At 30.1% G+C, this 42,085-nt stretch carries 48 protein-coding genes and 1 pseudogene; 9 read left to right on the plus strand and 40 right to left on the minus strand.

The annotated features are described in order from the left end of the window. Nucleotides 1-225: 225 nt before the first annotated feature. Both N4A57_RS16400 and N4A57_RS16405 read right to left on the minus strand, forming a co-directional pair. Nucleotides 226-1,254 (minus strand): hypothetical protein, encoded by a 1,029-nt coding sequence (locus N4A57_RS16400; RefSeq protein ID WP_293659134.1) that lies wholly within the window; start codon nucleotides 1,252-1,254, stop codon nucleotides 226-228. 319 nt (nucleotides 1,255-1,573) lie between these two features. Then, nucleotides 1,574-1,741 carry a hypothetical protein gene (locus N4A57_RS16405; RefSeq protein WP_293659135.1) on the minus strand — a complete coding sequence of 56 codons (168 nt, stop codon included), beginning with the start codon at nucleotides 1,739-1,741 and terminating at the stop codon, nucleotides 1,574-1,576. Nucleotides 1,742-1,828: 87 nt separating this feature from the next. On the opposite strand from N4A57_RS16405, the gene N4A57_RS16410 reads away from it, so the two are divergent. Further along, entirely contained in the window at nucleotides 1,829-2,143 is a 315-nt protein-coding gene (locus tag N4A57_RS16410; protein WP_293659136.1) for a LysO family transporter, read from the plus strand. Nucleotides 2,144-2,146: 3 nt separating this feature from the next. After that, nucleotides 2,147-2,740 carry a lysine exporter LysO family protein gene (locus N4A57_RS16415; RefSeq protein WP_293659137.1) on the plus strand — a complete coding sequence of 198 codons (594 nt, stop codon included), beginning with the start codon at nucleotides 2,147-2,149 and terminating at the stop codon, nucleotides 2,738-2,740. Nucleotides 2,741-2,831: 91 nt separating this feature from the next. On the opposite strand, the gene glpQ is transcribed toward N4A57_RS16415, so the two are convergent. Continuing rightward, entirely contained in the window at nucleotides 2,832-3,920 is a 1,089-nt protein-coding gene (gene glpQ / locus N4A57_RS16420; protein WP_293659138.1) for a glycerophosphodiester phosphodiesterase, read from the minus strand. 799 nt (nucleotides 3,921-4,719) lie between these two features. After that, nucleotides 4,720-5,598 carry a formate/nitrite transporter family protein gene (locus tag N4A57_RS16425; RefSeq protein WP_330671540.1) on the minus strand — a complete coding sequence of 293 codons (879 nt, stop codon included), beginning with the start codon at nucleotides 5,596-5,598 and terminating at the stop codon, nucleotides 4,720-4,722. Nucleotides 5,599-5,735: 137 nt separating this feature from the next. On the opposite strand from N4A57_RS16425, the gene N4A57_RS16430 reads away from it, so the two are divergent. Then, nucleotides 5,736-7,313, plus strand: coding sequence for a glycoside hydrolase family 10 protein (locus tag N4A57_RS16430; RefSeq protein ID WP_293659140.1), 1,578 nt, complete (start codon nucleotides 5,736-5,738; stop codon nucleotides 7,311-7,313). A gap of 34 nt (nucleotides 7,314-7,347) precedes the next feature. Here N4A57_RS16430 and N4A57_RS16435 read toward each other — a convergent pair whose 3' ends face one another. From N4A57_RS16435 to msrB, 4 genes and pseudogenes are all read right to left on the minus strand, one after another. Next, a complete protein-coding gene (locus N4A57_RS16435; RefSeq protein ID WP_293659141.1) occupies nucleotides 7,348-7,524 on the minus strand; it encodes a hypothetical protein in 177 nt (58 codons plus the stop codon). Nucleotides 7,525-7,581: 57 nt separating this feature from the next. Then, nucleotides 7,582-8,397 (minus strand): hypothetical protein, encoded by an 816-nt coding sequence (locus N4A57_RS16440; protein WP_293659142.1) that lies wholly within the window; start codon nucleotides 8,395-8,397, stop codon nucleotides 7,582-7,584. A 159-nt stretch (nucleotides 8,398-8,556) separates the two neighbouring features. Further along, a complete protein-coding gene (gene yidA / locus N4A57_RS16445; protein WP_293659143.1) occupies nucleotides 8,557-9,372 on the minus strand; it encodes a sugar-phosphatase in 816 nt (271 codons plus the stop codon). A gap of 93 nt (nucleotides 9,373-9,465) precedes the next feature. Beyond that, nucleotides 9,466-9,921 (minus strand): annotated as a pseudogene (msrB, locus tag N4A57_RS16450) (peptide-methionine (R)-S-oxide reductase MsrB); the annotation flags it as partial. A 400-nt stretch (nucleotides 9,922-10,321) separates the two neighbouring features. Here msrB and N4A57_RS16455 point away from each other — a divergent pair. Next, complete coding sequence (locus N4A57_RS16455; RefSeq protein WP_293659144.1) at nucleotides 10,322-11,560, plus strand: M16 family metallopeptidase; 1,239 nt, start codon at nucleotides 10,322-10,324, stop codon at nucleotides 11,558-11,560. 107 nt (nucleotides 11,561-11,667) lie between these two features. Here N4A57_RS16455 and N4A57_RS16460 read toward each other — a convergent pair whose 3' ends face one another. The 4 genes from N4A57_RS16460 to N4A57_RS16475 all read right to left on the minus strand — a co-directional run bounded on the left by N4A57_RS16460 (nucleotide 11,668) and on the right by N4A57_RS16475 (nucleotide 13,937). Then, nucleotides 11,668-12,141: a GNAT family N-acetyltransferase gene (locus tag N4A57_RS16460; RefSeq protein WP_293659145.1), complete on the minus strand. Its 474-nt coding sequence runs from the start codon at nucleotides 12,139-12,141 to the stop codon at nucleotides 11,668-11,670. Between the two features lie 228 nt (nucleotides 12,142-12,369). After that, nucleotides 12,370-12,900, minus strand: a complete 531-nt coding sequence (locus N4A57_RS16465; RefSeq protein ID WP_293659146.1) for a flavin reductase family protein — start codon at nucleotides 12,898-12,900, stop codon at nucleotides 12,370-12,372. 220 nt (nucleotides 12,901-13,120) lie between these two features. Continuing rightward, nucleotides 13,121-13,648 (minus strand): stalk domain-containing protein, encoded by a 528-nt coding sequence (locus N4A57_RS16470; RefSeq protein ID WP_293659147.1) that lies wholly within the window; start codon nucleotides 13,646-13,648, stop codon nucleotides 13,121-13,123. 97 nt (nucleotides 13,649-13,745) lie between these two features. Further along, entirely contained in the window at nucleotides 13,746-13,937 is a 192-nt protein-coding gene (locus tag N4A57_RS16475) for a small, acid-soluble spore protein, H family (RefSeq protein ID WP_293659149.1), read from the minus strand. A gap of 221 nt (nucleotides 13,938-14,158) precedes the next feature. Here N4A57_RS16475 and N4A57_RS16480 point away from each other — a divergent pair, with 221 nt between their 5' ends. Then, nucleotides 14,159-14,962 carry an undecaprenyl-diphosphate phosphatase gene (locus N4A57_RS16480; protein WP_293659150.1) on the plus strand — a complete coding sequence of 268 codons (804 nt, stop codon included), beginning with the start codon at nucleotides 14,159-14,161 and terminating at the stop codon, nucleotides 14,960-14,962. Nucleotides 14,963-15,004: 42 nt separating this feature from the next. Here N4A57_RS16480 and N4A57_RS16485 read toward each other — a convergent pair whose 3' ends face one another. After that, nucleotides 15,005-16,084 carry a YibE/F family protein gene (locus N4A57_RS16485; RefSeq protein ID WP_293659151.1) on the minus strand — a complete coding sequence of 360 codons (1,080 nt, stop codon included), beginning with the start codon at nucleotides 16,082-16,084 and terminating at the stop codon, nucleotides 15,005-15,007. A gap of 118 nt (nucleotides 16,085-16,202) precedes the next feature. Here N4A57_RS16485 and N4A57_RS16490 point away from each other — a divergent pair, with 118 nt between their 5' ends. Next, complete coding sequence (locus N4A57_RS16490) at nucleotides 16,203-17,396, plus strand: M20 metallopeptidase family protein (protein ID WP_293659152.1); 1,194 nt, start codon at nucleotides 16,203-16,205, stop codon at nucleotides 17,394-17,396. Between the two features lie 74 nt (nucleotides 17,397-17,470). Here the strand turns inward: N4A57_RS16490 and N4A57_RS16495 are convergent, their stop codons facing one another. The 4 genes from N4A57_RS16495 to safA form a co-directional block, all read right to left on the minus strand. After that, complete coding sequence (locus N4A57_RS16495) at nucleotides 17,471-17,707, minus strand: thioredoxin family protein (RefSeq protein ID WP_293659153.1); 237 nt, start codon at nucleotides 17,705-17,707, stop codon at nucleotides 17,471-17,473. 28 nt (nucleotides 17,708-17,735) lie between these two features. Then, nucleotides 17,736-18,731 carry a permease gene (locus N4A57_RS16500; protein WP_330671541.1) on the minus strand — a complete coding sequence of 332 codons (996 nt, stop codon included), beginning with the start codon at nucleotides 18,729-18,731 and terminating at the stop codon, nucleotides 17,736-17,738. A gap of 244 nt (nucleotides 18,732-18,975) precedes the next feature. Then, a complete protein-coding gene (locus N4A57_RS16505) occupies nucleotides 18,976-19,269 on the minus strand; it encodes a YciI family protein (protein ID WP_293659154.1) in 294 nt (97 codons plus the stop codon). Between the two features lie 178 nt (nucleotides 19,270-19,447). After that, nucleotides 19,448-20,071 (minus strand): SafA/ExsA family spore coat assembly protein, encoded by a 624-nt coding sequence (gene safA / locus N4A57_RS16510; RefSeq protein WP_330671542.1) that lies wholly within the window; start codon nucleotides 20,069-20,071, stop codon nucleotides 19,448-19,450. Nucleotides 20,072-20,576: 505 nt separating this feature from the next. On the opposite strand from safA, the gene N4A57_RS16515 reads away from it, so the two are divergent. The 3 genes from N4A57_RS16515 to N4A57_RS16525 all read left to right on the plus strand — a co-directional run bounded on the left by N4A57_RS16515 (nucleotide 20,577) and on the right by N4A57_RS16525 (nucleotide 24,998). After that, complete coding sequence (locus tag N4A57_RS16515; RefSeq protein WP_293659156.1) at nucleotides 20,577-22,700, plus strand: methyl-accepting chemotaxis protein; 2,124 nt, start codon at nucleotides 20,577-20,579, stop codon at nucleotides 22,698-22,700. A gap of 219 nt (nucleotides 22,701-22,919) precedes the next feature. Beyond that, nucleotides 22,920-23,462 carry a hypothetical protein gene (locus N4A57_RS16520; RefSeq protein WP_293659157.1) on the plus strand — a complete coding sequence of 181 codons (543 nt, stop codon included), beginning with the start codon at nucleotides 22,920-22,922 and terminating at the stop codon, nucleotides 23,460-23,462. Between the two features lie 12 nt (nucleotides 23,463-23,474). Next, a complete protein-coding gene (locus tag N4A57_RS16525) occupies nucleotides 23,475-24,998 on the plus strand; it encodes an SPFH domain-containing protein (RefSeq protein WP_293659158.1) in 1,524 nt (507 codons plus the stop codon). 230 nt (nucleotides 24,999-25,228) lie between these two features. On the opposite strand, the gene N4A57_RS16530 is transcribed toward N4A57_RS16525, so the two are convergent. From N4A57_RS16530 to N4A57_RS16640, 23 genes are all read right to left on the minus strand, one after another. Next, complete coding sequence (locus N4A57_RS16530; RefSeq protein WP_293659159.1) at nucleotides 25,229-25,927, minus strand: hypothetical protein; 699 nt, start codon at nucleotides 25,925-25,927, stop codon at nucleotides 25,229-25,231. A 63-nt stretch (nucleotides 25,928-25,990) separates the two neighbouring features. Then, nucleotides 25,991-26,254 carry a hypothetical protein gene (locus tag N4A57_RS16535; RefSeq protein ID WP_293659160.1) on the minus strand — a complete coding sequence of 88 codons (264 nt, stop codon included), beginning with the start codon at nucleotides 26,252-26,254 and terminating at the stop codon, nucleotides 25,991-25,993. Nucleotides 26,255-26,278: 24 nt separating this feature from the next. After that, nucleotides 26,279-26,824 (minus strand): GNAT family N-acetyltransferase, encoded by a 546-nt coding sequence (locus N4A57_RS16540; protein ID WP_293659161.1) that lies wholly within the window; start codon nucleotides 26,822-26,824, stop codon nucleotides 26,279-26,281. A gap of 109 nt (nucleotides 26,825-26,933) precedes the next feature. Further along, a complete protein-coding gene (locus tag N4A57_RS16545) occupies nucleotides 26,934-27,638 on the minus strand; it encodes a DUF1361 domain-containing protein (RefSeq protein WP_293659162.1) in 705 nt (234 codons plus the stop codon). Nucleotides 27,639-27,844: 206 nt separating this feature from the next. Then, on the minus strand, nucleotides 27,845-28,201 hold the full coding sequence (locus N4A57_RS16550) for a NifB/NifX family molybdenum-iron cluster-binding protein (RefSeq protein WP_293659163.1): 357 nt from the start codon (nucleotides 28,199-28,201) through the stop codon (nucleotides 27,845-27,847). Continuing rightward, a complete protein-coding gene (locus N4A57_RS16555; RefSeq protein WP_293659164.1) occupies nucleotides 28,198-29,058 on the minus strand; it encodes an ATP-binding protein in 861 nt (286 codons plus the stop codon). Before N4A57_RS16555 ends, N4A57_RS16550 begins: the two co-directional genes overlap by 4 nt. Beyond that, nucleotides 29,043-29,897: an ATP-binding protein gene (locus N4A57_RS16560; protein ID WP_330671543.1), complete on the minus strand. Its 855-nt coding sequence runs from the start codon at nucleotides 29,895-29,897 to the stop codon at nucleotides 29,043-29,045. Before N4A57_RS16560 ends, N4A57_RS16555 begins: the two co-directional genes overlap by 16 nt. Next, nucleotides 29,884-30,264 (minus strand): NifB/NifX family molybdenum-iron cluster-binding protein, encoded by a 381-nt coding sequence (locus N4A57_RS16565; RefSeq protein ID WP_293659165.1) that lies wholly within the window; start codon nucleotides 30,262-30,264, stop codon nucleotides 29,884-29,886. Before N4A57_RS16565 ends, N4A57_RS16560 begins: the two co-directional genes overlap by 14 nt. After that, the gene (locus N4A57_RS16570) at nucleotides 30,261-31,055 is read right to left on the minus strand and encodes an Mrp/NBP35 family ATP-binding protein (protein WP_293659166.1); all 795 of its coding nucleotides are present in this window, start codon (nucleotides 31,053-31,055) and stop codon (nucleotides 30,261-30,263) included. The genes N4A57_RS16565 and N4A57_RS16570 overlap by 4 nt, the downstream gene beginning before the upstream one ends. 159 nt (nucleotides 31,056-31,214) lie before the next feature. Continuing rightward, a complete protein-coding gene (locus tag N4A57_RS16575; RefSeq protein WP_293659167.1) occupies nucleotides 31,215-32,789 on the minus strand; it encodes a methyl-accepting chemotaxis protein in 1,575 nt (524 codons plus the stop codon). A gap of 250 nt (nucleotides 32,790-33,039) precedes the next feature. Next, on the minus strand, nucleotides 33,040-34,200 hold the full coding sequence (locus N4A57_RS16580) for a serine hydrolase domain-containing protein (protein ID WP_293659168.1): 1,161 nt from the start codon (nucleotides 34,198-34,200) through the stop codon (nucleotides 33,040-33,042). A 243-nt stretch (nucleotides 34,201-34,443) separates the two neighbouring features. After that, nucleotides 34,444-34,656: a hypothetical protein gene (locus N4A57_RS16585; RefSeq protein WP_293659169.1), complete on the minus strand. Its 213-nt coding sequence runs from the start codon at nucleotides 34,654-34,656 to the stop codon at nucleotides 34,444-34,446. A gap of 54 nt (nucleotides 34,657-34,710) precedes the next feature. Then, entirely contained in the window at nucleotides 34,711-35,226 is a 516-nt protein-coding gene (locus tag N4A57_RS16590; protein WP_293659170.1) for a stalk domain-containing protein, read from the minus strand. A 148-nt stretch (nucleotides 35,227-35,374) separates the two neighbouring features. Then, nucleotides 35,375-35,632 carry a DUF3795 domain-containing protein gene (locus tag N4A57_RS16595; RefSeq protein WP_293659171.1) on the minus strand — a complete coding sequence of 86 codons (258 nt, stop codon included), beginning with the start codon at nucleotides 35,630-35,632 and terminating at the stop codon, nucleotides 35,375-35,377. A 22-nt stretch (nucleotides 35,633-35,654) separates the two neighbouring features. Further along, nucleotides 35,655-35,909 carry a TfoX/Sxy family protein gene (locus tag N4A57_RS16600; protein WP_293659172.1) on the minus strand — a complete coding sequence of 85 codons (255 nt, stop codon included), beginning with the start codon at nucleotides 35,907-35,909 and terminating at the stop codon, nucleotides 35,655-35,657. Nucleotides 35,910-36,263: 354 nt separating this feature from the next. Next, the gene (locus tag N4A57_RS16605) at nucleotides 36,264-36,719 is read right to left on the minus strand and encodes a GyrI-like domain-containing protein (protein WP_293659173.1); all 456 of its coding nucleotides are present in this window, start codon (nucleotides 36,717-36,719) and stop codon (nucleotides 36,264-36,266) included. A gap of 64 nt (nucleotides 36,720-36,783) precedes the next feature. Beyond that, nucleotides 36,784-37,680: a helix-turn-helix transcriptional regulator gene (locus tag N4A57_RS16610; protein ID WP_293659174.1), complete on the minus strand. Its 897-nt coding sequence runs from the start codon at nucleotides 37,678-37,680 to the stop codon at nucleotides 36,784-36,786. A gap of 100 nt (nucleotides 37,681-37,780) precedes the next feature. Then, the gene (locus N4A57_RS16615) at nucleotides 37,781-38,218 is read right to left on the minus strand and encodes a hypothetical protein (RefSeq protein WP_293659175.1); all 438 of its coding nucleotides are present in this window, start codon (nucleotides 38,216-38,218) and stop codon (nucleotides 37,781-37,783) included. 660 nt (nucleotides 38,219-38,878) lie between these two features. After that, entirely contained in the window at nucleotides 38,879-39,529 is a 651-nt protein-coding gene (locus N4A57_RS16620; RefSeq protein ID WP_293659176.1) for a hypothetical protein, read from the minus strand. A 28-nt stretch (nucleotides 39,530-39,557) separates the two neighbouring features. After that, nucleotides 39,558-39,698 (minus strand): hypothetical protein, encoded by a 141-nt coding sequence (locus N4A57_RS16625; protein ID WP_293659177.1) that lies wholly within the window; start codon nucleotides 39,696-39,698, stop codon nucleotides 39,558-39,560. A 307-nt stretch (nucleotides 39,699-40,005) separates the two neighbouring features. Continuing rightward, nucleotides 40,006-40,533, minus strand: coding sequence for a GNAT family N-acetyltransferase (locus N4A57_RS16630; RefSeq protein WP_293659178.1), 528 nt, complete (start codon nucleotides 40,531-40,533; stop codon nucleotides 40,006-40,008). A gap of 62 nt (nucleotides 40,534-40,595) precedes the next feature. After that, nucleotides 40,596-41,111, minus strand: a complete 516-nt coding sequence (locus N4A57_RS16635) for a lipoprotein (protein ID WP_293659179.1) — start codon at nucleotides 41,109-41,111, stop codon at nucleotides 40,596-40,598. A 97-nt stretch (nucleotides 41,112-41,208) separates the two neighbouring features. After that, nucleotides 41,209-41,688, minus strand: a complete 480-nt coding sequence (locus N4A57_RS16640; RefSeq protein WP_293659180.1) for a GNAT family N-acetyltransferase — start codon at nucleotides 41,686-41,688, stop codon at nucleotides 41,209-41,211. Nucleotides 41,689-42,085 lie beyond the last annotated feature (397 nt).

A 42,085-nucleotide genomic window follows, 5' to 3' on the forward strand; every position in this document is an offset into this window, starting at 1 on the left:
CTATTTGCCAGAGAACTTTGATAAAAGATAGTAGTTGAAAAATATGGTATAAATTTAACAGGATAAGTATGCAGCCAATCACTGGAATAATAATCCATTATAAGAATATTATTCAATTGTATGACTGCATACTAGTTTGGATATATATGTTGTACGAAATATGAGATATAAGGATCCTGTAAACCGTAAATCAACCCTTCTATATTCAAGAGTCAAGATTAACTATCACTGAAAGCTGGAAATGTTATCTATAACTAATGTTATATTTCTCTTTTTAGCTTCATTTTTCAAATAATTCATATCAGATACCTTACATTTATCTAAGGTGATTTTTTTTAGTTTTCTTAATTTAAATATGGGACTAGAATCTTCTAATATGATTCTGTTCAAATTAATCTCATTTAAGTTTTCAAATTTCTCAACTCCATTAAAGCTCTCTAATTTAGCCATTGAAAGGTTTAATTGAACTAAGTTTTCAAGCTTATTATCCACATCTAAATCAACAAATTTCCCTCTCCAAATACTCAACTTTTTTAAGTTTGGAAAACTTTTTAGACAATTTAATTTGTCACCCTTGCTCGACACAATTTCTAATTCTTTTAAACTATTTATATTTTCTATTTCTTCTAACTTATTCAAATTCACATGTTCTATAGATAAATATTCTAACTTCTTTAATTCATTAATAGGTTTAAAACTCTTTATAACACTTCCATTTACAATATACAATTTATGTAAATTTTTCAAATGCTCTATACCATCTAAGCATCTCACAATCCATCTGTCTGATATGGATAAGTTATATATTTCTTCCACATTGTGATTTTTTATCTCCCTATATAATTTCTTATCTTTTATAAAGTTGTTTGAATACATATTATTATCTATAATAAAAAATCCAATCAACATTATAATTACAATAATTTTCTTTTGAAATTTTGACTTTATATTTTCTCCATTAATCCTTCTAATTATAACTATAGTAAATACTGTAAAAAACACTGCATAATTAGGTATATATAACCCACATTTGAAGAGTATATAATTACATATCATAATTTCTGAAAAAATGACCATATCATTTTTCATATGCTTCTTTGATAAAGTGAAATTAATTGTAAATATAAAAATCCATACAGTTGGAAGTTTTCCATCACCAAATATATCTATTAACATTAATTCTATTAACATGAATATTCCCATCATAATAGTAGCTAAAAAACTATTTTGCGATTCCCATGTTTTTATCTGCATATATCCACCCCCTTCTCATATTAAAATAATATTTCTCCAACCCTATGATTATAGATTTCGTAACACTAAGATTTTTTTATACAGTAACTTGCCTATAAGGGAAAATATATTGAAAATTTTTGGAATTGAGGAACGTCACAACATCCTATGCTACGCAAACATGACTCGTGAACCTATCTACGAAGATTCACACTTTCGCTTGTTACAAGGACTTGGGTGGAAAAGATTTTCAATATATTTTCCTGAAATAGGCGCACATAAAGTTGCTTTATAAGTACGAAATCTATAACTGTAAACTATTATATAATACCCCAAAGTCTTATTTTGTCACATTTTGCAATCTATCTATTTCTTTATATCTGTTCACATTTTCAATTTCATGGATTACTCTTATGGACATTATACCTAACTTACTTAAATCTCTCATTACTCCTAATACTTCCATAACAGTTTTATTATTAAATAGATTATAATTTTGAAAAAACATTCCCCTTTCTTTCCCTTGTAAATTCTGTAAATATATGATAATTTAAATTTGGAGATAAGGTCAAATGCTATCATAGGAGGTAAATTCATGAATAGATTATTGTTGTATTTGGCTATTTTAATCATTGGGGCATTCTTTGGTTCTAAGGGGTTAACTAAAGAAAAAGTTTTAAGTAAATTGGAATTATTTCAAAACATTTGTCTTTTATTCTTACTTTTTATTATGGGAATACGAATAGGTATTGATAAAAACGTATTAGGTTCCTTTTTCAAATTAGGCTACCAAGCCGTGGTTCTTTCTGCCTTTTCTATTTTGTTTAGTGTACTTGCAGTAAAGTCCGTTAAGAAATTTATAGAAAAAGACCCTAAACATGAGGGTACGAACATGAAAAGGGGGGCCTAATGAATGACTTTTAAAATAATTCTTTCCGTAGTAATAGGAATTGGTAGTGGCTATTTCTTTTTTGACCAATCCATACTACCTTATACATCTACCATAGTAGACATGGGATTATGTCTATTATTGTTATTTGTGGGAATAGATATAGGCAGAAATAAAAGTGCATTTAATAAAATTAAAAATATGGGATTTAAAATATTATTAGTACCTATTATGGTTATGTTAGGTACTTTAGTTGGAAGTTGTATTGGAGGTTTTTTCTTAGGACTTCCTGTAAATGAATCTAGTGCCATAGGTGCTGGATTTGGATGGTATACCCTATCATCCATATTGTTAGTGGATTATTCATCAGAATTAAGTGCATTAGCATTTATCTCTAATGTGGTAAGGGAAATAATGGCCCTTATTCTAATTCCTATAGTAGCTAAATATATGGGAGATTTGGAAGCTATAGGACCAGCAGGGGCAACGGCTATGGATACATCTTTACCTATAATATCTAATTCTACTAACTCAAAAACTTCCATAATCGCCTTTATAACAGGTGTAATAATATCATCTTGTGTTCCTATATTAGTACCTATACTTATTAATATGTAGAGTGGTTTATCCACTCTATTTTTTTATCCCATATGAAAAAATCCCTTTAAAGAAGTTTCAACTTCTTTAAAGGGATTTCTTATTTATAATCCTATTTATTCTTTGATTCTTTTAAAAATTCCACTGCTCTATCAGGGAAATCAGTAAATACACCATCTACTCCCACTTTGTTATAGAATATATCTAACATATCTTCATAACTTGTTGCATAAGATGGGATTCTTCCTTTATCTAATCTAAAAGTATATGGATGTACTTCCATTCCTAATTTATGAGCGTCTTTTACTAAATCAGTTACTATTAACTTATCTTTTGTAGATTCATTCTTAACTATCATAGGTTTCCAAGGTCCTACTCCATCTGCATATTCTGAGATTTTTTTCATTCCATCCTTTTTAAACATCCAGTCGTAGTTATAAGGAGTAGCTTTTCCATTTTTATATTCCATAGTTTCATTCCAGCTAGTTTCAGCCATTAATTGAACTAATTTTAAATTCATATTCAATTCTGGATAAAGTTCATGTCTAATTCTCTTTGTTTCATTAGGATCAAAACATTGAACATAAGCTTTGTCTTCTTTGCCAACATATCCATATTCCTTCAATATACTTAAAGTAGCTTTACTTATGTCTTTGCCTTCATGTCTATGGAACCAAGGAGCCTTTATCTCCACATAAATCCCTACATTTTTTCCAGTACTTTTATTAAGTCCTTGAATCATCTCAATTTCATCTTCAAGAGTATGTACTTTAAAGGAAGATTTCCATATAGGGAAACGTCCATCATAGTTTTGAACTTCTTTTCCATCTTTAATATTAAATCCTTCTGTAGCCTTTAGATTTTTTATTTCCTCTAATGTAAAATCTATAGCATAATATCTTCCATCTGCTCTTTTTCTATTAGGATATACTTTTGCCACATTTGTTACCCTATCAAGATAGTGATCATGTAATACTACTAACTTATCATCCTTAGTCATAACTACATCTTGTTCTATGTAATCTACTCCCATAGCATAAGCCATAGCCTTAGCTGGTAAAGTATGCTCTGGTAAATATCCACTAGCTCCCCTGTGAGCTATTACGATTTTTTCCTTTGGTGCTGCAAATGTTGCAGTTCCACTTAATAGAACTAGTACTACAATCATCATGATTATTCTACTTTTGCTTAACATGTTCATTTACAAACCTCTCCTTTGCTATTTTTTACTGTCTTTATATAGAATTATATGATTGAATACTTTATAACTTCAATATTTTATCCTTAATTTTCCTGTAGCTGGTTTTTTATGGATTATAGGAAAACCTTTTCTCAAACCAGTCATAATCCCATTTAAAAAGGCTTTTTAGCTTTTATAAAATACTTTTTTTGCCGTTAATATTTGAATATAATTTATTCTATGCCTATCTTTTTTAATAATTTGTCCTTTATTTAGGCACACTCTTGTACACCTTTTCATAAAATATAGTGAGATATATGTCAGTGGTCCTTAATTAGGATTCTTTCATAATAATCTCATGACTCCAGACCGTGTTTATGTGGAGATAAAAATTATAATCATAAGGATATTAGGCCATTACTGCACCTACCATAAAGAACTTCCTTTTTAATAAAAATGACATATATGGCCAATTGATGGAAGGCAATGGCTATATATGTCATATATACAAAGGATAAATATAGTGATATTGTAATTATTAATATTCAAAATCTTTAAAATTCCTAATAGTTCGGATAAACATGTAGGAAATATAATAGCTAGTAGAATAGCCCTCACTTGGTTACCAGAACTAATTTTAATTCTTATACCCCCATAGATAAATATATTAGTTCAGGTAAAATACTATTCTAATTTTAAATCATAATACAGATAAATCTCTCCCTTAATTTAAATAAGTTAATTTTTTAAATATTGTGCGGAAATAGATAAATATAAAAGTGACTAAGGTTTTCTTAGTCACTTTTATATTTAGGCATATTTATTTATCCTTTTTTAAATATAAGAACCAATAGATTCCACCTACAAATAGTACTCCCCCAACTATATTTCCCAATGTTACAGGAATCAGGTTATTAGTTATAAAAGTGCCCCAATTTAAGTTTCCTAGTTTTTCAGCTGATAAATGGGAAGCCTGAGCATATTCGACCTTGGCCTTTGCCAAAATGCCAACAGGTACATAATACATATTTGCCACACTATGTTCAAATCCAGAAGTTACAAATAACCATATGGGAAAGAATACAGCCAGTATCTTACCTGCTATATCTTTAGCTCCATAAGCCATCCAAACGGCTAGACAAACTATCCAGTTACACATAATACCTAAGTAAAATGCCTGTATAAATGATAAGGACACCTTATATGATGCAATCTTTATAGTAACAGCAGCTAACCCATTAGCTCCACTATGTAATTGACCTGACTCTACAATCATATATGCTATTAATACAGATCCTATAAAGTTTCCTATGTAAACAAAAAACCAGTTTCTCAACATTTGACTTACAGTAGTTTTTTTCTCAAGAACACTTAATATTATTAAATTATTCCCTGTAAATAAGTCTCCCCCTGCTATTACTACCATCATAAGACCTGTGGCAAATACGGCTCCAGCTAAAGCCTTACCTAAACCATAGGCATTAGGATTTCCAAATAAGTTAAAGGCTGCCATGTTAGACCCCTCTGCCGCAAAGGCTATGAATGCCCCTGCCACTAGGCCTACCATCAGTTGCTTAATCCATGATTTGTTAACCTTCTTTACACCTACTCCCACTGTATGTTCAGCAATTTCCATAGGAGTATTGAAATTTTTATTATCCACACCGTCACTTCCTTTCTCTTCCCATCCATCAATCATGTAGTTTTTCCTCTAGACAATCAATACAAAGCCGTTTTTTGTAGCTTCCACTTTTTAAAAGATATAAATGAACTATATACTTATTATTATGCCTAATTTATAATAGTAGTATAACTGTCGAAAAAGAGGAGATTCTGATGAAAAAAAATATTATGAAAAAATTACTTTTATCTGCTATATTATCCTTTTCTTTAGGGGTGAGTTCCACCATATCCTATGGACTGGAAAATATACCAGATGTATATCCAAAACGTGAACTTCGTTCTGCTTGGATAGCTACTGTCTATAATATAGACTGGCCGTCTCAAAAACGTCTTAGTGTTGATGTGCAAAAAAAAGAATTTGTTCAAATGATCAAAAACTTAAAGAATATGGGTATTAATGCCATAATAGTACAAATCAGACCCACTTCTGATTCCTTTTATCCATCAGAGTATGTTCCCTGGTCTGAATTTTTAACAGGAACTCAAGGAGTGGACCCAGGCTATGATCCACTTAAATTTATGGTTGAAGAAGCTCATAAAAATAATATGGAGTTTCACGCTTGGTTTAATCCCTATAGAATAAGTACAAAGAATAATTTAGATTCACTTTCACTAGATCATCCAGCAAGGAAAAATCCTGATTGGGTAATTTCTTATGGAAATAAATTATACTACGATCCTGGTAATCCAGAGGCTCGTCAATTCATAGTAAATGGTGTTTTAGAAGTAGTTAAAAATTATGATATTGACGCCGTTCAATTTGATGACTACTTTTATCCTTACAAAATAGCTGGGCAAGATTTTCCAGATGAGAAATCCTATAAGGCCTATGGTGAAGGAGTATATTTAAACAAAGATACCTGGAGACGTAATAATGTTAATACCTTTGTAAGAGAAATTTATGATGGTATAAAATCAGAAAAAAATTGGGTTAAATTTGGAATTAGCCCCTTTGGTATTTGGAGAAATGCATCTGTAGATCCAACTGGTTCAAATACTAATGGTGGACACACTAGTTATGATAGTTTATATGCCGATACAAGGTATTGGATAAATACTCATACAATAGATTACATAGCACCTCAAATATATTGGAATTTTGGCTTTACTCCTGCTCCATATGAAACCTTAGTAAATTGGTGGTCTAATGAAGTTAATAACAAAAATGTACACTTATACATAGGACAAGCTGCTTACAAGGTAAATAAGTGGCAAAACTCAGAGGAAATGGCAAACCAATCATTATATAACTTACAATTTCCCCAGGTACAAGGAAGCATGTTCTTTAGTGCAAAGCAACTTATAAAGAATCCAAAGGGTATTAGTGACACATATAAAAAACATGTATACAAATATCCTGCCCTAATTCCTACTATGCCATGGATAGATAACATTCCACCATCTGCTCCTAATTCCCTATACATTTCTAGGGAAAATTTAGGCGTATGCATCTATTGGGAATCTAAGGATTATGATGACGTTTCCTATTATGCCCTATATAGGGTCCAAGGAGATTCTTTAACTAATTTAGATATACAAAATCCAAAGAACTTAATAGGCACTGTGAGAAAAGATCCTAATTCTAACTTTCAATTTTTCATGGATAAGGAAGCTGAAAATAAAGATTATACTTATGTAATTACGGCCTTAGACAGACTTCATAATGAAAGTACTATAAGTAACATACTTACCATAAATAGGGATGAAGATGGAATTTTTACATTGGAATAAACTTAAAGAGTGACCCTTGTCACTCTTTTTCAATTTAAACTTTGTCTAAAAATTTCTTTTTCAATTCTTTTAGTTTGGCTTCATATTCTTCACTACCACTCACTTCAAAATTGTACTCCTCATAGGTCTGAGAACGGGGAGTTTTGTTTTTAGACTTATTTTCCATTATCTTTTTCATTTTTCTTAAAATTTTATTTTTAGTAGAAGCCATTAATAACCACCCCTTCTTAATATATAATATGATTCTTTTATATTGAAAGTTAAATTTTTATTCTATTCTTTCAACTTCAATACGTAAATGTAAATCTAATATACTTACTATGTTCCTAACTATTAGGTGTTCTCCATTTATAGTATTTTTTCCAGCTATTACTACAATCATATCATCTGGTGTAAATTTAGTATCTATAAGAGCATATATTCTTTTTCCACATTTTTCTTTGCATATACATACTCCATATTCTTTAAGCGTACACATTATATGGGTTAGCTTTTCTATTTCCAATTTGTTATTTTCAGCCATCTTTTTTAAGCCTTCCACATTATCATCAAAACATCTTATCTTCACATCTTTTCTAATATTTTCATATTTAGCCACTAGATTTTCATACAATATGGGAGGATAAAACTCTTGACTCTCAATATAGTTTTCCATTTCACATATTATACGATTTTGAGCCTTTACCACATTAGCTGAAATTTTATAATTATCCTTTCCCATCCTACTTATATCCCTAAATTCCTTCATATCATCTACAGTCATTTCCATCCCCTTAAATGAGAATTTTTTGATATTTATTGTGGAAAAGAATGTTATCTCCATAAATTTAATAACTATGATTAAAATTATGGCCACTGCACCCATATTAAATATTTCCCTATCCAAGGTATGGTACTTTATTAGAAAATTAGCTCTGCAAATGGGCTTATACAAATTCATTAAAAATATGATAATCCATATTAGATTGAAAAAATAATATATTCTCATAATAGTTTTTTTCCACAGGTCTGTAAAGTACATAAAATACATGGATAATACTATTATTATAAATGGGAAAAAAATTAATATATATCTTATTATCATACTATCTCCCACCTTAAAGGTTCTTTTACTATAAATTATGCACTCAGTTCATATTTTGTCCCAAACGCTCCCCTATAAAAATCCGTCTTTAATAAAAAAATGCCGTATTTAGACACATAAAAGAATAGCTTAAGGATATCTAACCTTAAGCTATTCTTTCTAATCACCCTTATTTAGGCATATGAATTTTTCTATAACATGAGCGACACCATGATTATCATTAGATAAGGTCACATAATCTGCAATTTCTTTTACTTCATCAAAAGCATTACCCATGGCAACGCCTAAACCTGCATATTTCACCATACCTAAATCATTGCCCGCATCTCCTACACATATTATCTCTTCTTCCTTTATATTCAAATTTTGGGCAATAGTCTTAACGCCAAAGGCCTTATCAACCCTTTTATCTAAGAATTCCAAGAATATGGAGTATGTCCTAACTACCGTATATTTTTCCTTTATATGTTCAGGAATTTTATCTGTTATATCATCTAATTTTTTAGGATCATCTATAAACATGACCTTTATTATGGTTTCATTTTCATCTATGTCACTTACTTCCTCTACCTTTATAGGTATTTTATTTATAGTAACTTCTATTTCCGTATATTCATTATATTTAGGTGTTGTAACCCCTTCATCAGTAAGGGCATGTATATTTACATTTAGTTCTTTACTAAGTTCATATAATTCCTTATAAGCATCTAAGTTTAAAGGAATCTTACTTATTATATCTCCACTCTTACAATTTTGTATTACTGCACCATTATAAGCAGCCACATATTCTTCATCACTTACCATATCTAATTCTTCTAAATATTTTTTTATTCCCTCTACAGGTCTTCCTGTAGCTAAGACCACCTTTACTCCCTTTTCTCTAGCTTTCTTAATAGCTTCATGATTTTCTTTAGAAATTTCCTTATTAGAGTTCAATAAGGTTCCATCCATATCTAATGCTATAAGTTTATACATAATATTTCCTCCAAATTTTATTGTATATAGATTGTATTTTAATATATTATCCTTTCTTTTACAAACTAAAATTTATAAACTTATAACACTCTTCTATTTGGAACTTTTTTCAAATAAGATCAAATACTCTTCATATCCTTCCTCTTTCATTTTATCCTTTGGAATAAATCTAAGGGATGCACTATTTATACAATACCTCATTCCACCTTTATCTAGGGGTCCATCGTTAAACACATGTCCTAAGTGGGAATCTCCATTTTTACTTCTAACTTCTATTCTATTCATATTATGACTAAAATCTGACTTTTCCTTTATATATTTCCTATCTATTGGCTTAGTAAAACTAGGCCATCCACAGCCTGAATCAAACTTGTCATTTGAAGAAAACAAGGGTTCCCCTCATACTATATCTACATACATGCCCTCTTTTTTATGGTCCCAAAACTCATTTTGAAAGGGCCTTTCCGTATTATCATCTTGAGTAACTGCATATTGGATAGGATTTAATTTTTTTCTTATTTCTTCAGCACTGGGTTTTTTATATTCCTTATTCATAAAATTATTCCTCCATCATAAATGTTTTATAATTATATATAGATTTCGTATTTATAAACTAGCTTTATGCGGGCCTATTTCAGGAAACTATTGAAAATCTTTTCCACCCAAGTCCTTGTCACAAGCGAAAGTATGAATCTTCGTAGATAGGTTCATGAGTCATGTTGGAGTAACATAGGATGTTGTGACGTTCCAGGGTTCCAAAGATTTTCAATATATTTTCCCTTATAGGCAAGTTACTGTATAAAGAAAGCCTAGTGTTGATAAATCTATATACCCTAATATGATTATTTTCTTCATATAATATATTTTTAATAATTATTTCTTCATATATATTTTTATGCTACAATACAATAGTATTACTATATAATCCTATACGGACAGGAGTTAATGTATGAAATCATATTTTGATTATAAAGAACAAGTTTTACCTAATGGACTTAATTTAATAACAGTAAAGAAAAATACTAATTTTGCATCTATACAAATAGGCTTAAAAGTAGGAGCCCTATATGAAACTCTAGAAGAAAAGGGCCTTAGTCATCTCATAGAACACATGCTATTTAAGGGGACTTATACAAGAACTAATCATAATATTAATGATGATTTAGAGGAAAGGGCAGGTTCTTATGATGCTTATACTAATTATTCATCTACTGTTTTAGGAATAACAGCCCTTCAAGATGAATTTGAAAATTCTATGGAATTACTATCCGATATGATTATACATTCTACCTTCCCTAGTGACGAATTGGAAAAGGAAAAAAAGGTAATAGTATCAGAAATCAAATCTTCCTTAGATGATGTGGAAGAATATAGTTTTAGAAAGATTAACTCCATAGCATTTAAAGACCATCCCCTTCGCTATGATGTTTTAGGAACAAAGAGAAATGTTAATGGATTTTCTAGAGAAGATATTATAAGGTTTTATAATAAATACTATGTTCCAAATAACTGTGTAGTAAGTATAGTATCACCTTATTCTCATGAAGAAGCAAAGGCTATGGTAGAAAAATATTTTGGATTATGGAAAAAAGGCAATTCCATAAAGGCTCCCCTCTTTACAGAAAAAAATAAACCTATACAAAAGATGTCTTATAAGGATAATATATCTCAAAATACACTTATATTCCTATATACATTCCACGGACTTACCCGTAGAGAAGAACTAGTTTTAGAGACTTTAAATTATAAATTGGGAGAAAGTGCAAATTCCATATTGTTCAAATGTCTTAGGGAGGATAAGGGTTTTTCCTATGATGTATATTCTGAGGTAGATTCCACTAATTCCATTAAGACTTTGTGTATCTATACTACAGCTTCTGATTCGGACATAGAAGATGCACAAAAGGTAATAGAAGAATCTATTAATGACATAAAAAATGGTACCATAGTATTTGATGAGAAGACCATAAACCATATGAAAAAATTAGTAAAAACATCCCTATTATCTTTAGTTGAAGATTGTGGTGGATTATCTCACTTTCTGTTAAGCCAAAGAATAATGGATCAATCAATTGAATCCTTTGAAGAAGAATTAAAAATATTAGATGAGATAACAAAGGAAGAATTTTTACATGTGGCAAATAAAGTATTTAATGATCCTACAATACATACTTTAATGAGTGAATAAGCTAATCTATAAGAGACTAGCTTAGGCATATTCAAAAAATAAATTAGTCATTTCACTGGTTATTTAAATTCCTCAGGGATCTGACTAGTTTATTTTTTTCATATACCTTATTTCTTATACTTAACCATTTCATAGGAACCTTGAGTTGATCCATTTTTAAATTTTTGTCTTTCAAATTGCCTTTTAATTTTAAATCCTAATTTTTTATAACAATTTATAGCATTAGAATTATTGGCCCTCACATATAGATGAACCTTCTTAAGATTTATCTCATCAAAGGCTATATTTACTAGGGTATCTACCACTATAGTTCCTATACCCCTTTTCCGATATTCCTTTTCACCTATATATATGGTAAGTTTAGCATCCTCTTTAGTTATACCTTCAAGCCAGGTAGCACCTATTATTACATCTTCATATTGAATCATATAAAATCTAGTAGCTTCCCTTATTTCAGAAAAATTTTTCCTTAAATATTTTGGTCTCAAATTAGTAAGGTATTCATATATTTCCTTTTGCTCTTCCCATTTCTTTATATATTCTAAGTACTCTTTATCATATTCTATAAGTTTTATATTCATATTCGTCTCCCCCTAATTATATAAAAATCATACTGACCCGTTCTAATCCTTTTTTCAATTTTATAGTTTCTACGATTAGATCTTTATGATTCTCTTTTATGTCTTATATTAGTTCATCTTTAATTAAAGACCTTTCTTTATAGTTTTCATGGGAGCCAAATTTATATTTTAACATATTTTTCCATTGTATTCATTTATAAAATCCAACTTATAAAAGTCGGCTCTCATCTATTCCATATGACCATACATTCCCATTATTTCTCCAAAATAAAAGGTATGTTCCACATTTTGATCATTTTTATCCTTATCATATTTTAAATTCCTAATAGATTCTTCGAGTGTACTTAAGTCCATCTCATCCTTATACACAGTACGACATTCCATATTTATGAACGCCTCATCTATAACAGTACCATTAACAAATCTTCCATCTCCAGGTGTTAGCCCTGTCTCTTTCCACTTATCAAAGTCTCTACCTGATTTACTTCCACAAAAGCCTAGGGCATCTTTGTAATCTTTAGATAAAAAATTCACTGTAAAGTCATTATTTTCTTCCATATGTTTATATGTATATCTACTACTTCTGACCATGGCTACAAATAATGGTCTATTCCAAGCATACATAATACTTCCCCAGGCAATGGTCATAGGATTAGATTTGCCATTCTTATCCTTTCCAACTAACAGGACCCTTCCTTCTTTTAATATTTGTAACATTTCTGTAGTATAATTTGGAAATTCAAAATCTTTCTTTATCATATTTAATTTCTCCTTTTTTATAAAGTCATATTTTATAGATTTTTCTACCCAAAGCTTTCCCTATATGATAATTGCCTGAAGTAGGCTCACATAAAACTTAGTGTCAGTTGATAAATCTATAATACTAGTTTTTTTCTTTCATAATGTAATTTTACTATATTTTAACATAGTTTATTACCATTTTAATAAAGTAAATAAGGGATGATTATATGATCATCCCTTATTTATCTATCACAATTCTATTTTTTTCACCATTCCAAAAAACATTTTTCTCAGCCTTTTCACATATATATCTTATTGGAATATATATTTTTCCCTTATAGACTATAGGACCATAATCTTTCCCCTTATCACATGAATTTACCTCTTCTTTATTTAAATATACTTTCATATCTAAATCCATATAAGGTTCTTTATCTTCTTTTATTTCTATAGTCTCTATAATACAACTTTCATTAGAATACAATATTTTTTTCCCCTTATAATCATAATCTAGTCCCAACCCTAGCATATGACTTATATCTTTTATAGACAAATACACCCTATCCTCATATATAATGGGATGAACTATAGTAGTATATCCATTCTTATATTCCTTTGGTATATAAAGTTTTTTTCCAAGAAATATATCTACTTGTGGTGTGATTTTCATATCTATATCCTTAGTGTTTCCTTGTCCAAGGCTCATTCCAACAAAGGAGATAATTATTGTTGTAAACAAAACTCCTATTAATAATAATTTTTTCACATTTCCACCTCCCAATGTAAATGAAATAATACTTAGAATCTTTTATCCCTTTATTTTCAATACATAATATGGGAGGTCAATGGCCTTGGTTAATAATTTATTTTAATTCTCTTCCTGTTTCCCTTAGTTCTGATGTGGGCACTTGAATTAACTCATCCGTATCTAAGACTTTTACAGTAGCTTCCCCTTGTGATGAGCTTAAATCTTCTACCCATACACTAATTCCCCTATAAAGCACTTCTAAATTTTCATCAGCATCCATAATATCCTTTACTCTTCTTTTATCCATATTAAAATCCTCCTTACTATATGTGTCTTAATTGGTATATTTATTATTTTCCCTAATATACTATTTATTATTTAATTATTTTCTACTCCTATTTTTCCAAATTACAAATGTTAAATTTTTCATATATTCATCTGAAAAACTTTGTCATATTACAAATTATCATTTATAATATATCTAGACTAATTATAATGTATCCCAGAAAAAGAAAGGATTTGTATTTTATGAGCGATGTTCTTATTTCCGTAATATTAGGTATAGTTGAAGGACTTACAGAGTTCTTACCTGTATCTTCTACAGGTCACTTAATCATAGTGAACCAATTCATAAGTTTCTCTGACGAATTTACTAAGATGTTTGATGTGGTAATTCAACTTGGAGCTATCTTATCTGTAATTGTATACTTTTGGGATAAATTATGTCCCTTTGGAAGAAAAAATATATTAGCAAGGAGAAGAATCATTAACCTATGGCAAAAGACCATAATAGGTGTAATTCCAGCTTTAATTATAGGTGCACTAGCTGCAGATTACATAGAGGAATTGTTATTTAATCCAACAACTGTTGCAATAGCCCTTATAGTTGGAGGTATAATCCTAATATTAGTTGACAGAGATAATAAAAGAGGTTCAATAAATTCTATAGATATGCTTGATTATAAAACTGCATTTATAATAGGTATAATACAATGTTTAGCAATGATACCAGGAACTTCTAGATCTGCTTCAACTATTATAGGTGCCATGTTTTTAGGTGCATCCAGAGTAGTCGCCGCTGAATTTTCATTCTTCTTAGCAATACCTACCATGGTAGCAGCTTCTGGTTATTCCTTATTAAAAGTAGGATTTAATTTAACTCCAGATGAACTAAAGATACTAGGAATTGGTTTTGGAGTATCATTTATAGTAGCTTTAATAGTTATATCAGTATTTATGAATTACATAAAGAGAAAGAGCTTCAAAGTCTTTGGATATTATAGAATTGTATTAGGTGCATTAGTACTAGGATATTTTGCTTATTTTAAGTAAACAAAAACCCTTAACCACATGGTTAAGGGTTTTTTTATTAAATTACTTTTCCTTGCATATTAAGAAACTTGCTACAAAGGCTGTTATAGGAATAGTCATAATCAATCCTATACTTCCCGATAAGGCCCTAATTATCTCTACTACTATCAATTCCAAATCTAATATATTTATAATCCTATTTCCATGGGCCATTAATAATAATAACAGGGGTATATTACTTCCCACATAAGCTAATATTAAAGTATTACTCATGGTCCCCATAATATCCTTTCCCACATTCATCCCTGCTAAAAATAATTTTCCATGGCTAGTTTCTTTATTTGCCTTATATACTTCTTCTATAGATGAGGCAATAGACATTCCCACATCCATGATAGCCCCTAGTGCACCCATTATTATGCCCGAAAATAAAATATATTTAAAATTAAATTCCACATCTTGAGGTATGAACATGAGCATAGATGCAGACTCACTACTCATACCTGTCACATGGCCTTTATTTCCCATTATTATTGCTATTACTCCACCTATTATTATTCCTACTATAGTTCCAATAATTGCTGATATACTTTTATAGTTCATTCCCCCCACCATAAACATGGTTATTATAGTTATAAAACTACATATGATGACAGTAATACATATGGGATTATAACCCCTTAACATGGCTGGTAACAATACTTTAAATATGGCCCATATACTAAGTGCCAGACTTATAGCAGATTTTATTCCCTTTTTCTTTCCTATTATAAGTAATAAAAATGTGAAAATTGCACTTATATAATATACATATTCCCTTCTACCATAATTAGATATGTACGTGTTAACTACCTTACCCCTTTTATCTATGGATAAAATAACCCTATCACCCTTTTTGACTTTTCCTATTAAAGTGGTCTCTTCTCCTATCACATGATTTACTTTCACAATTTTATTTTCATATTTTCCATGGAGTATTTTTAATTGTACCCTCTGAATTTTCTCTCCCTTTTCTTCTTTAGGATCATTAGCCCTTATGACTAATGCCCTTACTTCAGAGTACTCATCCTCATTTCCCACTTGTCCATAACTTGTGTTACATAATAAAGTAATAAAAATTATTACTACTAGGATTTTTTTCATATAGTTCTCACCCTTTCATTAATAATAATTATTATTTTCTTTCTAATCTTATTCCAAAAAAATTGAATACTCGTCTTAGAAATATAATACACTTATGGTATAGAGGGGGTATTCTTTTATGAACAAGGATTTAATCTTAAAACTATCTAATAACATAAGATCAGAACTAATTAAAATTAGAAGGCAGATCCACGCCTATCCAGAACCAGGACTTGAAGAGGTAAAAACTGCTAAATTAGTAGGAGACAAATTAGAAGAATTAGGACTAGAGGTTAAGAGAAATATTGGTGTTACAGGAGTTACAGGATTATTAAGGGGTGAAAAACCTGGTAAAACCATATTGCTTAGAGCTGATATGGATTGTCTTAGAATGAAAGAATTAAATCATGTGGAATATAAATCTACTAGGAAAGGTTTTATGCATGCCTGTGGCCACGATGCTCATACTACCTGGTTGCTAGGTGCTGCCATGATACTTTCTCAAATGAAGGAAAAAATAAGTGGTGATATTTTATTTTTATTTCAGCCAGCAGAAGAAGGTCCTGGTGGTGCAGACAGAATGATTAAAGAAGGGGTATTAGATAATCCTAAGGTAGACGCAGCCCTAGGAGCCCATGTATGGCCTGACTTGGAATCTGGAAAAATAGGACTAACATACAATTCCATGATGGCAGCTCCAGATATGTTTAAAATAAAAATTTATGGTAAGGGTGGTCACGGTGCACATCCTAATAACACAATAGACCCCATATCTATAGGTTGCCAGATATATATGAGTTTACAAACTATAATAAGTCGTCAAATAAATCCAGTAGAACCTGCCGTTTTATCTATTACTCAATTTAACGGTGGATCTGCTCACAATGTAATTCCTGATAATGTGGAAATGATCGGAACCGTTAGAAGTCTTACTGAGGAAATGAGGGAGTTTATTCCAGCTTCTATGGAAAAACTTATTAAGGGTATTACTAAGGCCAATGGGGGAACCTATGAGTTTAAGTATATTCCTTATTATCCTCCTGTTATCAATGATACTTATATGGTGGATATTGTTAAGGAAGCTGGAGGAATTATATTAGGAGAAGATAATATTTACATAAATAGTGTTCCTACTATGGGTGGAGAAGATTTTTCTTATTTCCAACAAAAGGTTCCTGGGGCATTTTTTGTAGTTGGTACTCGTAATGGGGAAAAGGGTATTACAAATTCTCTACATAACCCATACTTCAATATAGATGAAGATATACTGCCTCAAGCATCTGCCATACTAAGTGAAGCTGCCTTATTATATTTGGATAAAAATAAATCTTAAGGTATATGAAAGACCCTAAATATAAATTTATATTTAGGGTCTTTCTTAATTCCCATATTGCCCGGTAAATAATATTAGCAATTTACTATTTTTTTTATTTCTTCAGTCTTAGCTACCTTTCCCATTACCTTTACTTTTTCATCAATAACTAGTGCTGGTGTTTTCATCACACCATATTTCATGATCGTTGGTATATCTTCTACTTTTTCAATAGTTACATTGTCTAATCCTAATTCTTCAACAGCTTTTCTTGCATTAGCCTCTAAGTTCTTACAATTAATGCATCCTGATCCTAAAATTTTAATATTCATATGAAACACTCCTTCTTTAATAAAAAATTTATATTAATAAATGGGCTATGCCATTAAATAAGTAACCAACAATAATGATTCCTATACCCGTGATAATCACAAAGGCTTTTATAAGTTTCGGTTTAATAACCTTTCTTAAAAGAATCATCTCTGGTAGTGATAAGGCTGTTACTGCCATCATAAAAGATAAGGCTGTTCCTATTCCTACTCCCTTATTGATTAATGCCTCTGCAATAGGAATAGTTCCTAGGGCATTTGAATATAGAGGTATTCCAAGTACTACTGCTACAAATACTGCAAATGGATTATCTGGCCCTGCATATTTAGCAAGTAGTGGTGCTGGTGCCCATCCGTGAATGGCTGCTCCTATACCAATACCAATGACTAAATATATCCATATTTTTTTTATAATTTCCTTCACATTATCTATTGCAAAACTAATCCTATCTTTTTTGCTTAATTCCTCTATTTCTACCTCACCCATTTGTATTTCATACACATATTCTTCAACTTCCTTTTCTAAATGAAGACTTCCTATTAATAGACCTCCTACAACTCCCACAATTACACCTGTTATAACATAAACTACTGCTACCTTTACTCCGAAGGAAGCTAGTAGTATGGCAAATGCAGCTTCGTTTACGATAGGTGACGTTATTAAAAACGAAAAAGTTAATCCTAGCGGAACTCCAGCTTCAACAAAACCTATGAATATTGGTACAGATGAACAGGAACAAAAGGGGGTCACAATACCCAATATTGATGCCATTATATTTCCTTTAATTCCTTTGAATCTACTTAATGTTTTCTTGGTTTTTTCAGGTGGAAAATAACTTCTAACATATGAAATTATAAAAATCATAATTCCAAGTAAAATAATAATCTTAATTGTGTCGTATATGAAAAAATGTATACTAGAGCCTAACTGAGTAGTAACAGAAATGCCAAAAATATTTTCAATAAACTTTTCAACTAAATTACTAAGCCACGAAAATTTGAATATTTCATTAATCCATTTTAACAATTTAATCCCTCCCTTATTTTCTTTAGAGCATGGCCATACCACATAGCTATATGAGCGTATGCGAATATGCTGATTTACTAATATGATATTCTTATTTTTTTCATTTGTCAACATAGTAACGAAAATATTTTATATAAAAATATACTCTCCTTCATTAAACTGAAGAAGAGTATGTGATAATACAAAATTCCTATAGAATATTTTAATTTTTACTTCTAAACAAAGTTACTATTATTTTTAGTTTTTATAATTCTTCTCTTAAAAAATCTAATTTTTTACTTGTCATACTAGGTATGAACTGAGTAATCTCATATTTTGCAACTTCATTTTTATAAAAGGGATCCTCTTTGAGCACCTCCATAAGATCTTTTTTGTCCTTAATATTAGATAATATTACCCCTCCCGTCCTTGGAACTTTTCTACCTGAAGCCATAAAATATCCCTTTGAATATTGTTCTTTTAAATATTCAACATGATCTTTTAGATGTTCCTCTACAATCTTTAAATCTTTAATGTATGTAAGTGAAATTATAAACATACAATTCTCCCCTTTTCCTAGTCTCATTTTTTAGCATTATACATGCTACTTTATTTAGGCATATTCATTACCATGTATAATTTTACCATATTATTTTCTCTTTTTCATATGCCTTAAAGCCTAAATCTTTTTTTCAAAGATTTAGGCTTTAACTTTATAATTATTCCCATATAAGATTCTAATTTGTAGGTTTCATGAACATTTGCGTCCAATAGGACACTCCATTTTTATCTTTAGCAAGACCAACTCCTATTTCCGTATAAGTTCTACTTAAAATGTTATTCCTATGTCCTGGTGAGTTCATCCAAGCATTCATGACTGCCTTTGGTGTTCTTTGGCCCTTTGCTATGTTTTCTCCAGCAGAAGAGAATCTAAGTCCAAAGGATTCCATCATTTTAAATGGAGAACCATAGGTTGGCGATTCATGACTAAAATAGTTTTTATTAATCATATCCTGTGATTTGTATCTAGCACACCTAGACAGTTGCCAATTAGCTTTAAGGGCAGGTAATCCATTTTTAGATCTTTCCACATTTACAAGCCTTATGACTTCATTTTCTAAGTTCTTCACATCTGTAATATTAGGAATATTTAATTTTTGTCCTGGGTAAATCAATGCTGGATTTTTAATCTGAGGATTACTAGATATGATTTCACTCAAACCAATTTCATACTTTACAGCAATTTTCCACATACTATCTCCAGACTGAACAGTATAAGTATTCCCCTGAGCTTGACCATATGATAAATTTCCACTAATCATTAGAAAAAAGACTGTACATACAAGAAATATTCTTTTCATTTAATTATCTCCTATCTTTTCATTTTTGTAATTATATTTTGTAAACTTAAGGCATATGAAAGAAACAAACTAGTAAGTTGTCTGAGGGATTTGGATTATTTTCAATGCATTGTGAGCGAGCATATTAAACATATGTAAGCGATTCCATAACGAAGAAAATAATTCAAATAACCAGTGCAATGACTAATTTATTTTTTGAATATGCCTAAGTACATCTATAGAAATAGTTTTAATAATAATGAACATATATATGCTGTAAATTAGTGCTATAAAAAAAGTATTTAATCCTTTCTTGGTAACTTTAAGAAAAATCATAAACTAATTAAATATACGGATAAACATGTAAAATATTTAGGAGAAATTTATGTAAAATGTCAACAAAAGGTGAAATATTTGGAAAAATGTATTAATATATATATATGATTAATAACAATATATTAGGGCATATATAAACATTAGCAATTATATTATGATTTAATTAAGATTTTATGAAAGGATGATGTTATTGAAAAAATTTAAAGATTTAAGGACTGGTGTGAAGATTGGATTTTTAGCAAGTACTATACTTTGTTTATCTATTATAATGCTGTTTTATATTTTAAATAATCTAAAACAAACAAGCCTTACAAAAACAAGCACCAGCGTTATTGAAACTTCTAAGAAAGAATCAGAAAAAATATTAAAAGAAATAAAACTTGTAGAAAAATCTGTGGAAAACTTAGCAGCTACTATGGGAATCCTAGCTGAAGAAGGTTCTTTAAGTAGACAAACAGCTATTACAATATTAGAAAAAAATCTTGATTCTAATCCAAATATTATTGCCCATGGATCTGGTTGGGAGCCCAATGCCTTTGACAATAAAGATGCCCAATATGTAAACTATGAAGAAATGGGAAGTAACGAAGAAGGACGATTTCTTCCTTATATATATAAAAACCAAGATGGAACCATGGGAGTAGAGCCTTTAACTGGATATGATGTGGAAGGAGATGGAGACTGGTATTTAATTCCACAGAAAAGTAAAAGGCCCATTTTAACAGAACCATATATCTATCCAGTAAATGGTCAGGACATATTGATGATTACCATATCCTATCCTGTAATCAGTAGAAATGGTCAGTTTTTAGGAGTTGTAACTGCTGATATAGGCCTAGATTATATCCAAGATAGAATTACAAACATAGAAAGTATTAATACTCTAGATGGTTTTGGCATGCTCATATCTCATGGTGGAACTTGTGTAGCCAGTGGGTTAGATAAGGAAATGATTATGAAAAATCTCATGGATGAAGGATTACTAAATAAAGAAGTTATGGATGATATACATTCTAATAAGGGAAATTCCTATTTTACTACCATAGATGAGTTGAGTAAAGAAGCCTTAATTACATATGAACCACTATATTTTGAAAGTTTAGATTCAACTTGGGCCATATTAACATTCATTCCAAAGGATAAAATATTAGAAGATTATAATCATAGATTTACAATGAATATAATCTTAATTGGTTTCATTATACTTATTTCCATATTACTGATTATAGTAATTACAAAAAATATTAATAATTCTATCAAAAAAATAATGGATCTTATGAAAAAAGCAGCAGCAGGAGATTTAACTGCCATTTCAGATATTAAAAGTAAAGATGAATTTGGACAACTTTCCAATAGCTATAATCATATGGTGGAAAATATAAAGGATCTTGTACAAAATGTAAAATCCTCTTCCCATACGGTATATGACAAATCAGAAAATTTAGCTAAAATTACAGAGGAATCATCCCTTGCAACAGAGGAAATTTCTAAGTCAATAGAACAGGTAGCCATAAGTTCTTTACAACAAGCAAAGGATATAGAACATATTTCATTTAAAACAAATGATTTAGGAGAAAATATTGAAGGAACTACCCAACTTATTAGAGAAGTATTTCTTATATCTAATAATACTAATGGATTGAGCCAACAAGGATTAAATATTATGGATATGCTAAATCAAAAAACTGAAAGAACAAATCATAAAGCTACAGAAATTAATAAAATCATTAATAAGGTTAATGAGTACGCAAATAGTACAGAATCTATTATTACTTTAATTGATAATATAGCAAATCAAACAAATCTTTTAGCATTAAATGCCTCTATTGAGGCTGCACGGGCAGGAGAAGCAGGTAAAGGCTTTGCTGTTGTAGCTGATGAAATTAGAAATTTGGCAGAACAAACCTCTGAAGGAACTAATGATATTAAAGAAATGATAGGAAATATTCAAAATCAATCAAAACATGCCGTATCAGTTATGGAAGATATGAAAAATTCCTACAATGAACAAAATGAATCTATAAAAGATACGGAAGCAATTTTTAATAAAACAGCCTCATCCCTAGTATCGTTAGCAAGTAAATTAGATATGGTAAAAGAAAATGGAGAAAAGATAAAAGGTAACAAAAATGAAATTATTGAGGCTATAAGTAATATTTCAGCTGTCACAGAAGAATCTTCTGCTACTGCTGAAGAAGTTTCTGCTAGTACACAGGAGCTGTCAGCTTCAGTGGAAGAAATGAATGGACATGCACATACAACAAAGAATTTGTCAAAAATGCTTATGGAAAATGTAAATAAATTTAAGTTTTAGTAAAACTGAAAGGAGAGATTTGCCAATAATACATGTTGTTAAATCTCTCCTCAATCATTACTTATTCTATAGACATTCAATCATAAACTGTTAATGATCATATAAAATTTAGAAAAATAAAAAAACTTATCCATTCGTCAATTTTTTACATTATTTTCTTTGTGAATGGTGTAAAATGTTACTCTAGACCAATATTTCCCAGAGAGGTAGTGTTTAAGTATGCTTGTATTATATAAAATTGCATTCTTCACAGGTGTATTATATACCATTGTTTCATTAATATTGGGTCAATTATTTAATTCTATTGATTTGGAAGGAGGGCTTGAAGGAGATATAGATTTATTTAACCTGATTATTTTTCCAATCAAACCGATTACAGTAGTAATATTCATTACTGTATTTGGTGGTGTAGGTATTATGAATACCTATAAAAACTTATCTACCATCTACACATTAGTACTATCATTTTTATTTGCCTATACCATATCAACATTAGTATATAGACTTATTATTGCACCACTACATAAGTCACAAAATACTAGTGCACCTTCAAAGGATGAAATCATGAAACTAACTGGAAAAGTCAAAACATCCATTGTTGAAAATGGTTTTGGAGAAATTACATATACCATACATGGCAACACCTATAATGCTCCTGCTAAACATGTGAATGGTAAGTATGTTAAATCAGGTACTGATGTATACATAATAGATATTAAAGAAAATATCTTTTATGTGGAGTTTAAAAACTTTTATTATTAAGGGGGAATTAAAATGGATTTTCTTGCTTTTGGTATTCCAGCTGCAATTGTGGCTGTAATCGTTATTTTAGTTGCTGGTATTGTGACTATGTGGAAGAAGGTTCCACAGGATAAGGCATATATTGTAACAGGTTTAAAAAAGAGAGTTATCTCTGGTGGTGGTGGCCTTGTTATTCCATTACTAGAAAGATATGATAGAATCTCTTTAGAAAACATGAAGATTGATGTGAGGACTGAAAGGGCATTAACAGAACAGGGTGTAGATATTATTGTAGATGGTGTTACTGTTATTAAGGTTAAATCTGACCAAGATTCTATTTGTTGTGCAGTAGAACAGTTTAATACGGGTAACGAAAGTGAAACTGTAGCTTTTATAAAGTCAACTGCCAAGGATGTTTTAGAGGGAAAACTACGTGAAATCATCTCTAAAATGACTGTGGAAGAAATTCATAAGGATCGTGAAAAATTTGCTTCTCAAGTTCAAGAAGTGGCTGCCGTTGACCTTGCTGGTATGGGTCTTGAAATAAAGGCATTTACTATTAAGGATGTATCTGACTCTAATGGTTATTTACAAGCATTAGGTAAAAGGAGAATTGCAGAAGTAAAAAGAGATGCAGAAATTTCAGAAGCTAAAGCTACTTCAGAAACAAAAATTCAAACGGCTGAAGCACAAAAAAACTCAAAGATTGAAACATCTAAAGCCTTTAAATTTGGAGAACAAGCAAGACTTCAAGCAGAAACTGAAATTTCTGAGTTTGCTAAAGAAAAAGAACTTAAGGTTCAAGCATATAGAAAAGAACAAGAAACGGAAAAAGCTAAGGCTGACCTTGCTTATGAAATAGAGCAAAACAAAGTAAAAAAAGAAGTAACAGAAACGGAAATGGCTGTAGAACTTCTTAAGAAAGAAAGAGAAATTCAACTTGCTGAAAGGGAAGCTGCTAAGAAGGAAAGAGAATTAGAAGCTAGCGTTAAGAAACAAGCAGAGGCAAAGAAATATAAGGATATTCAAGAGGCAGAGGCTAGAGCTCAAGCCATGAAACTAGAATCTGAGGCTAGAAGATACAAAGATATTCAAGAAGCAGAGGCTAGAGCTCAGGCCATAAAACTTGAAGGGGAAGCTAAAGCTGAAGCCATTAGATTAGAAGGTCAAGCAGAAGCTAATATTATAGAAGAAAAGGGTAAAGCAGAAGCTGAGGCCATGTTCCAAAAGGCAGAAGCCTTTAAACAATACAATGAAGCGGCTGTTATTCAAATGCTTGTGGAAAAACTACCTGAAATTGCAAACAGCATTTCTGCACCCCTTGCTAAAACAGAGAAAATCGTTATTGTGGATAATGGTGGAGATGGAAATAACACAGGTGCAGCCAAGGTTTCTAATTATGTAACTACCATGATGAGTCAGTTACCAGAAACTATAGAGGCTACTACTGGAATTAATTTATTAAATTTACTAAAAAACAAAGTAAGTACAAATGATACCATAGAAGGAACACTTACAGAAGAAGCTGTTACAGAGGATTCTTTCATTGAAGAGTAATTTCACTTTCAATACATTTATAATAACAAAATTTCTAATTAATTAAATACAAAACGCCTTTTTGGTTATAATCAATAATTAGATTTGAACCAAAAAGGCGTTAATTATTCTACTTTAATTTTATCCATTTTCGTCTTTATTTCAGCAACTAATGAGTATAGTAATAGGTATAATCAATTGAACTAAAAAAACATAATATGACAGATTTTTTCATTATTCCATATCCCATTTTATATATGCTCATCCACAATATTTTGTTTTAAAAATCTATCTGTTCTCTCCATATCCTCTGCATTTATACTCATACTAATTGATTTTTTCCCTTCCCCAAAAAAGTATTTACTCCTACTCCTACTCCTACTCTTACTATCTCTTAATTTAAATTCCAAGTCATAATATTCCACATTATTACTATTAGTTCTTAAACCACTCCAGTTGTATGATATAATCCTATTCCAGGTATCATTTCCATTTTTACCATATATGCCATCTTCATAAATTATGGTACACGTCCAGTCTGATCTCCTCAAAGAGTAAGCAATTGCAAATAGTGTTTGAGTAATTGCAACTAATAATTTATCATAACCATAACTTACATATCTATCTATAACTCTATATTTCATATCTCCATCACTTAACCCTATACTCTGTTTTAATTCTTTCACATAGCTATAATCTAGAAGTTCATACCAACTTTTTATATATTCAGGATTTAACATGGAATATGTACGTTCATAATACCTCATAAACATTTTTAAATTTGAATATGCTAGAACAATCCAAAATAATCCATATATAATCCAATAATTGTTTCCCTTTAATGATTTAGCAATTACTTTTTTCTCTCTTTTATACCTTTGCACTTGTTGTATAATTATCATTAATACAAAAAGCATTATTATTATATAGTAGAACATGATCATATCCATTTCTAAAAAACTCCTTTATCCTAATATTGTATATTCATCATAAGATTCCTTATTTACATTTTTCTACATAATTATATTCCAAATAATCTTTATTCCTAAATACTGTAATCCTACTATGGCAACACAACAGAATATGAACATACCAAATCTCATTTGTGAAGCAATATCATCCCAATATTCTCCCCCAATAAAGGATATCCAGTTAGGAATGAAACAATATCTAATACATTCTAGAAAATCTTCTATGCTAAAAAAGAATTTATTATACAAGTATTTGTAAGCGGGTATGTTAATTATTATTAGACCTAAAATTATTATCAATTCCATATGCCCCCCCTTAATATGTCATATCTACTTGTTAATAAGAGCCATAGTATATGAATCTACATACTCATTCCCTATACGATGATCTCCTTTTAATGTTCCTTCTATTTCAAATCCAAACTTTTTATACAACTCTATGGCCCTATGGTTTTTAGATACAGCTTTTAATTCTATCCTTCTTATATTATTCTCTTTAGTCCAATCTATCATGGTTTTAATCAAACTATTACCTACACCCTTTCCCCAGTAATCCTTTAATACTCCCATACCAAATTCACATATATGATTAATTCTATATAAACTATTTCCACTAAGGCCTAGTGTACCTACTATTTTTTCATTAATTGTAGCAACTAAAAACAAATCATTTTTATTTTCTAGTTTCCTTTTTATAATATTCTCCTCTTCTTCTAATGTGCATTTGAATTCGCCCTCTGTCCTAAGCATATAATCAGTCTCCCTATCTAAAATAGGAACTATATTAATTAAATCACTAGCATCATTTATTTCTGCACTTCTAACTATAATTCTAATATTATTCTTATGAAATTCTCTAGGTTCAATTCTAGCCATTTTAAACACTCCATTCTTATTATTCATATTCATTATACATATTTTACCATTATATTCTAAAAAAATATACTCTCAATGGATATATCCACTAAGAGCATCTAATTAAATCTTATCTACTTTCAGCACTCACATATGTCAAGTAATAAAGGACTATATAACTTAAAATTAAAAAGGAACTAAACATACTAGTAAATATAAATGTTTCCTTATTTAAAGTTTGTGTGATAGATTTTACAACGGATAATGGCTCTGTTACAATATACCAACTATTTAATCTTGGGAATCTGCCAAGATAAATACCATAGCCACATGTAAACTGAACTCCTAACACAAATAACCATCCTGTAAACTTTCCTATCCTTTTCTCTACTAATCTATGGATTATATACAAGGAAATGAACCCTACTAAAAATCCAATTGAAATAAATAGCAAGTTTAATAGAAAATCAAACCAAACATTTAAATTTGTATTAACTCCACCACTATTATAAAAATTTATTCTACTTATATGAATAAGGTCTGTAATCATATAGGGTGCATTGGGATAGAAGAAAAACCATGCTAATCCTAAAAAAAATCCTAGTGTATTTCCTCTACCTCTTCTACGTTTTTCATATATGTAATTTAATACTATTGAAGCAATCAATGATATCCATGCCAATATTAAATTCCAAATGAGATATACATAGGTAATCCTTGTGATATCTACTACACGAGACATCACAAGAGCACTTCCTAATGCAGATAAGAAAAAATTAATTCCTATTAGGATTTTAGTGTGCTTAGTCATAATAGGTCTATCTATTAGAGTCATTGTCTTGCCTCCTCTTAATTTGTTGTACTCAATTTTTTCACTCCTATATGTATATTTGCCTTAATATGCCTTCTCCATACTAAAAATATATTACCCCTATTGTATACATTTTTAGTACAATAGGGGTAATATATTTTATATGTCAAATTTTAATCTTCATAAAATTTCTTCCAATAGATATTTCCTGTTCCCTTTAACTCCACTTCTTAATTACCACATTCTCCTTCATGGGCATGTTCTCTACAAACACTTCCTGTTGATTTAAGATCTCCATCTAAATACGTTTTTATTACATCATCTAAATTTCCACATGCACCAACTACCACATTAACTCCATTTTCTGCAAATAGTTCTTGAGCAGTGGCACCCATTCCACCAGCAATAATAACATCTACTCCCTGTTCACCTAAATATCTTGGTAAAAATCCAGGTTTATGTCCTGGGTTTTGTAAAAATTCCCTTTTATTAACGGTTTTACCGTCCACATTAAATACTTCAAATCCTTCACAGTGGCCAAAGTGACCAGAAACCACATTTCCATCCTTTGCAATTGCTATTTTCATAGTATACCCTCCTTATATTTTTCATAGATCTTTTCCCATATATTTTTAATTTCTTTTCCTGCCATACTATCTTCATAAGAAATAATAGGCTTTAATTCATTAACAGCCTGTTGAACAATAGGGTCAAATGGAATTTTGCCTAAGACCTTAACAGATTCATTTTCACAATATCTTTCAATTTCTAAAGACATTTCTTCATTAATATCATACTTGTTTATGCAGGCAAAAGGTTTCACTCTAAAATGATCTATTAAAGAAAGAATTCTCTTGAAATCATTTAGTCCAGATTGGGTAGGTTCTATAACTATTAAAGCCATATCACAACCTGTAATAGATGCCATAACGGCACATCCTATTCCAGGAGTCCCATCCAGGATCATTAGCTCATTATTCTTTTGGTACTTTAAGGCATTTTTTCTAACCTCTGTAACTAATTTTCCAGAGCCTTCAGCTCCAACAACCATTTCTGCTCTAGATAATATGCCCCCATCCGTTTTAGTAATTATGGTTTCCCCTGTAACTTCGTCTTCTAAAGCAATTGCACCTACAGGACAAACGGCCTTACATGCGGCACATCCTTCACATTTTAATTCTATAATTTCATTATCATTTATTGCAGCAAATCTGCATACTTCACTGCATCTTCCACATTCTATACATTTATTTTTATCTATCTTAGCTATTTTTGCCCCAATAAATTGAGAAGAAGCTATATCCTCTCCCTGTAGAACAATATTAAGATTAGAGGCATCCACATCACAATCAACTTTGATACTTTCTTTATTTAGATATGCAAAGGAAGCTGCAACAGTAGTTTTACCCGTACCGCCTTTTCCACTTATTACAACAAGCTGCATTCTATTTCCTCCTCTACTTTTTTACCTAAGTCTAAAAATATTTCCTTATATCTATCATGTTCTACAAGTAATTTGCCCTTTGAGTACAATATGGCAGCATCTTTATGAAACATTACTTTTCCTAATATATTTATTTTTTCCCTTTCACAATACTCTTCTATTAAATCCTTTTCATTACTTCCCCTATTTATTATAATTCCAAAGGGAATATTCATAGTTCTCACAAGTTCTATGGCGATTTTTAGGTCATGAAGGCCAAAGGCTGTAGGCTCCGTTACTAAGACTGCATAATCTACCCCTTCAATAGAAGCTACTACAGAACAAGCACTTCCTGGAGAACAATCTATAATAGTGTTTTCATTTCCAATCATTTTCTTTAAATTCCTAATGATTGGAACGGCCATAGGTTCTCCAATATTTAAAGTTCCTCTCATGCATGTTATTTCATCATCATTCCCTACGTTAATACTTCCAATCTCCCTATCTACTTCAGAAATGGCATCATATGCACACACTAGGCTACATGCTCCACATCCGTGGCATAATTTATCAAATAATAAAACATCCTTGTTTACCCATGCTAAAGCATTAAATTGACATATCTTTACGCACTTTTCACATCCTATGCACTTACATGTGTCGATCTTAGGAACAGGTATACTAACCTTCTCAGTTTTTGTAATCTTGGGATTTAAAAATATGAATCCATTTGGTTCTTCCACATCACAATCCACATAATTCCACCCCATTACTTTGGCTAGATTAGTAGAAATGGTAGTTTTTCCTGTTCCACCTTTTCCACTCAAAACTGCAATTTTCATTTTACTATGATCTTCCATTTCTATTTCTCATTCCAGAGTGGGCAGGAACTGCATTATTTATGATTTCTAATTTATTATCTAAAAACAACTCTATTTCTTCTTTAATACTTTTTCCACTACATTTATAAATGTCTACTTTTCCACTTTGTAATACTCTCATTGCGTTTGGTCCCACATACCCAGTAATCAAAGCGCCTACTGCACAATCAACTAATTGCTGTCCTGCAGCGATTCCAGCACCCTGAGCAGAAGTTACACCTTTATTTTCAACATGTTCAAAGGACTTGTTTTCTGTATCATAGATTGTAAAATAATTACACCTTCCAAATCTTTCATCTATAGTTGATTCCTTATCCTTTGTAACGCTTGTAATAGCTATCTTCATTTTTCCATTCCCCCTATTCTTTCTTCTAATTTTTCTGCTAATTGCTCACATAGTCCAAAATATGTTTTACCAAATATCTCTACTCTTCCCTCATCACATAAAGTTACAAAATCTTGATTAATAGGAAGCTTTTCTAATACTTCCATATCCATCTCCTTTGCAACTTCTTCTATGTTGCTTTCTCCAAATATGTAATGTTTTTTATCACAATCTGGACATTGAAAATAGCTCATATTTTCCACAAGTCCATAGATAGGAGTAGCCATCATCCTAGCCATATTTACAGATTTTTTTACTATTAATTGTACTAAATCCTGTGGACAAGAAACTACAACTATACCATCAACTGGTAGGGACTGCATTATTGTTAATGGAACATCCCCTGTTCCTGGCGGTAAATCAATTAAAAGATAATCTAACTCTCCCCAAGCCACATCTGTATAAAATTGTTTCACCATAGATGCTATAAGTGGTCCTCTCCATACCACTGGTGAATCTTCTTGATCCATCATGAGATTAATAGAGATTACTTTTATACCTGTTGTTGTTTCTACTGGTTGAATTACATTATCAATTGCAACGGCTCTTTTTTCTCCTATTCCAAATACTTTAGGAATACTTGGTCCTGTAATATCAGCGTCTAGTATACCTACTTTGTATCCTTTATTTTGTAAAGATACTGCCATTAAAGAAGTAACTGACGATTTTCCTACTCCTCCCTTTCCACTCATAATAGCAACAACCTTTTTAATATCTGTTCCCTCTTGTGGTTTTTCTTTTTCTATATGCATTTGTATCCCTCCGAATTTTATTATTGGCATTTGCTAATTACATTATACTCCATTTTTGTTTTTTGTCAAATGCCAATAATACGTATAATTCCATTAAAATAGAGGACTATTCCTAGTCCTCTATTTTAATGCATATAACCTTTTCTATATTTCTTTCATTTATACATTTAAAACTGCTTGCAAAGATAATGATACGGAAATAACCATTCCTTCTTTATATGGAATATGTAAAAACTTATATATTTCATTATCGTGGACTCTCTTCCTAATAGGAGTAGATCTATAGCCATCTTTCAATTTTGAAGCTTCATAGGATATGGGATCTATTTCAAAAGAATCTAATCCAATTCCATCTGGGTCAGAAGACTTTATTATTATGCCTGAATTATCAACCACATATATCTCCCCAATATTAAGGGTCATGGCAAGTTCTTTTAAATCAACATTGTTTGATTTATCCATATGCGACTTTACATCTAAAGCCTTTTGATACATATATTTATCCATTGTATCCTTAGCTACACTCTGCTGTAAACTATTAGCATATGTCTTTAAATTATTTGATTCCATTACTATATCCTTAAAGGATGTATTTATTTCCTCTATAACTGCACTAAATTGTTGGCAATCGGCCACATTTCCCTCTGAAATCCCTCTTATAGTTTCCACTGAATTAATTACTCTTGTAGTATGTCCTGCCATTTCTTCCATATGATCCCCAATTGTTGAAACTTGAGATTTTGTATCTAAAGTACTATCTGATATTTTTTTAAATGCTATCTCTGTTTTCTCAGCTATATGTATACCCTCTTGGATCTTATCTGTACCCTTTTCCATTTCTTTTGTTAATTCTAAAATTCTTTTCTCCATATCTTGAATAACTGCACTGATTTCTTGTGATGCAGCCTGGGACTGATTTGATAAATTACCAATTTCATTTGCCACAACGGCAAATCCCTTTCCATGTTCACCTGCTCTAGCCGCTTCAATAGATGAATTTAATGCAAGTAAATTAGTCTGTTCAGTAATTCCCTTAATAATATCTGAAAACTTTATTATTTGTGAAAAACTGTCTATGAAATTATTAAGATTATTACTATACTCAATCATATCATTTCTTATAATCTCAATAGATTCCTTTGTCTTTCCCACATATTTGTTGCCATCCTCAGTAAGCTTAACAGATACATCTGCCTGGTTCATAATTTTATTTAACTGTCCTCTTATATTTTCTATATTATGTCCTACATTTTCAATATTACTAAAAATGCTATTTATAGATTCCATTTGATTTAATGATCCAGCTACTATTTCTTCACTTGTAGTTGCAATCTGCTCTGTTGATGACTCCATATGATTCACCTTATCTGACACCTTATCTGATACTTGAGCAAGATCTACAGATGATTTTAACACATGCTTTGAGGCTTCCTTTGTGTTATTAAATTTATCTACAATTAATGATACATACCCTTCACAATTATTATTTTTCACATATTCATCTAAGTCATAATCATAGCGACTTTTAGTAACAATATCTAATATGTACTCTAATTCATTCATTTTCCCTTTATGTATATTTGCAAATAATATGTATCCATATACTGTTGTCAAAAGAATATTAATAACTACAGATATATAGTAATTCATATTTTGCAAAATGCTCATATTTATAATAGTTATGATTGTTAAATACAATAAGGAAACACTACCTGTAATTAAATTTTTTTTCATTCTGATATTCTCCTTGAATTTTATAATCAGCTTACATTTCTTGCCTATTTTCCCTTATTTTTCCTTCAATTTCCTCCTTCTTTCTTCCTTTTTCTTGATTTTTCGCACTTCTTAAGTATAGCAATACTTCTTATAAAATTCAATTATATAAATCCTTTACTAATAAAAATCTATTTTCATATTTTGGCTGACTCAAATGGCTACTTCACTTTCCCCAACTTTACCTAGTTAAGTAATGGGATTTGGATTGTTATACGTTATTATCAATAAAGTCTTTAATTATAGTAGGCCACCACCCCTTTATCCCCCACTCTTTTCCCAGTCTAATAACTACTGTATTTTCCCGTGGACTTATGTACAGAATTTGTCCTAAGATACCCATTGCAAAGTAGTCAAAATCTATCTCATTTACTTTGTAACCCCACCAAAAATATTTATAATACCCTTTACCTGTAGCAAACCAATTTCCCCACGGGTGCTTATTATAATAGGTAAAGTACTCCTTTGGTTGATTTAATCCATTAAATCCAGTTGAATCAATTACCCATTTTTTATTTATAATTTGATTTCCATTCCAATTACCCTGGTTAAGAAATAACCTCCCGAATTTTGCTAAATCAATAGCAGTACAAGTTAAGCCACTTTCTAGTTTGGCAAGGCCATTTTTAATATTATCTAATGTAATGGAAGCTGGAAACTCCATGCCCAAAGGATACCAAATCTTTTTTTCCAAAAACTCAGCTATTGGCATATTTAAAGTTCTTTCTAACAAAAGACTTAATAGTAATGGATGATAATCATTATAATGAAAAAAATCCCCTATCTTATCTTTAATTTTTATGCCAGCAAGCAAGGTCCTACAATCTGAAGAAAAATATGTTTTTATTTCATCTTTCCAAGGAAAGTAACCTTCTTTAAATTCAATTCCAGACTCCATGTTTAATAAATGCTCTATTGTAATTTCGTTAAAATTACTCTTTAGCTCTGTTATATACTTTGTTATTGGATCATCAATAGAGTCTATGAATCCTTCTTCAATTGCAATTCCTATTAACGCAGAAGAAATTGATTTAGTTACCGAATAAAGTCTATGGATCATTTCCCTTTGATAACCATTGAAATAATTTTCGCATATTATATTGTCATTTTTAATTACTAAAAATGCTGTAGTTTTTGAAGATAAAAGTAATTCCCTGAAACTTGTATCGTTCACCTTATAAGTATCTATAATATTTTTATTTCCTAAGTCTTCAAATTTGAAATGAGATGAAGGACTTTTGATTGTTGTACAGGGAAAATATTTATAATCTTCTATAGTCTGCTTAAATCTATTTTTAATTCCATAAGTTAAATATCTTCCAATATAAGAGTTTTTAGGCAGTAATTCTTCATTACCTAATTCGTGAAACATGAAAAAGCACCTCCCTTTTACCATTTTTCTTATATATTTTGTAATATCCATGTTCATATAAATCTCCATAAACTATTATTGTAATATAGTTATAGATAGTATTTATCCCTATAGGCACAATATGTTTTTTTATTACAGCTTCAATTTCTTGATCCTTCAATTTTTCATATTTACATCCATATGACATATAAAAAAACTAGTCCGTTCTCTGAGGAATTTGACTAGTTTATTTTTTTCACATGCCTAATCTATCAATTTAGCTCTTCCATCTATTTCATTTTTACCTGTAGTAACTTCAAATATCAACCAATCAGAATCTTCTTCAACAACTTCTTTTTCATATCTAAATTCCCTATCATTCAACATTTCAAAATAATTGGTTTCTTCATTTAGCTCAAATACATTACACTCATTAAACCTTACGTCACCAATGAAAATAGCTCTTTTTTTTATCATTTTATTTTCCCCCATTATTTTAATTCCAATAATTATTCCCTTTTATAATAAAATCTACTCAGTTATGTAGTCAGATGCCTTCTTATGCTCTGATGGATTTTGATGTTTAGAGTTATATATTTCAACGACTTTCCTGATTGTTTCTGGTGATAATTTAGGTAAGTATGGTTCTATATAGCTCCAATTTCCTGTTTTTTGTATTATGGATATGGCTTTAGCATCTATTTCGTCCATATTTCCCACAACAGGAGAAATCATATTATTATTGCTCATATTATTGTTCATAGTAAGATGAACTGATTTATCTTCACTTTTCCATTGTACGTTAAATTGCATGTACTCTAAAAGTTCCCTTACAGGCATATATACTTGTATATTGTCATTACCTTCTCTTTCAATGGCAATTAAAGGACTTTTCAAAGGTACTTCTTTCTCATAAAAATAAACTTTGCTATTCAAATCTGTTGCTGATTTTATTTCTTTTACTGTTGGCATGGCTGATGCTCCATAAGCTCCCATAGTACCAATTACTATTCCTAAAACAATACTCTTAATATCAAATTTTTTCATTTCAACCATTCCCTTCTTTTTTTATGTGCATAAATCTCTAACTTATGATAACTCTCATAAGTTAGAGATTACCTTGCCATTTTTATCGTATATATATCCGTCACTAGAAATATCTGAGCTTCCTTGAATTTTCATATACTTATTTAGTCTATCCTATCAACCATTTCTTACATTGCTCTATCTTTAGTAATGGATCATATCCCTCAGCTTTCCCCATATTACTTAATGTATCACATGGAAATTCATTACATTGGCCACAATGATTGTATCCCCTTTGTTCAGAGCAACTTTTTACGTGACACTCTCCTCCCCAGAAGGGTTTTGACATATTAATACATCCTAAACATTTAACATCTTTTTTTCGCTCACATATGTCACAACGTACACCACATCTTGATTCAATCAAGCCTATTCCCCCCTAAAAGTTATCACTTGACTATATTATAAAACTCATTCAAATCTCTTTTTACATCATCTGCCAAATGATGCCATCTTATTCCTTGAATTGCGCCCTCTAAAGCACATAATCTGTTAATACAAGCTGTTTTATCTATAACTCGAATTCTTAACCAGGCTTCTTTGCTCCCTAGTTCTTTTAATTGTTCAAAGGTTTCAATTCCAACTGAATTCAATTGTCTTTCAAGAACCTTACCAATATTAGGTAACTGTGATACTTGTCCCATTTGGTTACCCCTTCCCATATTATTTTATTCTTTTAGCAACTTGAAAATAATCCAAATCCCTCAGGGACCTAACTAATTTATTTTTTTCATATACCTTATTCTAACTTAGTAAAATAATGGTTATATTCCCTATCTAATTATTAATATTTTTCCATTATTCCCCTGATACAAGTATAACTATATTTCCTAAATTTTCAAGTTCTTCTTTTACTATAAATACACTTATTATCCTCTGACCTAGAGTAACACCTAAATTTATATTTTATTATTGTATTTAAATAAAATAACAAGGAGTAGTTTTAAAACCACACCTTGCTAAATATACAATCTATCCTATAAGGCATATGCCTAATACTAATTTATAGAAATATATATATCTATAGTTTGATTAGAAATATCTTCAGAGTCATTATGATAAACTTCAAAATCACAATGGAATCTCCTATCTAAATCCATACTCCAAATTTCATTCCAAGCTCTACCCACATCATTTATCATGTGTCCTTTTATAGTGAATTTAGCATATTTACCATCACATATAGTTCTACATTCTAAATCAGGATTATTATTTTCATTTACCTCTGTGCAGCACATGAATCTATAGGGTTTAGTGGCATCCCCTTCATAATCTGTATAAAGACCAATACCCATACCATTAATTTTGTTTTCTATACTATTAAAAATTCCACCCCCAATAAATTCTTGCCACATAGAACCTATATCCTTAATACATTGACTATTTTCATTTGTAGTAATTATTGATTTTCCCACTACTATCTTTTCATTAAGATTTACAATTTTATAATCCATAACCAATCTCCCTTTCTCCTTTAACTTACTTTAATTATAAAAAAGAAAATATGACACCAGTATGTCATATTAGATTAATTATTTTATTAGCTTTTTCTTTAATAATATTTTTAAGTTCTAAGGGCTCTACATCTATAATATAATCGGCAAAAGACATTATGTAAAAGGGTAGCCAACTATGAAATTCCGATTGGAAAGATACAATTAATTTATCATCTTCTTTAACTATCATGCTAGAATCAAATTCCTCTTCAACCCTAAAATAGGCATCCCCATGAAGGGTTAATACTACAGACTTCATATTATTAATACCATGGGAGGTTAATACTTTATCAGAAATGTCATAATCTTTTCTATTAAACATTTCATTAGTTAGTGTACTACTTTTAATACGAGAGATTCTAAAGGTTCTATAGTCCTTACGCTCATGACAATAGGCCATAAGATACCAACGCTGTTTTTTAAAGATCAGCTTTAATGGGTCTATCTTACGATTAGTTTTATGACCCAAATTATTTTTATATAAAATCTCTAAGGTAGAATTTCTCTTAATGGAAGTTTTTATATCCTCAAATATTTGTCCCTCTTTTTCATTATCAAAACTAGAAAAATCTACTTCTATATAATTATCTGCATTTTTATCAAATAGATTTTTTAGGTTTCTAGTGGCCCTATCCACATCATCATAATTAGTTGCCTGTAAAACTTCAAGACCCATTATAATATTATTCTTTTCCTCCTCCGATATGAGAGATTTATTTAGTACATAACTATCAAGAATACCAATGCCTCCCCCAGTACCCTTATCTGTATAAATGGGAATTCCACTCATAGAAAGAGTATCAATATCCCTATAAATAGTACGAGTAGATACCTGAAACTCCTCAGCTAGTTCTTTAGCTGTCACTTTATTTTTATTAAGAAGTATATGGACCATACTAAACAACCTATTCACCTTCATTTTGAGCCCTCCTTTAATGACAGTTCATGGTGAGAATCGTTGATTTAATTTTGTCATTCACATTTGTACCATAAATCTACAGTTGGCTTATGATATAGTATTATATTACTTTCCTTTGGCTTTTAGATTTTCTATCCCAAAATGTTCCTAAAATAATGCCAACAATAAATCCAATTGGCAGTCCTATATGATCAAATCCTAAAATTGCCCCCCCAATCAAGGTACCACTAGTTGAAAACTTAGCCATATAGTATCCTTTTTCTACTAAATTATGTTCTTCCCTAAGATGAATTGTTATTTCTTCAAATTCATCAACATAATCATATGACTCATGACCATCAATAATGTTTTTCATCATTTCTTCGATTTTTTGTTTATTTCTTTCACACTCTTTACATTCTATTTGAAAGTTGTTAGTTCTAATTATTGTATTCTTAAATAGCTCTAAATCTGGTCCTACAATCCCTTTCTTTATAAACTGACTGTTATGCTGTTTGATCAAATCCATTTGTATTCTACTCCAACTTAATTTCTCCATAATTGCCCCTTTCCCTTTCTCAGTCCCCATGGAACTAATATTTGTTTTCTACTAAATATATTTTAATTTAGTTCCCATTATAAATGTATTGCTACAAAAAAACACCACATAATTCAAATTTAAATAATGTGGTGTTCTAGTAAATTATTAGTTTTTTACTTATAACCTAAGTAAGAATTTTTCACTATATTTCACGTTAAAAAGTTTAATACCAAATTTCTAAATTCTTTTTTATTACTAAACATGGCTGGATGATTTCCACTCTTATAAAGAACTAATTGGGAATTTTGTATTTTAAAATTAATACTTTTCAATATGCTTTCAATATTAGGTATTAAAATTTCTTAAAAATAAATATTTATTTCAAATAGCCCATATGGGAGAGTTAGTAGTTGCTCAACATATAGACTATTTAAGTCTATTAAAAATTCCCATTATAATACCTCCAATCATATAATCTGTTAATTCACTATGCTTTACTATGTGTACTTAACTAATGGCAATTATATCATATTTATATGATATTTTAGAACTTCTATTACAATAATTGTAAATAAGTTCTGTTTTTTATCCCCCTTTATTCAATTCTCAAAGAACATCTTGTATATTTTCAAAAATTGCATATTCTATAAACTATATATATTATGTAGAATAACTAGGTTATTTTATAAAAAGTACAGGTTTCTTTTCAACTGCTTTTATCTCACCCAAAAGTCTATCTTTTTTTAAAGATAGTTTAGTAAAATCTCCACCCTCTATTGTAACATTGGCTTTATACACCTGAAATTGGGTATCAGACACTTTTTCTAAAACCAGTTCCTCTTGAATAAAACCTGATAATTCAGCTGAATCTATATCTATCTCTCCTTCACTTTTCTTTGAAAGATCAAAATATCCAAAAGATGACCTATGAATACCCGAACCCCAAGAATAAGTGTAAATAAGGTCTTTTTTGTTGTCATCATCAAAGTCACATGTTTCAATGTGAACAATACCAAATCCACCAAAACCAATTCCCAAGGTATATAAATTCCCCTCACAAAGCAAATATGACTCACAGGTTGATCCATTCTTAAATATCTGACAACCAGTTTCTTTAAAAACATTTTCAGGTGTAATATCATGAAAAGCATCCATCTCTTTAGAAGACATTATTATATTTTCCTCTTTTGCAAAGTTACTAAAGATAGACTTAAATTCTTGTATATCTTGTTTTTTCTGTTCTGAGAATTGTTCTGTACTTTTGTTAGTGCATCCAAGTAAATTAACTAACAATGAAAATGTTATTAATATAAGAATAATTTTTTTCAATTTTTCACCTTCCCACTTAGAATAATATTTATTTGGTACTTTCTCTGCCACAAGAAGGAAAATACTTAAATTCTTCTTTCATCTTTTCGCCACAATATGGACAGTACTTATAATTATCCTCTACTTTGCTAATATCATTTATTGGCTCATTTTCTTTTTTCTTAATCAATTTATCAAAGGGATCTGACTCTTCACTTTCATCAGTAATATCATAAATAGATACTCTATCCTTTCCCGTTGCATTTTTATAATTATATATAAATTATACAATTGCAATTCCTATAAACAAGACTCAAAATAGTACAAAAAATCCTGATGCTCCCACATTCCCTGCTTCAATTATCCAAAATATACCAAGAATAATAGCTATTACAGATTCAACCACCCATGGCAGATGGACCTCTACCTGGTTTAATACTCTTAATAAACTTCACCTTTTCCCTATAAATTCATATTATATAGCCTTGTCTTTGTATTCATTTGAGGGTTCTCTGTAGCTCTTTTAAATTATTCCATCCATAACCAACTTCCTTCAGTTTCTTTCCACCAATATTAATATTTCTCCTCTTTACTATTTTTCCCCCTGATTTTTCATAAAATCTACATGACTTATTTTCTTCTAACACCCATATTAGCATTTTATTTATACCCATGCTTATCAGATTCCTTACTACTCCTTTTAAAATTTCTTTTCCTAATCCTTTTTTCTGATAAGTTTCTAAAACATAGATTGCATATAATTCTCCTTTATACTCTAAATCATCATCTCTTTCCCTCCCATAGGTTGCAAATCCTACTATTTTATCACCTTCCTCACATACCAGCCCTTTCATATTATTCTCTTTTAATTTTTTCCCTATCCTTGCTACTATTTCTTCTATTTTTTCTTTTCTTTCTTTAAGAAATTTATCTGGCACAATACCTCTGTATGTAGTTAACCACGTTTCAACATTTATATATGCTATATGTGGTACATCTACTACAGTAGCCACTCTTATATTCATATATATATACCTCCATTTTTTAATCCTATATATAGATAAACAATTTAATATTTCAGTCTTTTTTATTTTATTTCCGTATCAATAGTATGAAATATTCTTGAATATACATCCTGAATATTAGCTTCATTTCGTTTGTCATTATATAGACCATAACCCCAATATCGCCATTTATTACCAGATTGAAAATATCCCGTAGCATACGTTTGATCATATGATTTGTCACAACTTTCATATGAAAGTTCTTCAATAACAAATGGAGTATATGACTTCAGAGAGTCTATAAAGAAAAATGGTACACCTGAATTCTTATATACTTTTGCATATATAAGTTTAGAAGCTTCATCGAAATGTTCTTTCATAATAAAAATAGCATTATATTTAGAAGATAACTCATTTACTTTTTTCAAATCACTAAATCTCATACTTTTAAATTCTACATTATCTTCTCTTATAACTGGTACTTCCCCTATTACTCCAATCACCAAACTATTCCCCTTATAAGGTTGATTCTGAACACTATCAGAGCTACAGCCTGATAATAATAGTATTAAAAGTATATATATAGTTACTCTTCTCATAACATAAAACCTCTCTCTCAGTAGCATCTAATAAGTTTATCCACTTTAAAGCAGGATTTTTAGGAATTTATCTATCCTATTCAGAGTCATTAAATTACTATAAATTTAATTCAATTTTTCTATTTCTTGTTGACATGCCCATTGTTTCGTAGAATTTAATTGCATCTTTATTAAATTCCCATACAACTAACTGTAATGATGTAGCTCCTTCTGTTTTTGCATAATCTATAATATATTTAAATAATAGTCTTCCAATTCCATTTTTCTTATAATTAGATTTGACACAGAACTCATCTACATAGGCAATACTTCTTGAAATTAGTATTGATATGCTTTGGGTAGTCACAATTCTTATTATGCAATAAGCTACTAATTCTTTATTATCCATATTTTCCACTACAAATAACTTTTTATCATTAGAATTTAATAAATCTTCAAAATATTCTTTCAACAAGAGATTATTAACATCCCTAAAAACATCTGGCCTATTTTCAAGATGTAAATTATGTACTTCTATAGAAATATTACTGATATCTATATAATCGCTATTGATCCCTTCTCTTATTTTAAAATTCATAAAAATCCCCCTCACTATGTTGTTCTACTAGTAACTGTTGTGTTAAATGATAAATGCTAACAATATTAGCAATAAAGCTTTATACAGTCTTTTTATATCTAAAGTCATTTTGTCACCTCGAAATCTTATTTGATTTTTCATTTAACTTTTTGCTATCTTACGAGGTTTCACAGTATTTTAGTATAATTTGCATAAATAGTATGTTAAATGACCCTTGCATCCTATTACTTTCTATTTATTTAAACTTTTTTTCATTTAACTCATATTTCGCATAACTAATTTTACCAAATATAAAGTATAAAAATCTATCATAAATTCCATTATTATAGAAGTAAGAGAATAAAGAGAGGATGGAATTTATGCATAATATAGACTTTCGCTTTAAAACTCATAATCA

The sequence above is a fragment of the Anaeromicrobium sp. genome (assembly GCF_025210435.1).
GTDB lineage: Bacteria > Bacillota > Clostridia > Peptostreptococcales > Thermotaleaceae > Anaeromicrobium.

Coding starts and splice junctions, on each gene's coding strand:
- N4A57_RS16490 (WP_293659152.1), top strand. CDS start 16,203: ATGAACAAGGATTTAATCTTAAAACTATCTAATAACATAAGATCAGAA.
- N4A57_RS16415 (WP_293659137.1), top strand. CDS start 2,147: ATGACTTTTAAAATAATTCTTTCCGTAGTAATAGGAATTGGTAGTGGC.
- yidA (WP_293659143.1), bottom strand. CDS start 9,372: ATGTATAAACTTATAGCATTAGATATGGATGGAACCTTATTGAACTCT.
- N4A57_RS16585 (WP_293659169.1), bottom strand. CDS start 34,656: ATGATAAAAAAAAGAGCTATTTTCATTGGTGACGTAAGGTTTAATGAG.
- N4A57_RS16495 (WP_293659153.1), bottom strand. CDS start 17,707: ATGAATATTAAAATTTTAGGATCAGGATGCATTAATTGTAAGAACTTA.
- N4A57_RS16560 (WP_330671543.1), bottom strand. CDS start 29,897: ATGGAAGATCATAGTAAAATGAAAATTGCAGTTTTGAGTGGAAAAGGT.
- N4A57_RS16435 (WP_293659141.1), bottom strand. CDS start 7,524: ATGGCTTCTACTAAAAATAAAATTTTAAGAAAAATGAAAAAGATAATG.
- N4A57_RS16475 (WP_293659149.1), bottom strand. CDS start 13,937: ATGGATAAAAGAAGAGTAAAGGATATTATGGATGCTGATGAAAATTTA.
- N4A57_RS16590 (WP_293659170.1), bottom strand. CDS start 35,226: ATGAAAAAATTTGATATTAAGAGTATTGTTTTAGGAATAGTAATTGGT.
- N4A57_RS16480 (WP_293659150.1), top strand. CDS start 14,159: ATGAGCGATGTTCTTATTTCCGTAATATTAGGTATAGTTGAAGGACTT.
- N4A57_RS16425 (WP_330671540.1), bottom strand. CDS start 5,598: ATGATTGATGGATGGGAAGAGAAAGGAAGTGACGGTGTGGATAATAAA.
- safA (WP_330671542.1), bottom strand. CDS start 20,071: ATGAAAAGAATATTTCTTGTATGTACAGTCTTTTTTCTAATGATTAGT.
- N4A57_RS16460 (WP_293659145.1), bottom strand. CDS start 12,141: ATGAATATAAAACTTATAGAATATGATAAAGAGTACTTAGAATATATA.
- N4A57_RS16540 (WP_293659161.1), bottom strand. CDS start 26,824: ATGGCTAGAATTGAACCTAGAGAATTTCATAAGAATAATATTAGAATT.
- N4A57_RS16580 (WP_293659168.1), bottom strand. CDS start 34,200: ATGTTTCACGAATTAGGTAATGAAGAATTACTGCCTAAAAACTCTTAT.
- N4A57_RS16550 (WP_293659163.1), bottom strand. CDS start 28,201: ATGAAAATAGCAATTGCAAAGGATGGAAATGTGGTTTCTGGTCACTTT.
- N4A57_RS16525 (WP_293659158.1), top strand. CDS start 23,475: ATGGATTTTCTTGCTTTTGGTATTCCAGCTGCAATTGTGGCTGTAATC.
- N4A57_RS16630 (WP_293659178.1), bottom strand. CDS start 40,533: ATGAATATAAGAGTGGCTACTGTAGTAGATGTACCACATATAGCATAT.
- N4A57_RS16455 (WP_293659144.1), top strand. CDS start 10,322: ATGAAATCATATTTTGATTATAAAGAACAAGTTTTACCTAATGGACTT.
- N4A57_RS16575 (WP_293659167.1), bottom strand. CDS start 32,789: ATGAAAAAAAATTTAATTACAGGTAGTGTTTCCTTATTGTATTTAACA.
- N4A57_RS16465 (WP_293659146.1), bottom strand. CDS start 12,900: ATGATAAAGAAAGATTTTGAATTTCCAAATTATACTACAGAAATGTTA.
- glpQ (WP_293659138.1), bottom strand. CDS start 3,920: ATGAACATGTTAAGCAAAAGTAGAATAATCATGATGATTGTAGTACTA.
- N4A57_RS16615 (WP_293659175.1), bottom strand. CDS start 38,218: ATGGAGAAATTAAGTTGGAGTAGAATACAAATGGATTTGATCAAACAG.
- N4A57_RS16640 (WP_293659180.1), bottom strand. CDS start 41,688: ATGAATTTTAAAATAAGAGAAGGGATCAATAGCGATTATATAGATATC.
- N4A57_RS16570 (WP_293659166.1), bottom strand. CDS start 31,055: ATGCATATAGAAAAAGAAAAACCACAAGAGGGAACAGATATTAAAAAG.
- N4A57_RS16505 (WP_293659154.1), bottom strand. CDS start 19,269: ATGTTTATAATTTCACTTACATACATTAAAGATTTAAAGATTGTAGAG.
- N4A57_RS16400 (WP_293659134.1), bottom strand. CDS start 1,254: ATGCAGATAAAAACATGGGAATCGCAAAATAGTTTTTTAGCTACTATT.
- N4A57_RS16565 (WP_293659165.1), bottom strand. CDS start 30,264: ATGAAGATAGCTATTACAAGCGTTACAAAGGATAAGGAATCAACTATA.
- N4A57_RS16545 (WP_293659162.1), bottom strand. CDS start 27,638: ATGACTCTAATAGATAGACCTATTATGACTAAGCACACTAAAATCCTA.
- N4A57_RS16555 (WP_293659164.1), bottom strand. CDS start 29,058: ATGCAGCTTGTTGTAATAAGTGGAAAAGGCGGTACGGGTAAAACTACT.
- N4A57_RS16535 (WP_293659160.1), bottom strand. CDS start 26,254: ATGGAATTGATAATAATTTTAGGTCTAATAATAATTAACATACCCGCT.
- N4A57_RS16520 (WP_293659157.1), top strand. CDS start 22,920: ATGCTTGTATTATATAAAATTGCATTCTTCACAGGTGTATTATATACC.
- N4A57_RS16605 (WP_293659173.1), bottom strand. CDS start 36,719: ATGGATTATAAAATTGTAAATCTTAATGAAAAGATAGTAGTGGGAAAA.
- N4A57_RS16600 (WP_293659172.1), bottom strand. CDS start 35,909: ATGGGACAAGTATCACAGTTACCTAATATTGGTAAGGTTCTTGAAAGA.
- N4A57_RS16430 (WP_293659140.1), top strand. CDS start 5,736: ATGAAAAAAAATATTATGAAAAAATTACTTTTATCTGCTATATTATCC.
- N4A57_RS16530 (WP_293659159.1), bottom strand. CDS start 25,927: ATGGATATGATCATGTTCTACTATATAATAATAATGCTTTTTGTATTA.
- N4A57_RS16405 (WP_293659135.1), bottom strand. CDS start 1,741: ATGTTTTTTCAAAATTATAATCTATTTAATAATAAAACTGTTATGGAA.
- N4A57_RS16410 (WP_293659136.1), top strand. CDS start 1,829: ATGAATAGATTATTGTTGTATTTGGCTATTTTAATCATTGGGGCATTC.
- N4A57_RS16440 (WP_293659142.1), bottom strand. CDS start 8,397: ATGATAATAAGATATATATTAATTTTTTTCCCATTTATAATAATAGTA.
- N4A57_RS16610 (WP_293659174.1), bottom strand. CDS start 37,680: ATGAAGGTGAATAGGTTGTTTAGTATGGTCCATATACTTCTTAATAAA.
- N4A57_RS16635 (WP_293659179.1), bottom strand. CDS start 41,111: ATGAGAAGAGTAACTATATATATACTTTTAATACTATTATTATCAGGC.
- N4A57_RS16485 (WP_293659151.1), bottom strand. CDS start 16,084: ATGAAAAAAATCCTAGTAGTAATAATTTTTATTACTTTATTATGTAAC.